Annotated in this window: 50 protein-coding genes (1 of these 50 running past the window's edge); 40 read left to right on the plus strand and 10 right to left on the minus strand. The window is 72.0% G+C overall.

Annotation, left to right across the window (positions count from 1 at the left end):
- The first annotated feature begins 55 nt into the window (after positions 1–55).
- From ACYVKZ_RS09810 to nusB, 7 genes are all read left to right on the plus strand, one after another.
- Positions 56–946 carry a shikimate dehydrogenase gene (locus tag ACYVKZ_RS09810; protein WP_460991997.1) on the plus strand — a complete coding sequence of 297 codons (891 nt, stop codon included), beginning with the start codon at positions 56–58 and terminating at the stop codon, positions 944–946.
- 26 nt (positions 947–972) lie between these two features.
- A complete protein-coding gene (gene aroC / locus ACYVKZ_RS09815; RefSeq protein WP_460991998.1) occupies positions 973–2,172 on the plus strand; it encodes a chorismate synthase in 1,200 nt (399 codons plus the stop codon).
- The gene (locus tag ACYVKZ_RS09820) at positions 2,169–2,732 is read left to right on the plus strand and encodes a shikimate kinase (RefSeq protein ID WP_460991999.1); all 564 of its coding nucleotides are present in this window, start codon (positions 2,169–2,171) and stop codon (positions 2,730–2,732) included. The genes aroC and ACYVKZ_RS09820 overlap by 4 nt, the downstream gene beginning before the upstream one ends.
- Complete coding sequence (gene aroB / locus ACYVKZ_RS09825) at positions 2,729–3,832, plus strand: 3-dehydroquinate synthase (RefSeq protein WP_460992000.1); 1,104 nt, start codon at positions 2,729–2,731, stop codon at positions 3,830–3,832. The genes ACYVKZ_RS09820 and aroB overlap by 4 nt, the downstream gene beginning before the upstream one ends.
- Positions 3,829–4,338, plus strand: a complete 510-nt coding sequence (locus ACYVKZ_RS09830) for a tetratricopeptide repeat protein (protein ID WP_460992002.1) — start codon at positions 3,829–3,831, stop codon at positions 4,336–4,338. The genes aroB and ACYVKZ_RS09830 overlap by 4 nt, the downstream gene beginning before the upstream one ends.
- A gap of 70 nt (positions 4,339–4,408) precedes the next feature.
- Entirely contained in the window at positions 4,409–4,972 is a 564-nt protein-coding gene (gene efp / locus ACYVKZ_RS09835) for an elongation factor P (protein WP_460992003.1), read from the plus strand.
- Positions 4,972–5,382 (plus strand): transcription antitermination factor NusB, encoded by a 411-nt coding sequence (gene nusB / locus ACYVKZ_RS09840; RefSeq protein ID WP_460992004.1) that lies wholly within the window; start codon positions 4,972–4,974, stop codon positions 5,380–5,382. Before efp ends, nusB begins: the two co-directional genes overlap by 1 nt.
- Before the next feature lie 55 nt (positions 5,383–5,437).
- Here nusB and ACYVKZ_RS09845 read toward each other — a convergent pair whose 3' ends face one another.
- Positions 5,438–6,742, minus strand: a complete 1,305-nt coding sequence (locus ACYVKZ_RS09845) for a PrsW family intramembrane metalloprotease (RefSeq protein WP_460992006.1) — start codon at positions 6,740–6,742, stop codon at positions 5,438–5,440.
- A 191-nt stretch (positions 6,743–6,933) separates the two neighbouring features.
- On the opposite strand from ACYVKZ_RS09845, the gene pyrR reads away from it, so the two are divergent.
- The 13 genes from pyrR (at position 6,934) to ACYVKZ_RS09910 (ending at position 21,921) form a co-directional block, all read left to right on the plus strand.
- Positions 6,934–7,509 carry a bifunctional pyr operon transcriptional regulator/uracil phosphoribosyltransferase PyrR gene (gene pyrR / locus ACYVKZ_RS09850; RefSeq protein ID WP_460992007.1) on the plus strand — a complete coding sequence of 192 codons (576 nt, stop codon included), beginning with the start codon at positions 6,934–6,936 and terminating at the stop codon, positions 7,507–7,509.
- The gene (locus ACYVKZ_RS09855) at positions 7,506–8,513 is read left to right on the plus strand and encodes an aspartate carbamoyltransferase catalytic subunit (RefSeq protein WP_460992009.1); all 1,008 of its coding nucleotides are present in this window, start codon (positions 7,506–7,508) and stop codon (positions 8,511–8,513) included. The genes pyrR and ACYVKZ_RS09855 overlap by 4 nt, the downstream gene beginning before the upstream one ends.
- Positions 8,510–9,847, plus strand: a complete 1,338-nt coding sequence (locus ACYVKZ_RS09860) for a dihydroorotase (protein WP_460992010.1) — start codon at positions 8,510–8,512, stop codon at positions 9,845–9,847. Before ACYVKZ_RS09855 ends, ACYVKZ_RS09860 begins: the two co-directional genes overlap by 4 nt.
- Complete coding sequence (locus tag ACYVKZ_RS09865; protein WP_460992012.1) at positions 9,847–10,374, plus strand: PH-like domain-containing protein; 528 nt, start codon at positions 9,847–9,849, stop codon at positions 10,372–10,374. Before ACYVKZ_RS09860 ends, ACYVKZ_RS09865 begins: the two co-directional genes overlap by 1 nt.
- Before the next feature lie 92 nt (positions 10,375–10,466).
- Positions 10,467–11,624, plus strand: coding sequence for a glutamine-hydrolyzing carbamoyl-phosphate synthase small subunit (carA, locus tag ACYVKZ_RS09870; RefSeq protein WP_460992446.1), 1,158 nt, complete (start codon positions 10,467–10,469; stop codon positions 11,622–11,624).
- The gene (gene carB / locus ACYVKZ_RS09875) at positions 11,624–14,944 is read left to right on the plus strand and encodes a carbamoyl-phosphate synthase large subunit (RefSeq protein ID WP_460992014.1); all 3,321 of its coding nucleotides are present in this window, start codon (positions 11,624–11,626) and stop codon (positions 14,942–14,944) included. Before carA ends, carB begins: the two co-directional genes overlap by 1 nt.
- Entirely contained in the window at positions 14,937–15,806 is an 870-nt protein-coding gene (gene pyrF, locus ACYVKZ_RS09880; protein ID WP_460992015.1) for an orotidine-5'-phosphate decarboxylase, read from the plus strand. Before carB ends, pyrF begins: the two co-directional genes overlap by 8 nt.
- An 86-nt stretch (positions 15,807–15,892) precedes the next feature.
- On the plus strand, positions 15,893–16,207 hold the full coding sequence (gene mihF / locus ACYVKZ_RS09885; protein WP_307008615.1) for an integration host factor, actinobacterial type: 315 nt from the start codon (positions 15,893–15,895) through the stop codon (positions 16,205–16,207).
- Between the two features lie 40 nt (positions 16,208–16,247).
- On the plus strand, positions 16,248–16,865 hold the full coding sequence (gmk, locus tag ACYVKZ_RS09890) for a guanylate kinase (RefSeq protein ID WP_460992017.1): 618 nt from the start codon (positions 16,248–16,250) through the stop codon (positions 16,863–16,865).
- A 41-nt stretch (positions 16,866–16,906) separates the two neighbouring features.
- Entirely contained in the window at positions 16,907–17,191 is a 285-nt protein-coding gene (gene rpoZ, locus ACYVKZ_RS09895) for a DNA-directed RNA polymerase subunit omega (RefSeq protein WP_307008611.1), read from the plus strand.
- Positions 17,192–17,219: 28 nt separating this feature from the next.
- On the plus strand, positions 17,220–18,506 hold the full coding sequence (locus tag ACYVKZ_RS09900; RefSeq protein ID WP_460992019.1) for a bifunctional phosphopantothenoylcysteine decarboxylase/phosphopantothenate synthase: 1,287 nt from the start codon (positions 17,220–17,222) through the stop codon (positions 18,504–18,506).
- 27 nt (positions 18,507–18,533) lie between these two features.
- On the plus strand, positions 18,534–19,751 hold the full coding sequence (metK, locus tag ACYVKZ_RS09905) for a methionine adenosyltransferase (protein ID WP_460992020.1): 1,218 nt from the start codon (positions 18,534–18,536) through the stop codon (positions 19,749–19,751).
- Positions 19,752–19,770: 19 nt separating this feature from the next.
- On the plus strand, positions 19,771–21,921 hold the full coding sequence (locus ACYVKZ_RS09910) for a primosomal protein N' family DNA-binding protein (RefSeq protein ID WP_460992022.1): 2,151 nt from the start codon (positions 19,771–19,773) through the stop codon (positions 21,919–21,921).
- A gap of 42 nt (positions 21,922–21,963) precedes the next feature.
- Here ACYVKZ_RS09910 and ACYVKZ_RS09915 read toward each other — a convergent pair whose 3' ends face one another.
- The 4 genes from ACYVKZ_RS09915 to ACYVKZ_RS09930 are packed head-to-tail and all read right to left on the minus strand — an operon-like array spanning position 21,964 to position 25,877.
- Complete coding sequence (locus ACYVKZ_RS09915; protein WP_460992024.1) at positions 21,964–23,055, minus strand: glycosyltransferase family 4 protein; 1,092 nt, start codon at positions 23,053–23,055, stop codon at positions 21,964–21,966.
- A complete protein-coding gene (locus ACYVKZ_RS09920; protein ID WP_460992025.1) occupies positions 23,052–23,984 on the minus strand; it encodes an alpha/beta fold hydrolase in 933 nt (310 codons plus the stop codon). Before ACYVKZ_RS09920 ends, ACYVKZ_RS09915 begins: the two co-directional genes overlap by 4 nt.
- Before the next feature lie 7 nt (positions 23,985–23,991).
- On the minus strand, positions 23,992–24,837 hold the full coding sequence (locus ACYVKZ_RS09925) for an aldo/keto reductase (RefSeq protein WP_460992027.1): 846 nt from the start codon (positions 24,835–24,837) through the stop codon (positions 23,992–23,994).
- 53 nt (positions 24,838–24,890) lie between these two features.
- Positions 24,891–25,877: a sugar-binding transcriptional regulator gene (locus ACYVKZ_RS09930; protein WP_460992029.1), complete on the minus strand. Its 987-nt coding sequence runs from the start codon at positions 25,875–25,877 to the stop codon at positions 24,891–24,893.
- Between the two features lie 138 nt (positions 25,878–26,015).
- Here ACYVKZ_RS09930 and ACYVKZ_RS09935 point away from each other — a divergent pair, with 138 nt between their 5' ends.
- The 8 genes from ACYVKZ_RS09935 to holA all read left to right on the plus strand — a co-directional run bounded on the left by ACYVKZ_RS09935 (position 26,016) and on the right by holA (position 37,933).
- Complete coding sequence (locus ACYVKZ_RS09935; RefSeq protein ID WP_460992030.1) at positions 26,016–27,767, plus strand: glycerol-3-phosphate dehydrogenase/oxidase; 1,752 nt, start codon at positions 26,016–26,018, stop codon at positions 27,765–27,767.
- Between the two features lie 67 nt (positions 27,768–27,834).
- Positions 27,835–28,587: an MIP/aquaporin family protein gene (locus tag ACYVKZ_RS09940; protein ID WP_307007780.1), complete on the plus strand. Its 753-nt coding sequence runs from the start codon at positions 27,835–27,837 to the stop codon at positions 28,585–28,587.
- A 46-nt stretch (positions 28,588–28,633) separates the two neighbouring features.
- Complete coding sequence (gene glpK, locus ACYVKZ_RS09945; RefSeq protein WP_460992033.1) at positions 28,634–30,169, plus strand: glycerol kinase GlpK; 1,536 nt, start codon at positions 28,634–28,636, stop codon at positions 30,167–30,169.
- Between the two features lie 219 nt (positions 30,170–30,388).
- Positions 30,389–32,902 carry a leucine--tRNA ligase gene (gene leuS / locus ACYVKZ_RS09950; RefSeq protein ID WP_460992035.1) on the plus strand — a complete coding sequence of 838 codons (2,514 nt, stop codon included), beginning with the start codon at positions 30,389–30,391 and terminating at the stop codon, positions 32,900–32,902.
- Positions 32,903–33,035: 133 nt separating this feature from the next.
- On the plus strand, positions 33,036–33,914 hold the full coding sequence (locus ACYVKZ_RS09955; RefSeq protein WP_460992037.1) for a DegV family protein: 879 nt from the start codon (positions 33,036–33,038) through the stop codon (positions 33,912–33,914).
- A gap of 116 nt (positions 33,915–34,030) precedes the next feature.
- On the plus strand, positions 34,031–34,999 hold the full coding sequence (locus ACYVKZ_RS09960) for a helix-hairpin-helix domain-containing protein (protein ID WP_460992039.1): 969 nt from the start codon (positions 34,031–34,033) through the stop codon (positions 34,997–34,999).
- On the plus strand, positions 34,996–36,861 hold the full coding sequence (locus tag ACYVKZ_RS09965; protein ID WP_460992041.1) for a ComEC/Rec2 family competence protein: 1,866 nt from the start codon (positions 34,996–34,998) through the stop codon (positions 36,859–36,861). The genes ACYVKZ_RS09960 and ACYVKZ_RS09965 overlap by 4 nt, the downstream gene beginning before the upstream one ends.
- Positions 36,862–36,892: 31 nt before the next feature.
- A complete protein-coding gene (holA, locus tag ACYVKZ_RS09970; RefSeq protein WP_460992043.1) occupies positions 36,893–37,933 on the plus strand; it encodes a DNA polymerase III subunit delta in 1,041 nt (346 codons plus the stop codon).
- A 106-nt stretch (positions 37,934–38,039) separates the two neighbouring features.
- Here holA and rpsT read toward each other — a convergent pair whose 3' ends face one another.
- The gene (gene rpsT, locus ACYVKZ_RS09975) at positions 38,040–38,303 is read right to left on the minus strand and encodes a 30S ribosomal protein S20 (RefSeq protein ID WP_460992045.1); all 264 of its coding nucleotides are present in this window, start codon (positions 38,301–38,303) and stop codon (positions 38,040–38,042) included.
- A gap of 268 nt (positions 38,304–38,571) precedes the next feature.
- Between rpsT and lepA the strand changes: the two genes are divergently transcribed.
- On the plus strand, positions 38,572–40,425 hold the full coding sequence (gene lepA / locus ACYVKZ_RS09980; RefSeq protein WP_460992047.1) for a translation elongation factor 4: 1,854 nt from the start codon (positions 38,572–38,574) through the stop codon (positions 40,423–40,425).
- Complete coding sequence (hemW, locus tag ACYVKZ_RS09985) at positions 40,425–41,675, plus strand: radical SAM family heme chaperone HemW (RefSeq protein WP_460992049.1); 1,251 nt, start codon at positions 40,425–40,427, stop codon at positions 41,673–41,675. The genes lepA and hemW overlap by 1 nt, the downstream gene beginning before the upstream one ends.
- A 27-nt stretch (positions 41,676–41,702) precedes the next feature.
- Here the strand turns inward: hemW and ACYVKZ_RS09990 are convergent, their stop codons facing one another.
- Both ACYVKZ_RS09990 and ACYVKZ_RS09995 read right to left on the minus strand, forming a co-directional pair.
- Positions 41,703–42,104, minus strand: coding sequence for a DUF4870 domain-containing protein (locus ACYVKZ_RS09990; RefSeq protein WP_307007760.1), 402 nt, complete (start codon positions 42,102–42,104; stop codon positions 41,703–41,705).
- Between the two features lie 93 nt (positions 42,105–42,197).
- Complete coding sequence (locus tag ACYVKZ_RS09995; RefSeq protein WP_460992052.1) at positions 42,198–43,049, minus strand: DUF3097 domain-containing protein; 852 nt, start codon at positions 43,047–43,049, stop codon at positions 42,198–42,200.
- Positions 43,050–43,217: 168 nt separating this feature from the next.
- Between ACYVKZ_RS09995 and hrcA the strand changes: the two genes are divergently transcribed.
- From hrcA to ACYVKZ_RS10010, 3 genes are read left to right on the plus strand one after another with little or no spacing between them, the layout of a single operon-like run.
- A complete protein-coding gene (hrcA, locus tag ACYVKZ_RS10000; protein WP_460992054.1) occupies positions 43,218–44,234 on the plus strand; it encodes a heat-inducible transcriptional repressor HrcA in 1,017 nt (338 codons plus the stop codon).
- Positions 44,235–44,248: 14 nt separating this feature from the next.
- Positions 44,249–45,376: a molecular chaperone DnaJ gene (gene dnaJ / locus ACYVKZ_RS10005; RefSeq protein WP_307007757.1), complete on the plus strand. Its 1,128-nt coding sequence runs from the start codon at positions 44,249–44,251 to the stop codon at positions 45,374–45,376.
- Positions 45,377–45,378: 2 nt separating this feature from the next.
- Positions 45,379–46,167, plus strand: a complete 789-nt coding sequence (locus tag ACYVKZ_RS10010; RefSeq protein ID WP_460992056.1) for a 16S rRNA (uracil(1498)-N(3))-methyltransferase — start codon at positions 45,379–45,381, stop codon at positions 46,165–46,167.
- On the opposite strand, the gene ACYVKZ_RS10015 is transcribed toward ACYVKZ_RS10010, so the two are convergent.
- Positions 46,164–47,114, minus strand: coding sequence for a GerMN domain-containing protein (locus ACYVKZ_RS10015; RefSeq protein WP_460992058.1), 951 nt, complete (start codon positions 47,112–47,114; stop codon positions 46,164–46,166). The two genes, ACYVKZ_RS10010 and ACYVKZ_RS10015, sit on opposite strands and share 4 nt — an antisense overlap.
- Before the next feature lie 186 nt (positions 47,115–47,300).
- Here ACYVKZ_RS10015 and ACYVKZ_RS10020 point away from each other — a divergent pair, with 186 nt between their 5' ends.
- The 5 genes from ACYVKZ_RS10020 (at position 47,301) to ACYVKZ_RS10040 (ending at position 52,788) form a co-directional block, all read left to right on the plus strand.
- Positions 47,301–48,452, plus strand: a complete 1,152-nt coding sequence (locus ACYVKZ_RS10020; protein WP_373458027.1) for a PhoH family protein — start codon at positions 47,301–47,303, stop codon at positions 48,450–48,452.
- The gene (ybeY, locus tag ACYVKZ_RS10025; RefSeq protein ID WP_460992060.1) at positions 48,449–48,922 is read left to right on the plus strand and encodes an rRNA maturation RNase YbeY; all 474 of its coding nucleotides are present in this window, start codon (positions 48,449–48,451) and stop codon (positions 48,920–48,922) included. Before ACYVKZ_RS10020 ends, ybeY begins: the two co-directional genes overlap by 4 nt.
- Positions 48,919–50,217 carry a hemolysin family protein gene (locus tag ACYVKZ_RS10030; RefSeq protein WP_460992062.1) on the plus strand — a complete coding sequence of 433 codons (1,299 nt, stop codon included), beginning with the start codon at positions 48,919–48,921 and terminating at the stop codon, positions 50,215–50,217. Before ybeY ends, ACYVKZ_RS10030 begins: the two co-directional genes overlap by 4 nt.
- A complete protein-coding gene (gene era / locus ACYVKZ_RS10035) occupies positions 50,210–51,160 on the plus strand; it encodes a GTPase Era (protein WP_307007749.1) in 951 nt (316 codons plus the stop codon). Before ACYVKZ_RS10030 ends, era begins: the two co-directional genes overlap by 8 nt.
- Positions 51,161–51,399: 239 nt before the next feature.
- Positions 51,400–52,788, plus strand: a complete 1,389-nt coding sequence (locus tag ACYVKZ_RS10040; protein ID WP_460992064.1) for an LCP family protein — start codon at positions 51,400–51,402, stop codon at positions 52,786–52,788.
- A gap of 89 nt (positions 52,789–52,877) precedes the next feature.
- Here ACYVKZ_RS10040 and ACYVKZ_RS10045 read toward each other — a convergent pair whose 3' ends face one another.
- Complete coding sequence (locus tag ACYVKZ_RS10045) at positions 52,878–54,842, minus strand: M13 family metallopeptidase (RefSeq protein WP_460992066.1); 1,965 nt, start codon at positions 54,840–54,842, stop codon at positions 52,878–52,880.
- Between the two features lie 243 nt (positions 54,843–55,085).
- Between ACYVKZ_RS10045 and leuA the strand changes: the two genes are divergently transcribed.
- Positions 55,086–56,831: a 2-isopropylmalate synthase gene (gene leuA / locus ACYVKZ_RS10050; protein ID WP_460992068.1), complete on the plus strand. Its 1,746-nt coding sequence runs from the start codon at positions 55,086–55,088 to the stop codon at positions 56,829–56,831.
- Between the two features lie 90 nt (positions 56,832–56,921).
- A protein-coding gene (recO, locus tag ACYVKZ_RS10055) for a DNA repair protein RecO (protein ID WP_460992070.1) crosses the window boundary here: on the plus strand, positions 56,922–57,671 show its 5' portion. Its footprint extends 15 nt past the window's final position; only the first 750 of its 765 coding nucleotides appear in the window; its start codon is at positions 56,922–56,924; its stop codon lies beyond the right edge, outside the window.

Raw genomic sequence — 57,671 nt, forward strand, 5'->3', positions numbered from 1 at the left:
AGCACCAGGGCTACGTGGCCCAGTACGAGCAGTGGTGCACCGCCAACCCGGGCAAGTGCCAGTGACCGCAGGGCCGGAGACAGCGGCCCGCGCCGCCGTCCTCGGCCACCCTATCGGCCACTCGAGGTCGCCGGCGCTCCACCGCGCGGCCTACCGCGCCCTGGGCATCGACATGGAGTACGGCTCCTTCGACCTCACCGAGGAGCAGCTCCCGGCCTTCGCGGCGCGCGTGCGCCGCGAACCGGGCTGGCGCGGCCTGTCGGTCACGATGCCGCTCAAGGCCGCCTTCGTGCCGCTCGTGGACCGGGTCGAGGGGCTCGCCGCCGAGCTCGGCGTGCTCAACACGGTGGTCGTCGAGGCCTCGGCCGCGGGCACGGTCCTCGTGGGCCACAACACGGACGTCCTCGGCATCACCGAGTCCTTCCGACACGCCGGCATGGAGGCCGTGCACCGTCCCGTGGTCGTCGGCGCCGGCAACACGGCACTGGCCTCCGTCGCCGCCGTCGCCCGGCTCGGCGCCCGCCGCGTCGAGTTCCTCGTGCGCGACGCCTCCCGCTCCGGCGAGGCCGCCGCGCTGGCCACGAGGCTCGGCCTCCAAGTGGCCGTCTCGCCGCTCGACGGGGGAGCCGCGCGCCTCGCTGCGGCAGACGCCGTCGTCAGCACCCTGCCGCCGCGCGCCGCGGACGGGCTCGCGGCAGAGCTGGCCACCATCCCCGCGGACGACGGCGGCGAGCACGTGCTGCTCGACGTCGCCTACGATCCGTGGCCCAGCAGGCTGGCCGCGGCGTGGGAGGGGCGCGGAGGGCGCGTCCTGCACGGACTCGAGATGCTCGTCTACCAGGCGGTCGAGCAGATCGTGCTGTTCACGGGCCGCCAGGACGCCCGGTCGCGGGCCGTCATAGATGTGATGTGCGCCTCAGTGGGCGTACCCCAGCGCACGGCATAGCGCCGCCGCGTGGCAGGATTGATGTCATGTTGCGTTGGTTGACGGCCGGTGAGTCTCATGGCCCGGCACTCGTAGGCATCCTCGAGGGACTCCCGGCCGGCGTCGCCCTCACGAGCGAGGACATCCGCCGGGCCCTCGCGCGCCGCCGCCTGGGCTACGGCCGCGGCGCGCGCATGAAGTTCGAGGCCGACGAGGTCACCATCCTCGGCGGGGTGCGGCACGGCAGGACCCAGGGCGGCCCCGTGGCGATCCAGGTCGGCAACACGGAATGGCCCAAGTGGGAGCAGATCATGGCCTCCGACCCGGTCGACCCCGCGGAGCTCGAGGGCCAGGCACGCAACGCCCCGCTGACCCGGCCGCGCCCGGGCCACGCAGACTTCACCGGCATGCAGAAGTACGGCTTCGACGAGGCCCGCCCGGTCCTGGAGAGGGCCTCGGCCCGCGAGACGGCGGCGCGCGTAGCCCTGGGCACCGCCGCGGCGGCGTTCCTCGCCGAGCTCGGGATCGACCTCGTGAGCCACACAACGCAGATCGCCGGGGTCGCCGTCCCCGAGGACGCCCCGCTCCCGCAGCCCGCCGACGTCGGCGCGCTCGACGCCGACCCGCTGCGCTGCTTCCACGCGGAGACCTCCGAGGCCATGGTCGCCGAGGTGGACGCCGCCCACAAGGAGGGCGAGACCCTCGGCGGCGTCGTCGAGGTCCTCGCGTACGGCCTTCCCCCGGGCCTCGGCAGCTACGTCCACTGGGACCGCCGGCTCGACGCGCGCCTCGCCGGTGCGCTCATGGGCATCCAGGCAATCAAGGGCGTGGAGGTCGGCGACGGATTCCGCACAGCTGGCCGGCGCGGCTCCGCGGCGCACGACGAGATCGTGCGCGAGCCGAACGGGAAGATCGTCCGGTCCACCAACCGTGCCGGTGGCATCGAGGGCGGGATGAGCATCGGCGACGTCCTGCGCGTGCGCGCCGCGATGAAGCCCATCGCCACCGTCCCGCGCGCCCTCCGTACCGTCGACGTGGCCACGGGCGAGGCCGCCAAGGCCCACCACCAGCGCTCGGACGTCTGCGCGGTCCCCGCCGCGGGCGTCGTCGCCGAGGCCATGGTCGCGCTCGTGCTCGCGCAGGCCGTCCTCGAGAAGTTCGGCGGCGACTCCGTCGCGGAGACGCGCCGCAACCTCGAGTCGTTCCTCGCCTCGATTCCGGCAGCGCTCGACTCGGTGGCGGGATGACCGCGGCCGGCGGCCGGCCGGACCGCCCCATCGTGCTGTTCGGCCCGATGGCCTCGGGCAAGAGTTCGGTGGGAGCGGCCCTTGCCGAGCTGCTCGGCGCGCGCTTCCTCGACACGGACGCCCTCGTCGTGGCACAGCACGGACCCATCCCGGAGATCTTCGCCGCGCACGGCGAGGAGGCCTTCCGGCAGGCGGAGGCGGACGTCATCGCGCAGGTCCTCGCGCAGCGGCATCCCGAGGGCCTCGTGCTGGCCCTCGGGGGAGGGTCGGTGCTGCGGGCCGAAACCCGGGCACTGCTCGCCGACGTGCACCGCGTGTACCTGCGGGCCTCCTGGGACGACGTCGCCCCGCGGCTGGTGGGCAGCGCGGACCGGCCGCTCCTGCACGGCGACGCCGAGAACAGCTGGAAGGCGCTCATGGACCGCCGACGTCCCGTCTTCGAGGACCTTGCGACGCTGAGCGTGGACACAGGCCAGAACACTGCGGCCGAGGTTGCCGCCCTGATTGCAGGCACGATCGCGGCCGGGAGCCGCCGCGCCACCGAGGGAGTCATCGCATGAGCAGCGACGCTGCGGTCATCAAGGTCACGGGCAGCACGCCCGCCGAGAACTACGACGTGGTCGTCGGGCACGGCCTGCTCGACCGGCTCGCCCCGGCCCTCGGCGAGCGCGTCCGCCGCGTGCTCGTGATCCACCCGCGGGCCCTGCGGGCCACGGGCGACGCCGTCCGCGCGTCGCTCGAGGCCGACGGGTTCACCGCCCTCACGGCCGAGATCCCCGACGCCGAGGAGGGGAAGCACATCCAGGTTGCCGCGTTCTGCTGGCAGGTCCTGGGGCAGAACGACTTCACCCGCTCGGACGCGATCGTCTCGGTGGGCGGGGGAGCGGTGACCGACGTGGCCGGCTTCGTCGCGGCGACCTGGCTGCGCGGCGTCCGCGTGGTGCACCTGCCCACGAGCCTGCTCGCGATGGTCGACGCCGCCGTGGGCGGCAAGACGGGGATCAACACCGCGGAGGGAAAGAACCTCGTCGGCGTCTTCCACCCGCCGGCGGCCGTGCTGGCAGACCTCGACGCCCTCGCGACGCTGCCCCGCAACGAACTGCTCACGGGCATGGCGGAGGCGGTCAAGTGCGGGTTCATCGCGGACCCCACGATCCTGGACCTGATCGAGAGGGACCCCGAGGCGGTCGCCGATCCCGCCTCGGACGTGGTGCGCGAGCTGATCGAGCGCTCCATCGCGGTCAAGGCCAAGGTCGTCTCGGCGGACTTCAAGGAGGCCGGCCTGCGCGAGGTGCTCAACTACGGCCACACCCTGGGCCACGCGATCGAGCTCGCCGAGCGCTACGCATGGCGGCACGGCGCCGCGGTGAGCGTGGGCATGATGTTCGCCGCCGAGCTGGCCCGCAGCGTGGGCCGGCTCGACGACGCGACCGCCGACCGCCACCGGAGCATCCTGACCTCCCTCGGGCTCCCGACCACGTACCGTGGGGACCGCTGGCAGGCGCTCCTGGACGGCATGCGGCGGGACAAGAAGGCCCGCGGCGACCTCCTGCGGTTCGTCGTGCTGGACGACGTCGCCAAGCCCGGGATCCTCGAGGTCCCCGACGCGTCGCTGCTGTTCGCCGCCTACCAGGAGATCGCGCAGGGAGCCGCAGAATGATCAGCGACCGCCGCGAGTGGCCGGACGCGGGCTTCCCGGGCGTTGCGGTCAACCCGGAGACCTTGGACACAGAGGTCGTCGACGAGGAACGCTGCACCGGGGCCCTGGCGGCCAGCACGGATCCCCGCGACCACGCGCTCGTCGAGCTCGCCCGGGGGCGCGTGAGCGCGGCGGCGGAGATCCTCGTGGAGGCCCGCTACGCCGATCCCGAGTCCTTCCGGCTCAAGGTGCTCGAACTCGACGTGCTGCGGGCCGGCAACCGCAACGACCGCGCCGTGGAGCGCGCCCAGCAGCTCCTGGCCGAGTCGAAGGGCACCCCCAACGAGGCGATGGTCCTGCAGTACCTGGGCAAGATCCAGTTCTCCCGCGGGAACTACGCCGCGGCGGAGAAGGCCTTCTCCCAGGCGCTCGACCTCAGGGTCGCCGCGTCGGCCGATGCGAGCCTCATCTACTCCTCGACGGTGGCCCTCGGCCGGGCCCGCGAGCTGCGCAGCCGCGAGCAGTGACGGCCGGGCGGCGCGCTCTGGTTAGAATGGTCTGCGGATTTGACGAGACGAACGCAACGAGAGGCGCCACGTGGCAACCACCAACGACATCAAGAACGGCACCGTGCTGAACCTGGACGGCCAGCTGTGGAACGTCATCGAGTTCCAGCACGTGAAGCCGGGCAAGGGCGGTGCGTTCGTGCGTACCAAGCTGCGCAACGTGCTCTCCGGCAAGGTCGTCGACAGGACCTTCAACGCCGGCACCAAGATCGACACCGCCACGGTGGACCGCCGTGACTTCCAGTACCTGTACAAGGACGGCGCCGACTTCGTCTTCATGGACACCGACACCTACGACCAGATCACGGTCGTGGGCGAGACGGTCGGCAACGCCGCGAACTTCATGCTCGAGAACCAGACGGTGCTCATCGCGCTGCACGAGGGCAACCCGCTCTACGTCGAGCTCCCGCCGAGCGTGACCCTCGAGATCACCTACACCGAGCCGGGCCTCCAGGGCGACCGCTCCTCCGCAGGCACCAAGCCCGCCACGGTGGAGACCGGCTACGAGATCCAGGTGCCGCTGTTCCTCGAGACCGGGACCAAGGTCAAGGTCGACACCCGCGACGGCGGCTACCTGGGACGTGTCAACGACTAGTGAGCGCCCGTGGAAAGGCCCGTGCGCGGGCCCTCGACATCCTCTTCGAGGCGGAGCAGCGCGGCGTCCCGGCTTCGGTGGCCATCCAGGGCCGCCGGGACCGCACCGAGCAGGTGATCAACCCCTACACCGTCGAGATCGTCGACGGCGTGACGGCCCGGCAGTCCCAGATCGATGAGATCCTGCGGACCTACGCGCAGGGCTGGACGCTCGAGCGCATGCCCGCGGTCGACCGCGTCATCCTCCGCATCGGCCTGTGGGAGCTGCTCTTCAACGACGACGTCCCCGACGCCGTCGCCGTGAGCGAGGCCGTGGCCCTGGCCCGCACCATGTCCACCGACGAGTCCCCGAGCTTCGTCAACGGACTCCTCGGCCGGCTCCAGGAGCTCAAGCCGACCCTGCTCGCCTGAGGCACCTCAGCGAGGCGGCCGTCCCCGGTCCACAGCCGCGGGCGGCCGTTCCCGTTTAAAGCTGCGGGTGGCCGCCCGACACTCCGAGGAGCGCGTCGCGTTCGCGTCCGATCCGGTCCAGGAGCTCCTGCTGGGACGCGGCGTAGCCGCGCACGTCCCGTCCGCTGAGCGCGCGCTGGCGCGCCGCCGCGAGGTCCGTCGCAGTGCGGATGAACGCCCGCAGCGCGGGACCCCGCCCCAGCCCCGTGGCCCACTTCAGGCCCGCGCTGCGGCCCCGCGGGGTCGCGAGCATCTCGACTTCGAGGGGCGAGAACCAGCCGGCCTGGGCGTACTCGAGCAGGCGTTCATGCGTGAGCCGCGCCTCGGCGCGCCGCAGGAAGTACACCCCCACCGTCGCGGCGCCGAACAGCGGGATCTGGACCAGGACGTACAGGAGGAAGAAGTCTTCCCCGCCGCTGTTCCAGATGTTGTGCAGGAGCATCGCCGGCGCGAGGCCCACGAGGAACGCTCCGACCACGAGCCCCGGGCTCCAGCGCCGGGCCGCGAGCCCCATGACCAGGCCGAGCGTTCCGGTGAACATGGCGTGGGCGAACGGGGACAGGACCCCGCGCATCGTGAAGATGACGGCCAGCGACGCGGCGGATCCGGAGGTCTCGCTGAAGAGCCGGCCGAAGTAGAGGATGTTCTCGGTGAACGCGAACCCAGCGGCGATCGTCATGCCGTAGACGATCCCGTCCACCGGCCCGTCAACGTACTTCCGGGCCGCGAGCATGAGGATGAGCAGCCCCAGCCCCTTGGCGCTCTCCTCCACCATCGGCGCCTCGACCGTGGCCAGGAAGCGCATGGTCTGGGCGGCGCCGGAACGTGGGCCGAACGCGTCGAGGAACACGGGCTGGACCAGCGTGGTCGCCGCGACCGCCATCACGGCGCCCCAGACCAGGGCCAGGACGATCAGGCGCCTCGGCTCCGGCTCCCACCGGTCCACGGCGAACACCGCCAGCAGCACGATGGCCAAGGGGAACAGCGAGAGCAGGAAGCCCACCAGCAGCCCGGAGCTCCCGGTGGCGCGCAGCAGGAAGGGCACCACCACGGCCAGCGCCGCAAGCAGCGCCGCGCCCCCGCCGACGAGCACCGCGAGCGCCCCGCCGCCCAGACGCAGCCCGCGCGCAGGCGGCACCGCAAGGGGCGGCCATGCCCCGCCCACCGCGCCCGCCGCGCCCGTCGGCCCGGACGCCCGGACCGCCTCCGGGGCGGGCGCCGGGGGACTCGCGGCAGGCTCAGCCGCCTGCCAGGGGCGGGGCGGCGGGACGTAGCTTCCGGGCTCGGGCTGCTGCCATCGCGGCGGCTCGTTGCTCGTCATGGCCCAAGGCTAGCGCCGCGCCGCGGCCTCCCGCCCGGCGGCGCGGGAGCTCGCGTGACGGCGGGCACACCGGCCGCCGGCAGCGGCGGGGCCTGTGATAACTTGGATCGACAGTTTTCCTCATTTAATTCCGTCCTGTGAGGCGGGGAAAGGGGTCTGCTGTGGCACCTGCCTCTGCAGAAGAGCGCAGCGTGAGTGCCGGACGGGTTGTCCTCTCAGGGGGCGACATCGACCGGGCACTGACGCGCATTGCGCACGAAATCCTCGAAGCCAACCGCGGCCCCGCGGGGCTGGTCCTCCTCGGCATCCCGCGCCGGGGCTACCCGCTCGCGGTCCGGCTCGCGGCGAAGCTCGCCGCCGCCGATCCCGGTGTGGACCCGGCCGCCGTCGTCGGCCAGCTCGACATCACGATGTTCCGCGACGACCTCTCGCGCCAGCCCACCCGTCCGCCGGCCCGCACGATCCTCCCGGCCGGAGGCATCGACGACAAGGTCGTCGTGCTCGTCGACGACGTGCTGTTCTCGGGCCGGACGATCCGCGCCGCCCTCGATGCCCTCGTGGACCTCGGCAGGCCCCGCTCCGTGCGCCTGGCGGTCCTCGTCGACCGCGGCCACCGCGAACTGCCGATCCGCGCCGACCACGTCGGCAAGAACCTGCCGACGTCCCGCGCGGAGAAGGTCCGCGTGCGCCTCGCAGAGGTCGATGCCGGGTCCGGCTTCCCCGAGGACCTCGTGGCGATCGAGGGCCCCGAGGAGGCGGCCCGGTGAAGCACCTGCTCTCGACGAAGGACCTCTCCGCCGAGGACGCGATCCGCATCCTCGACACCGCCGAGGAGATGAGCGCGGTCAACTCGCGCGAGGTCAAGAAGCTGCCCGCCCTGCGCGGACGCACCGTGGTGAACCTGTTCTTCGAGGACTCCACCCGCACGCGCATCTCGTTCGAGGCGGCCGCCAAGCGGCTCTCCGCGGACGTGATCAACTTCGCGGCGAAGGGCTCGTCCGTCTCGAAGGGCGAGTCCCTCAAGGACACGGCCCAGACTCTCGAGGCCATCGGTGCCGACGCCGTCGTCCTCCGCCACTCGGCCTCCGGCGCGGCCCACCGGCTCGCGGTGACCGACTGGATCAGCGCCGCCGTGGTCAACGCGGGGGACGGGACCCACGAGCACCCGACCCAGGCGCTGCTCGATGCGTTCACGCTGAGGCGGCACCTCTCGCGCCTCGCCGGCACCTCCTCCGCGGGGGCCGACCTCGCCGGCGCGCGCGTCCTCATCGTCGGCGACATCCTCCACTCGCGCGTCGCCCGCTCGGACGTGTGGCTGCTGGCCACCCTCGGGGCGCACGTGACCCTCGTCGCACCGCCGACGCTCCTGCCGATCGGCGTCGACGGCTGGCCGTGCGAGGTCACGTACGACCTCGACGAGGCCATCGCCTCGCGCCCGGACGCCATCATGATGCTGCGCGTCCAGGCCGAGCGCATGAACGCCTCCTACTTCCCCTCCACGGGCGAGTACTCCCGCCGCTGGGGCCTCGGCGACGAGCGTTTTGCCCGCCTGTCCGAGCTGGGGCTGAAGGACACCGTCATCCTGCACCCCGGACCGATGGTGCGCGGGCTCGAGATCTCCTCGGCCGCCGCGGACTCGGAACGGTCCCAGGTCCTCAAGCAGGTCGCCAACGGGGTCTCCGTGCGCATGGCCGTGCTCTACCTGCTGATGTCCGGCGGATCCGCGGAGTACCCCGTGGCCGCCCCCGAGCTGAAGGAGACAGCCTCATGACGACTTCGCCGCGCTACCTCGTCCGGGGGGCCGCACTGTACGGCGAGACCCCGGCGGACCTCCTCGTCGCCGACGGCGTGATCGCCGCCGTGGGCTCCGGCCTCGAGGCCACCGGCGCCACCGTGGTCGACGCCGACGGCCTGGTCGCGCTGCCCGGGCTCGTGGACGTCCACACCCACCTGCGGGAGCCGGGCCGCGAGGATGCGGAGACGGTCGAGACGGGCTCGAAGGCGGCGGCCCTCGGCGGCTACACCGCCGTGCACGCGATGGCCAACTCCAATCCCGTCGCCGACACCGCCGGGGTCGTCGAGCAGGTCGCCCACCTCGGACGCCGCGCCGGCTGGGCGGACGTGCGGCCCGTCGGGGCCGTGACCGTGGGCCTGAAGGGGGAGCGGCTTGCCGAGCTCGGCGCGATGGCCGAGTCCGCCGCGGCCGTGCGGATGTTCTCCGACGACGGCATGTGCGTCCACGACCCGGTCCTCATGCGCCGGGCCCTCGAGTACGTCAAGGCCTTCGACGGCGTCGTCGCCCAGCACGCCCAGGAGCCGCGGCTGACAGCCGGCGCCCAGATGAACGAGGGCGCCGTGTCCTCGGTCCTCGGCCTCCCGGGCTGGCCGGCCGTCGCCGAGGAGAGCATCATTGCCCGCGACGTCCTGCTCGCCCAGCACGTGGGATCGCGCCTGCACGTCTGCCACGTCTCCACTGCGGGGTCGGTGGACATCATCCGCTGGGCCAAGGCCCGCGGCATCGACGTGACCGCCGAGGTCACCCCGCACCACCTGATGCTCACCGACGAGCTCGTGCGCACCTACGACCCGGTCTACAAGGTCAACCCGCCGCTGCGGACGCACGACGACGTCGAGGCGCTGCGCGCGGCCCTCGCCGACGGCACCATCGACGTCGTCGGGACCGACCACGCCCCGCACCCGAGCGAGCACAAGGAATGCGAGTGGGTGCAGGCGGCGATGGGCATGACAGGGCTCGAGACGGCACTCTCGGTCGTCCAGCTCGCGATGGTCGAGACCGGCCTCATGGGCTGGCGCGACGTGGCCCGCTCGATGTCGGAGGCACCGGCGAGGATCGGCCGGGACAGCGACCACGGTCGCCCCCTCGCCGAGGGCGAACCGGCCCACCTGGTGCTCGTGGACCCGGCCGCCCGCTGGACCGTCGACCCCGCGGCCCAGGCGACGAAGGGCCGCAACTCGCCCTTCGCCGGCCGAGAACTGCCGGGCCGGGTCGTCGCGACCTTCTACGCCGGCCACCCGACGGTGCTCGACGGCGCGCTCACCACCCCGCACCCGGCCTTCGCCGGCGCCCACCCGGGGGAGCGCTGATGGACCGCCTCGGACCGGGCCTGGCGATGCTCGCCCTCGCTGTGGTCCTCGCCGCGCTCATGTGGGTCGGGTGGCGGGGCCGGCTCAGACGGCAGTCGGGCATCGCGGCGCCCCGCGCGGTCCCAGAGGACGCCGGCGCCGAGCGCCTCCGGTGCAGCGGCCAGTACGTCGCCACGACGACGGCGGGCGACTGGCTCGACCGGGTGGCGGCCCACGGCCTCGGCGTGCGCACCGGGGCGGACGCGGTGGTCCTGGACGACGGCCTGGTCTTCGACCGAGCAGGATCCAGCGACTTCTTCATCCCGCGCGAGGACCTGCAGGAGGTGGGCCTCGCCTCCGGCATGGCCGGGAAGTTCGTCGAGAAGGACGGCCTCGTCGTCGTCGGCTGGCTCCTCGGGGGGACCGCCGTCGAGACGGGGTTCCGTCCCCGCTACGCCGAAGAGAAGAACGCCCTCGTGGCAGCAATCGAGAATGTGATGGGTTCCGCGGCCGGAAGCGCCGCGGGTCAGGGAAAGAGTGAGCAGTGACTGAGAACGCCACCAGCGGGCCAGAAGCAGGGACAGCGGCAGCCGCAGGCGCCCCGGCGCAGGGCACCAGGACGCGGCAGCCCGCCGTCCTCGTGCTCGAGGACGGCACGATGTTCCGCGGCCACAGCTACGGGACCGTGGGCACGACCCTCGGGGAGGCCGTCTTCGCGACGGGCATGACGGGATACCAGGAGACGATCACCGATCCCTCCTACGCCCGGCAGATCGTCGTCCAGACCGCACCCCACATCGGCAACACCGGAGTGAACAGCGAGGACGCCGAGTCCCGCCGCATCTGGGTGGCCGGCTACGTGGTCCGCGACCCCGCGCGCCGCCCCTCGAACTGGCGCAGCGAGCGCAGCCTGGACGAGGAGCTCGAGGCCCAGGGGATCGTGGGCATCCAGGGAGTCGACACCCGCGCGATCACCCGCCACCTGCGCGAGCACAAGACCATGCGCGCCGCGATCTTCTCAGGCGACGCCGCGCGCCGCCCCGAGCAGGAGCTCCTCGAGGCCGTGCGCGCGAGCGCACCCATGGAGGGCGCCCGCCTGGCCGAGGAGGTCAGCGTCGACGCCGCGTACACGGTCGAGCCGTCCGCGCACGGCTGGGAGGGCGAGCCCCGCTTCACGATCGCGGCGATCGACCTCGGCATCAAGGCCATGACGCCGCACCGCTTCGCCGAGCGCGGGGTCCGGGTGCACGTGCTGCCCGCCACCGCGACCATCGAGGACGTGCGGGCGGTCGACCCCGACGGCTTCTTCATGTCCAATGGCCCCGGCGACCCCGCCACCGCGGACGCCCAGGTGCGCCTGCTGCGCTCGGTCCTCGACGAGAAGCTGCCCTACTTCGGCATCTGCTTCGGCAACCAGATCCTCGGCCGGGCCCTCGGCTTCGGGACCTACAAGCTGCGCTACGGCCACCGCGGCATCAACCAGCCGGTCATCGACCGCCGCACGGGCAAGGTGGAGATCACGAGCCAGAACCACGGCTTCGCCGTGGACGCCCCGCTCGAGGGCGCCACCACCGCGCCGGAGGAACGCTACGGCCGCGTCGAGGTCTCCCACCTCAGCCTCAACGACCAGGTCGTCGAGGGCCTCGCCTGCCTCGACATCCCGGCGTTCTCCGTCCAGTACCACCCCGAGGCCGCGGCCGGCCCGCACGACGCCGCGTACCTGTTCGACCGCTTCATCGCGCTGATGGAGTCGTCGTCCGCGAGCACCAAGACCCCCGAGACCGAGGAAGCGAAGTAATGCCCAAGCGCACAGACCTGAAGAGCGTCCTGGTCATCGGCTCCGGGCCGATCGTCATCGGCCAGGCGGCAGAGTTCGACTACTCCGGCACGCAGGCCATCCGGGTGCTCAAGGAGGAGGGCCTGCGGGTCATCCTCGTCAACTCGAACCCGGCCACGATCATGACCGACCCGGAGCTCGCCGACGCGACCTACGTCGAGCCGATCACCCCGGACGTCGTCGAGAAGATCATCGCCAAGGAGCGCCCGGACGCGGTCCTTCCGACCCTGGGCGGACAGACCGCGCTCAACACCGCGATCGCGCTGGACAAGAACGGCGTCCTCGAGAAGTACGGCGTCGAGCTCATCGGCGCGAACATCGCCGCGATCGAGCTCGGCGAGGACCGCGAGAAGTTCAAGGGCGTGGTCGAGCGCTGCGGCGCGGAGAGCGCCCGCAGCCACATCGTCCACACCATGGACGAGGCGCTCACGGCGGTCGAGGACCTCGGCTATCCCGTCGTGGTCCGCCCCTCCTTCACGATGGGCGGCCTCGGCTCCGGGATGGCCTACAACGCGGAGGACCTGCACCGTATCGCCGGCGCGGGCCTGCAGTACAGCCCGACCACCGAGGTGCTCCTGGAGGAGAGCATCCTCGGCTGGAAGGAGTACGAGCTCGAGATGATGCGCGACAAGAACGACAACGTCGTCGTCGTGTGCTCGATCGAGAACTTCGATCCGGTCGGCGTCCACACCGGGGACTCGATCACCGTCGCCCCGGCGCTGACGCTCACGGACCGCGAGTACCAGAAGCTGCGGGACGTCGCGATCGCCGTCATCCGCGAGGTCGGCGTGGACACGGGCGGCTGCAACATCCAGTTCGCCGTCGATCCCGCCACCGGACGCGTCGTCGTGATCGAGATGAACCCGCGCGTCTCGCGCTCCTCGGCGCTGGCCTCCAAGGCCACCGGATTCGCGATCGCGAAGATCGCCACGAAGCTCTCGCTCGGGTACACGCTCGACGAGATCCCGAACGACATCACGCAGAAGACCCCGGCGAGCTTCGAGCCGACGCTCGACTATGTGGTCGTGAAGGTTCCCCGCTTCGCGTTCGAGAAGTTCCCCGCTGCGGACCCCACCCTCACGACCACGATGAAGAGCGTGGGCGAGGCGATGGCCCTCGGCCGCAACTTCACCGAGGCCCTGCAGAAGGCGCTCCGCTCGCTCGAGCAGAAGGGCGCCCAGCTCGACTTCTCCCCGGTCCCGGAGTACGAGGTCGCCGACCTCGTCGAGCAGGCCAAGCGGCCCACGACCCAGCGCCTGGCCCAGGTCCAGCGTGCCCTCCTCGGCGGCGCGAGCGTCGAGGAGCTGTTCGAGGCGACGAAGATCGACCCCTGGTTCCTCGACCAGCTCACCCTCCTGAACGAGGTCGCCGCCGAGATCAAGGCCGCACCCGCCCTCACCGAGGACGTGCTCCGCCTGGCCAAGCGCCACGGCTTCTCGGACGAGCAGATCGGCGCCCTGACCCACTCGTCGGAGGCCGTGGTCCGCGGCGTCCGGCAGGCGCTCGGCGTCCGCCCGGTCTACAAGACCGTGGACACGTGCGCGGCCGAGTTCGCCGCCTACACGCCGTACCACTACTCGTCCTACGACGAGGAGGACGAGGTCGAGCTCCACAAGAAGCCCTCGGTGGTCATCCTCGGTTCGGGCCCCAACCGCATCGGCCAGGGCATCGAATTCGACTACTCGTGCGTGCACGCCACGATGGCGCTGCGCAAGGCCGGCTACGAGACGGTCATGGTCAACTGCAACCCGGAGACCGTCTCCACCGACTACGACATCTCCACGCGCCTGTACTTCGAGCCGCTCACGCTCGAGGACGTGCTCGAGGTCATCGCGGCGGAGGAGCGCACGGGCGGCGTCATCGGCGTGTTCGTCCAGCTCGGGGGCCAGACCCCCCTGAAGCTGGCCCAGCAGCTCGCCGACGCGGGGGTGCCGATCCTGGGCACCTCGCCCGAGGCGATCGACCTCGCCGAGCACCGCGGCGCGTTCGCGAAGGTGCTCGACGACGCCGGGCTCGTCGCGCCCAAGAACGGCACCGCCGTCTCCTTCGAGGAGGCCCGGCGGATCGCCAGCGAGATCGGCTACCCCGTCCTCGTGCGGCCCTCGTACGTCCTCGGCGGCCGCGGCATGGAGATCGTCTACGACGAGCCGAACCTGCGTCGGTACATCGACAACGCGACCGAGATCACCCCGGACCACCCGGTCCTGATCGACCGCTTCCTCGAGGACGCGATCGAGATCGACGTCGACGCCCTCTACGACGGCACCGACCTGTACCTGGGCGGCATCATGGAGCACATCGAGGAGGCCGGCATCCACTCCGGCGACTCCGCGTGCGTGCTGCCCCCGGTCACCCTCGGCACCGACGTGGCCGAGCGCGTCCGGGCCGCCACCGAGGCGATCGCGGCGGGCGTGGGCGTCCGCGGGCTGATCAACATCCAGTTCGCCCTCGCCGCGGACGTGCTCTACGTGCTCGAGGCCAACCCCCGCGCCTCCCGCACCGTGCCGTTCGTCTCGAAGGCCACCGGGGTCCAGCTCGCCAAAGCCGCAGCCCTCATCGGCACGGGCGTGACGATCAAACAGCTGCGCAGCGCCTACCGCATGCTGCCCGAGACCGGCGACGGCGCGGTGCTGCCCGACAGCGCACCGGTGGCCGTGAAGGAGGCCGTGCTCCCGTTCAGCCGCTTCCGCACGCCGGCGGGCACCGTGGTGGACAGCCTGCTCGGGCCGGAGATGCGTTCGACCGGCGAGGTCATGGGCATCGACAAGCACTTCGACACGGCCTTCGCCAAGAGCCAGGCGGCGGCGAACAGCTCGCTGCCGACCTCGGGCCGGGTCTTCGTCTCGGTGGCCAACCGGGACAAGCGCTCGATCATCATGGCGGTGAAGAAGCTCTCCGACCTCGGCTTCGAGATCCTCTCCACCGGCGGCACCGCCGCCGTGCTCAACCGCAACGGCATCACCGCCACCGTGGTCCGCAAGGTCAGCGACGGCGGCGAGGGCACGATCGTGGACCTGATCAACGAGGGCAAGGTCGACATGGTCTTCAACACGCCCTCGGGCGGCGCCGCGCGCGGCGACGGCTACGAGATCCGTGCCGCGGCCACCTCGGTCGGCAAGCCCTGCATCACGACGGTGGCGGAGTTCAACTTCGCCGTCCTCGCGATCGAGGCCATGCGCAGCTTCGAGTGGGACGTCACGAGCCTGCAGGAGCACGCCGCCTCGGTCCGCGGCGGCTCGGCCGCCCCGGCCGAGGAGGCCGTGGAGCCGGCCCGTGCCTGAGCCCACGGGCCGCCCGGCGGGCCGCGCGCCCTTCGGGGAGCGGCTCGCTGCGGCCATGGCCGCCAGGGGGCCGCTGTGCGTCGGCGTCGACCCCCACCCGTCGCTGCTGGCGGCGTGGGGGCTGACGGACGACGCCGAGGGCCTCCGCCGCTTCTCGGCCGCGGTCCTCGAGGGGGTCGTCGACGTCGCCGCGGCGCTCAAGCCGCAGGTGGCGCTCTACGAGCGCCACGGCTCGGCCGGCATCGCCGCGCTCGAGGAGCTCCTCGCGGCCTCGGCGGACGCCGGACTGCTCACGATCGCCGACGCCAAGCGCGGCGACATCGGGTCCACCATGGCGGCGTACGCCCAGGCATGGCTGGGGGAGGGGTCCCCGCTCGCGGCGGACGCCGTCACCCTCAGCCCGTACCTCGGGTTCGAGTCGCTGCGGCCCGCCCTCGAGACCGCGGCGGAGACCGGCCGCGGCGTGTTCGTGCTCGCGCTGACCTCCAACCCCGAGGGCGCCTCGGTCCAGCACGTGGGCGGGGACTCCTCGGTGGCCCGGCGCGTCGTGGACGCCGCGGCCGCCGAGAACGGGCGGTACGCGGGCGCCCAGCGCGGCCACGGCTCGGTGGGCCTCGTCGTCGGGGCCACAGTCGGGGACGCGATCGGCCGCCTCGGCCTCGACCTCGCCGCGATGGGCGGCCCGATCCTCGCCCCGGGCCTCGGCGCCCAGGGGGCCACCCCCGCGGTCCTGAGGGAGACGTTCGGTCCGGCCTACCCCCGGGTTCTGGGGACGTCCAGCAGGGACATCCTCGCCGGCGGCCCCGAGCCGCGCGGCGTGCGGGCGCGCGCCGAGCGGACCCTCGAGGGCTTGCGGGCCTGACTCCCGCCGTCTACTTTCTAGGGGAGTCCGCGCGCCGCTGTGGCCGCGGGCTCCCGAGCGATCCGGGCGAGCACGGAGGCGGCGCAGTGGCCTTGGAACCCCTGACACCCGAGGAGAGGCGCGCGGCACTCGGGAAGGCCGTCGAGGCGCGCGGGATCCGCTCACGGGCCAAGGCCGCACTCCACTCGGGGGAGCTGACCGTCGAGGAGTTGCTCGCCCGGGCAGACCACGACGAGGCGCTGGCACGGCTGAAGGTCACCGAGATGCTCGAATGCCTGCGCGGCATCGGACCCGTGCGTGCCCAGGCGATCCTCGCCACACTCGGCATCGCACCGAGCCGCCGCCTCAGGGGCCTCGGCGTCCACCAGCGGCGCGCGCTGGTAGATTTTCTGGCAGGCTGAAGCATGCCCGGGGCGTCCCGGGCTCTGACGAAGGGACAGCGTGGAGCACGCACAGGACCAGACGGCCGCATCCGAGGCCGGGCATGGCGGGCTGACCGTCCTCGCAGGGCCCACCGCCGTGGGCAAGGGCACGGTCTCGACCTACATCCGGGACACCTACCCGGAGGTGTGGCTCTCCGTCTCTGCCACGACCCGGGCCCCGCGCGAGGGCGAGGTCGACGGCGTCCACTACTACTTCGTGGGCCCCACCGAGTTCGAGCGGCTCGTCGCCGAGGACGCATTCCTCGAGTGGGCCGTGGTCCACGGGCAGAACCGCTACGGGACACTGCGCCGCACGGTCGAGGAGGCGATCGCGGCCGGCAAGCACGTCCTCCTCGAGATCGACCTCCAGGGCGCCCGGCAGGTCAAGGCCGCGATGCCGGACGCGCAGTTCGTGTTCCTGGCCCCTCCGAGCTGGGACGAAATGGTGCGCCGCCTGCGCGGCCGGGGCACCGAAACCGCCGAGGAACAGCAGCGCCGCCTCGAAACGGCTAAAATAGAGCTCGCTGCCGAGCCCGAGTTCGACGTCACCGTCGTCAACGACGACGTGAAGCGCGCGGCAGATGAGCTTGTGTCACTCATGGGACTGACGCCGCACGCCCGGCCCGCGTCGCGCTAGCGCGCCGGCCATCCGCTACGAAAGAGCATTGGAGACCCACTGTGTCCTCGACCCCCGAAGGCATCATCAACCCGCCGATCGACGACCTCCTGACGAAGTCCGACTCGAAATACGGCCTCGTGATCTTCGGCGCGAAGCGTGCCCGGCAGATCAACGCCTACTACGCCCAGCTGCACGAGGGCCTCTTCGAGTACGTCGGCCCGCTCGTGGACACCCGGCTGAACGAGAAGCCGCTCTCCATCGCCCTGCGCGAGATCAACGACGGGCTGCTCGTCGCGACCCCCGCCGTCGAGGAAGAGCCTGCCGCCGAGTCCGAGGACCAGTAGCAGCAGGGACCAGGAGGAGGTCGGCCGCGTGCGCGTGGTCCTAGGCGTGGGCGGCGGCATCGCCGCCTACAAGGCGGCCCTGCTGCTGCGGCTGTTCACCGAGGCCGGGCACAGCGTCACCGCGGTGCCCACCGAGGCAGCGCTCAGCTTCGTCGGCAAGGCCACCTGGGAGGCCCTCTCGGGCAAGCCGGTGCGCACTGACGTCTTCGAGGCCGTCGAGACGGTCAACCACGTCCGGCTCGGCCACGAGGCCGAGCTCGTGGTCGTGGCGCCCGCCACCGCCGACCTGCTCGCGCGCGCCGCGGGCGGCCATGCCGACGACCTCCTGACGAACACCCTCCTCATGGCACACTGCCCGGTGCTGCTCGCGCCGGCCATGCACACCGAGATGTGGCGGCATCCCGCGACCCGGGCCAACGTGGCGCTTCTGCGGGAACGGGGGGTGCACGTCCTGGAGCCCGCCGTCGGGCGGCTCACCGGCGCCGACTCGGGCCCCGGCCGGCTCCCGGAGCCGGAGGAGATCTTCCGCGCTGCCCTCGCCCTCGTGGACGGGCCTTCCGCGCCCGACGCCGGCCCTCGCCCGGGCGCGCCCGGCACCGACCGCCCCGCCGGCCCCCTGGCCGGCCGGCGCGTCGTCGTCTCCGCGGGGGGCACCCGCGAACCCCTCGACCCCGTCCGCTTCCTCGGGAACCGGTCCTCGGGCAAGCAGGGCGCCGCCCTCGCCCGCTCGGCCCTCGCCGCGGGCGCCGACGTCACGCTCGTCGCAGCCCACATGGACGTCCCGCCCCCCGAGGGCGCGCGGGTCCTCAGCGTCGGCTCGGCCCTCGAGCTGCGAGAGGCCATGCTCGCCGAGGCCCCGGGCGCCGACGTGCTCATCATGGCCGCCGCGGTGGCCGACTTCCGGCCCTCCGAGCTGCAGGCCAGCAAGATCAAGAAGCGCGACGACGCCGCCGACCCCGTCATCACGCTCGTCCGTAACCCCGACGTCCTCGTGGAGCTCGTGCAGCGGCGCAACGACGCCGAGCCCGGCCAGCTGATCGTGGGCTTCGCCGCGGAGACCGGCGACGCCGCCTCGAGCGCCCTCGAGTACGGGATGGCCAAGCTCGCCCGCAAGGGCTGCGAACTGCTCGTGCTCAACGAGGTCGGCACCGACGCGGCGGGCTCGGAGCGCGTCTTCGGCCAGGACACCAACGCGGTCCTCATCCTCGCCCGCGACGGCGGCGCGCCCGAGCAGGCAGCGGGCAGCAAGGACGAGGTCGCGGCCGCCGTCGTGCGCCGGATCACGCGCGAGCTGGCGGCCCGCGCGCCCCAGTAGCGCGACGCAACCCAGTAGAGTGGACCAGTGACCCACGCTCCCGATCCCGGCACCACAGCCCTGCGCCTCTTCACGTCCGAATCCGTGACCGAGGGGCACCCCGACAAGATCTGCGACCAGATCAGCGACTCCATCCTCGACGCGCTCCTCGCGGCCGATCCGGAGTCGAAGGTCGCCGTCGAGACGATGGCCACCACCGGGCTGGTCCACGTCGCGGGCGAGGTCACCACCGACGCGTACGTCGAGATCCCGCAGATCGTGCGCAACACCATCCTCGGCATCGGCTACGACTCCTCGGCCAACGGCTTCGACGGGGCCCGCTGCGGGGTGTCGGTCTCGATCGGCCAGCAGTCCTCGGACATCTTCGACGGCGTGTTCAACTCGCTCGAGGCCCGCGAGGGCACCATGGAGGACGAGTACGACCTCCAGGGCGCCGGCGACCAGGGCATCATGTTCGGCTACGCCTCCGACGAGACGGCCACCTACATGCCCACCCCGATCTGGCTCGCCCACCGCCTCTCCGAGCGCCTCACGGAGGTCCGCAAGAGCGGCGAGCTCGCGTACCTGCGCCCCGACGGCAAGACGCAGGCGACCGTGGGGTACGACGGCGACCGGCCCGTGAGCGTCGAGACCATCGTCATCTCGAGCCAGCACGCCGAGGGCACCGACCTCGCCACCCTGCGCGCCGACCTCGCCGACCACGTCGTCAAGCCGGTGCTGGCCATGGCCGAGCTCGAGTCGGACCACGTGCGCAGCATCCTCAATCCTGCCGGGGCCTTCATCATCGGGGGCCCGGTCGGTGATGCCGGCCTGACCGGCCGCAAGATCATTGTGGACACCTACGGCGGGTTCGCCCGCCACGGCGGCGGCGCCTTCTCCGGCAAGGACCCGTCCAAGGTGGACCGCTCCGCCGCCTATGCGATGCGCTGGGTCGCGAAGAATGTCGTGGCCGCCGGCCTCGCACGGCGCGCCGAAATCCAGGTCGCCTACGCGATCGGCCAGGCGCGTCCCGTGGGGATCTACGTCGAGACCTTCGGTACCGAGAGCGTCGACCCTCTGCGCATCAGCGCCGCGGTGAGCGAGGTCTTCGACCTCCGGCCCCGGGCGATCATCGAGGCCCTGGACCTCAAGCGCCCGATCTACGCCAAGACGGCCGCGCACGGCCACTTCGGGCGCGAAGAGCCCGACTTCACCTGGGAGCGGCTCGACCGCGTCCAGGACCTGAAGGACTTCTTCGGGGCGTGAGCCGCGTCAGGCGCGGGCGATGAGCGCGAGCGAGCGGCCCACCGAGCCCGTCCAGCCGTCGCTGCTGACCGGCTTCCCGCTGCCCGAGCAGCCCCCGCCGGGGCCGCGGCCGGCGCCCGAGCGCCCCGTGGCGCGCGTGTGCGTCGAGTCCCCGCTGCCGCAGCTGGACCGCCTGTTCGACTACCTGGTCACCGAGGAGCTGGACACGGCGGCCGTCCCGGGCGTGCGTGTGAAGGTCCGCATCGCCGGCCGCGAGCACGTCGGGTTCCTGCTCGAGCGCCGGGACTCCTCCGACGCCGGCGTGCGGCTGGCACCCCTGGGCGCCGTGCTCTCGCCGCTGCCTGTCCTCGCTCCCGAGGTCGCCGAGCTGGCGGGTGCCGTCGCGGAGCGCTGGGCCGGTGCCCTGGGCGATGTCCTCCGCTTCGCCGTGCCGCCGCGGGCCGTGAAGGTCGAGGCCGAGTTCGCCGCCCGCGCTGGCGGGGGGCCCGGTCCCGCCCCTCGCCGAGTGGACGGGCCGGATACTGCGACGGGACCGGATCCGGCACATGGATTCGATCCCGCACCTGGATTCGATCCGGCACCGGGGTTCGATCCGGCACCGGGCGGCAGTGCCGGTGGCTGGGCCGAGCTCACCCCAGGCGGCGCGTTCCTCCGGCACCTTGCCGCGGGCGGGAGCCCGCGGGCCTCCCTGCAGACCGCCCACGGCTACGGCCCAGATGCGTGGCCCCACACGATCGCCGCGGCCGTGGCCGCCGCCCGCTCCTCGGGACGCGGGGCGCTCGTCGTGGTCCCTGACCGCCGGGACCTCGAGCGGGTGCAGGCGGCCCTCGAGGCCGCGGTCCCCGGCGAGCGGACGGTCCGCCTCTCCGCCGAGGACGGCCCGAGCGCACGCTCCCGGGCCTTCCTCGAACTCCTCACGGGCGGCGCCCGGATCGCGGTGGGCACCCGCGGCGCCGTGTTCGCGCCCGTGCAGGACCTCGGCCTCGTGGTCTGCTGGGACGACGGCGACGAGATGCACCTCGAGCCGCGGGCCCCCTACTTCCATGCCCGCGAGGTCCTGCTCCTGCGCGCCGAACAGGCGGGCTGCGCGGTGCTGCTCGCCGGCCATGCGGTCTCGGTGGAGGCCCAGCGTCTCGTCGAGTCGGGGTGGCTGCAGCGCATCGCTCCCGGCAGGGCGGCGCTGCGCGGCGCCACCCCCCGGATCACCAGCACGGCGGACAGCGTGGAATCCGCGCGCGACCCGCTCGCCCGCGTCGCGCGGCTGCCGCACGCGGCGTGGCACGCGGCCCGCGAGGCCCTGGCCGAGGGCCCGGTGCTCGTCCAGGTCGCCCGCGCGGGCTATGCCCCTTCGCTCGCCTGCGAGCGGTGCCGCGAGCCGGCGAGGTGCCGCCACTGTTGTGGGCCGCTCGCGGAGCAGCCCTCGGGCCGCGAGCGCCTCGTGGTCTGCCGATGGTGCGGGACTCCCAAGCTCGCCTTCGCCTGCCGCGTCTGCGGCTCCCACGCCCTGCGGCGCACCGCGATCGGGGCGCTCCGGACAGCGGAGGAGCTGGGGAGGGCCTTCCCCGGGGCAGTAGTCGTCACCTCGGCCGGCGACTCGGTCAAGTCTGAGGTCGCCGACTCGCCGGCCCTGGTCGTCGCCACGGTCGGGGCCGAGCCACTGGCCCCCGGGGGCTATGCGGCCGCACTGCTGCTCGACGGGGAGGCGCTCCTGCGCCGCGAGAGCCTGCGGGCGCCCGAGGAGGCCCTCCGACGGTGGCTCAATGCGGCCGCACTCGTCCGGCCCGCCTCGGCCGGCGGCCGGGTCGTCATCACCGCGGGGGAGAGCGAGGCGCTGGCGGCGCTCGTGCGCTGGGACCCCGCGGGCTTCGCCTCGCGGGAGCTCGCCCAACGCCGCGAGCTGGCACTGCCGCCCGCGGTGCGGACCGCCGCGGTCACCGGCGACATGGCCAACGTCGAGGCCTTCCTCGAGGTAGCACGCGGGGCCGTCTCGCAGCCGGGGGTGCGCGTCGTGGGGCCGGTGCCGGGAGACCCCGCGCAGGCCCTGGTCTTCTTCCCGATCGCCGCCGGACCGGCCGTGGCCCATGGCCTGCACGCGGCGCGGATCTCGCTCGCCGTGCGCCGCACCGCCGGCCCTGTGACCGTCAGGGTCGATGCCCCCGATCTGCTCTGAGCGGACCTGCTCTGAGCGGACCTCCTCCGGCCGGGCCTGCGCTCAGGGCGTTCCGCGGCGCCGCGCGTGGGCCTCGATGGCCTCCTGGGCGGCCGCGAGCAGCGCCTCGGCGGACGCGTCCCAGCTGAACGTCGCCGCCTGGGTGCGTGCGCCGGCGGAGGCTGCCTCCCAGGCGCCGGGGGCCTCGAGCGCGCGGACGGCGGCGGCGAACGCGGCGGGGGAGTCCGGGTCCACGTAGGACGCGCCCGCGCCCCCCACCTCGCGGAAGATCGGGATGTCGCTCGCGACCACGGGGGTCCCCAGGCTCATGGCCTCGACGAGGGGCAGCCCGTAGCCCTCGGACCGGGACAGGCTCACGAGCGCCGTCGTGCGCCGCAGGAGGGCCTCGTACTCCTCCTCGGACACCCCGCCATGGAAGACGACCCGGGCCCCGGCCGGCACCAGGGGCTCCAGCTCGGCGCGCCGGCCTGCGGAGATGCGGGAGAGGAGGTGCAGCTCGTAGTCCGGCAGGTGCTCCATGCCGGAGATGACCGTCTCGACGTTCTTGTACGGCATGAACGAGCCCATGTAGAGCAGGGTCCTCTCGGCTCCGGCCTCGGCCGGCCTCGGCTCGCGGCCGCCCTGCGGAGCGTTGCCGACGATCCGGACGGGCCGGCGCGTCAGGCGCTTCTCCGACATGAGCCACCGTGTCGTGTGGCTGACGGTGGCGACCACATCGGCCCGGTTGAGCAGGACCCGCTGGGGCCAGTACGCCCGGTGGTAGAGGCGCCACAGCAGGCGCACGGGCGCGGGGAGGAACCCCGGTGGCTCGGGGTGCTCGTAGTAGATGAGATCGTGCAGCGTCAGGATGAGCGGGTACCGCCGTCCCCACGAGCCCATCGTCTGCATGGGGCAGAACACGACGTCCGGCCGGAGCCGGTTGACTTGGCCGGCGATGAAGAGCTCGCGCGGAGACAGGGGGCTCGTGACCTTCACGTGGGGCACCGACGGCAGGAGTGCGAGCTGCCGGTCGTCGCTGATGAGCATCGCGACGTCGGCGCGGCGCGAGACCGCCTCGATCAGGCTCGCCCCGAACCGGCTGATGCCGTCGTGCTGGTCCGTGCGGGTGAAGCGGGCATCGATGAGGATCCTCATGCCGTCCTCTCGGAGATGAACTCGGCAATCGCCGCCGCGGCGGGACCGGGCGTCTCGTAGTGGATGAGGTGCCCCACGCCCGGCACCACGGTCAGACGCGAGTCGCCGAGCCGGGCGTGGAACCGCCGCACATCGGGCAGCGCCGCGATCTCGTCCCGCTCGCCCGCCACCAGCAGCACGGGAAGGTGCAGCTGGTCCGCGACTTCCGCGGCGTCGTGGGAGATCGACGCGCGGAACGACTCCAGCAGCGAGGACCGCGTGGCGAACTCGCTGAAGTGCTCGCGGTGCTGTGCGTGCACGAACGCCCGCAGGCCGCCGTCGCGCGTCTTGGCCATGGCCTCGCTCATGAGGCGCACGACGGCGCGGCTGCGCAGGAGTGCCGTGCCGGGACCGGCAGGCAGGGCGGCGCCGCCCCAGTAGTAGAGCTCAGCCAGCCGGCTGAGGACGGCCTGCGGTCCCTCGAGGGCGGGCGCCGAGATCGGGTTGACGAGGACGAGCCGCTCGAAGCGGCCCGGGTGCCTGGCCATGAAGTGCGCCGCGACGATCGAGCCGAAGGAGTGTCCGAGCAGCACGGTGTCCGGCCCGAGGGCGAGCCCGTCGGCGAGGAAGGCGAGCCAGCGGACGTAGCCGTCGATCGAGTGCTCGCCCGCCATGACGCCGGAGGCTCCGAAGCCGGGCAGGTCCGGCATGACGAACCGCACGTCCGGCAGGGCATCGACGATCCGCAGCAGCCCGTGGTGGGTGCCGCGGAAGCCGTGGACGGCCAGGACCGTCGGGGCGTCGGCGGCCGGCGGCGTGCCCGGCCGCCCCACCGGCTCGTACGTGAAGACGGCCGTGGGCGCGCCCGCGACGTCGACGGTGTCGAGCCGTTCGCGCGCGGCCAGCTGGTCGGACAGGAACGGCTCTGCGGCCAGGGTCATGGGGCTCATCTCCGTCTCAGTTGACGTCGTCCGGGTGGGATCCGCTGCGGAAGCCCCGGTCGAGGCCGCCGATCCGGGCCATCTCCTCGTCGGTGAGCGCGAAGCCGAACACGTCCGCGTTCTCACGGATCCGCTGCGGGCTGCTCGCCTTGGGAATGACGATGGTGCCCTCCTGCAGGTGCCAGCGGATCGTCGTCTGGGCCACGCTCACGCCGTGTGCCGCGGCGATCTCGCGCAGCACCGGGTCCTCGAGGATGCGCCCGCGTGCGAGCGGGGACCAGGCCTCGGTGGCGATGCCGAGCTCGCGGTGGAGCGCCCGCAGCTCGTGCTGCTGGAGCCACGGGTGCAGCTCGACTTGGTTCACGGCGGGGACCTCCCCGACGGCGTCGACCAGGCGGCGCAGGTGCGCCGGCTGGAAGTTGCTGACGCCGATGGCACGGACCCTCCCGTCCTCGCGCAGCCGGATGAGTGCCCGGTAGGTGTCCACGTACAGGTCCCTGCGCGGGCACGGCCAGTGGATGAGGCACAGGTCCACGACGTCGAGCCCGAGTTCGGCCTGGCTGCGGTCGAAGGCCCGCAGGGCGGCGTCGTACCCCTGGTCCGTGTTCCAGATCTTCGTGGTGACGAACAGCTCGCTGCGCTCGAGGCGCCCGGCTGGGGCGTCGGACATGGCCCGCCGGACGGCTCGGCCCACGCCGGCCTCGTTGCCGTACATCGCGGCAGTGTCGAGGCTCCGGTAGCCGGCCGCGAGGGCGTCGCCCGCCAGCCGCTCCGCATCCTCGGGGGGCACCTTGTACAGGCCGAACCCGAGCTGGGGGATGGCCACGCCGCGGGCAAGGGGGACCGTGGGGGACGCGATCATGGTCTCCACCCTACCGGCGCGTCCCGCCGGAGCGGCCGCGCCGGACAGCCGGACTAGGCATGCTCGGTCAGCAGGGCCCTGCCCGTCGCCTCGTCCACGATCAGGTCGGAGACGAGGCGCGCCTTGAGGGCGCCGCGCAGCGCCGCCGCCTTGGACGGGCCCGAGACGATGCACAGGCGGCGCGGGACCCTGCGCAGCGCCGCGAAGTCCGGGCCGGTGGCGCGGGCGTTGAGGCCGATCCCGTCCGAGGACCCGTCCTCCCGGAAGAAGACGGTGGCGACGTCCCCCACCACCCCCTGCGCGGCCAGGGACTCGAGGTCGTCGCGGTCGAGGTAGCCGCCGGAGTAGACGTGGCTTGGCACCTCGGCATCGACCGAGCCCACGCCGAAGACTGCAAGGGACATGCGCTCCTGCACCGCGAGGACGCGGCGCACGCTGCGCTCGCGCCACATCCACTCCTTGGTCTCGGGCCGGTCGAAGAACGCGGGGACCGGGAACTCCTCGACATCCGCGTCGAATGCCCTCCCGAAGCGCCGCATGATCTCGCTCGCGTAGCCCAGCCCCATCGTCTGGGTGTTGGCCGCGCCGTTGAGCTGGACCACGGTCGTGCCGTGGGTCGGCTTGCGGTTGAGGTAGCGGCTCATCACGCTGAGCGTCGAGCCCCATGCGATCCCGATGACCGTCCTCGAGGACACCAGGGGAGTCAGGGTGCGGGCGGCATACATGGCCACTCGGTCCAGGGTCTCCGCCTCGTTGAGGTTGTCGACCTGCGGAACCACATGCACCGAGGAGGGGGCCATGCCGAACTGGGCCGCCACGGCCGTCTCGAGCTCGACCGCTGAATCGATCGGGCTGTGGATCTGGATCTGGACGAGCCCCGACTCGCGGGCGAGGGTGAGCAGGCGCGACACGGTCGAGCGCGAGGTGCGCAGCTGGCGCGCGATGCCGTCCATGGTGAGGTCCTGCAGGTAGTAGAGGCGGGCCGCGAGCAGGGCGTCCTGGTGCCGGCGCGAAATGGTCCCGGGTGAGCTTCGTCTCACATCCGGGCGGTACGGATCGGTCTCGGAGGGTCCCACGGCGGTCCTTTCTGCACGTTTGTGCAGACGGCTTGAACTTCTTTTGCAGCCCTTCAAAGAATAGCGGGAGCGCCACGCACAACCTAGGCCAAGGAGGTCCACGTGCCCCAGAACCCCAACCCCGCCCAGCCCGCCCCCCGCACGGGGGTCGCGTCGCTCAAGGCAAGGCCCCACGCGAAGGTCCTGATCATCGGCGGCGGCATCAACGGCGTCGGCACCTTCCGCGATCTCGCCCTCCAGGGCGTCGACGTGGCCCTGGTCGAGCGCGGCGACTACTGCGACGGGGCCTCCGGCGCCTCGTCGCACATGATCCACGGCGGGATCCGCTACCTGGAGAACGGCGAGTTCCGGCTCGTCAACGAGTCCGTGGTGGAGCGCAACCGGCTCCTGCGGATCGCCCCGCACTACGTCAAGCCGCTGCAGACCACGATCCCGATCTTCTCGACCTTCTCCGGCATCCTCAACGCCCCGCTGCGCTTCCTCACCCACCGCTCCGGGAAGCCGCAGGAGCGCGGCGCCGTCCTGATCAAGCTCGGGCTGAGCCTCTACGACGCCTTCTCCCGCAACGGCGGCACGGTCCCGCGCCACCGCTTCCTCGGACGCCGCAAGGCCCTCGCCGAGCTCCCGCTGCTGCGTCCCGACCTGAGGTACACCGCCACCTACTTCGACGCCTCCGTCCACAACCCCGAGCGGCTGACCCTCGACGTGCTGCGTGACGGGCTCGCAGCCGGTCCCCAGGCGCGCGCCACCAACTACGTCTCCGCCGTGGGCGTCGCCGGGGGCAAGGCAGCGCACGACGGCGCGGCGGTGCGGCTCCGCGACGAGCTCACCGGGGAGGAGTTCGACTTCAGCGCCGACGTCGTGGTCAACACCACCGGCGCCTGGGTCGACGAGACCAACGGCTCCTTCGGCGCACCCACCCGGTTCATGGGCGGAACGAAGGGCTCACACATCGTCCTCGACCACCCCGAGCTGCTCAGGGCCTGCGCGGGCCGCGAGATCTTCTTCGAGCACAGTGACGGGCGCATCGTCCTCATCTACCCGATGGGCGACCGGGTCCTCGTGGGCACCACCGACATCGATGCGGGCGACGACCTCACGCCCACGTGCACGGACGAGGAGATCGCCTACTTCTTCGACCTCATCCACCACGTCTTCCCCACGATCGAGGCGGGGAAGGAGAGCATCGTCTACACGTTCTCCGGAGTCCGCCCGCTCCCGCGGCACGACGACACCGCGCCGGGGTTCGTCTCGCGCGACTACCGGATCGAGCGGGCCCCCCTGCCGGGCGGCTCGGGCCAGACCATGCTCAGCCTCGTGGGCGGCAAGTGGACCACCTTCCGGGCGCTCTCCGAGCACCTCGCTGACGAGGTCCTCGGCCTCCTCGGCAGCACCCGCAAGGTCAGCACCGGCGAGCTGCCGATCGGCGGCGGACAGGGCTTCCCGTCCACGCCGGAGGCGACCGAGCGCTGGCTCAAGGCCCACACCGGCGGGGAGATCGACGCGGCGCGCGCCGAGGTCCTCCTCGCCCGTTATGGAACGCGTGCTTCGGAAGTCATTGAATTCCTCCGCGCGGGGGAGGACAGTCTGCTTCAGAGCACCAAGGAGTTGAGCGTCCGCGAGCTGGAGTGGATGGCGCTGCACGAGCAGGTGGGGCACGCCATCGACATCCTCATCCGCCGCACCTCCCTGGCCTTCCGGGGACTGGTGACGGCCGAGCTCATCGACGAGGTGGCCGGCCACTGCGCCGTCTTCCTCGGCTGGGATGCGCAGCACACCCGGCGGGAGGTCGAGCGGGCTGTTGGCACGCTGGCCGACCGCCACCGCGTGGACGTCGACCACCTGGTCGCCTGAGGCGCATCGCACCATGCCCCGGGCCGCCCGGCCCGGGGCAACACCTGAATACCGCAAGGAGTCAAAGATGTCTCTAGGGATCGTCTTCTTGTCCGAAGTGCTCGGCACCGGGATGCTCACCCTCCTCGGCTGCGGCGTCGTGGCCAACGTCGCGCTGAAGGGCACGAAGGGGAACGCCGCCGGCTTCCTGATGGTGACGTGGGGATGGGGAATCGCCGTGTTCTCCGGCGTCTATATCGCCGCGAAGTCCGGGGCACACCTGAACCCCGCCGTCACCCTCGGCCTGCTGCTCAACGGCAAGGCCGAGTACGCCCCCGGGGTCAAGGTCGACGTCGCCTCGACCCTGACCTACTTCGGCGGCGAGCTGCTCGGGGCGTTCCTCGGCGCCGTGGTGTGCTGGCTCGCCTACAAGCAGCACTTCGACCATGAGGCAGACCCGGCCAACAAGCTCGGCACCTTCTCCACCGGCCCGGCCATCCGCAGCAAGGGCTGGAACCTCATCACCGAGATCATCGGCACGTTCGTGCTCGTCGAGGTCATCCTCTCCTTCGGGGGGACCCCGTCCGGGCTCGGCCCGCTGGCCGTCGCCCTCCTCGTGGTCGGCATCGGCGTCTCGCTCGGCGGCCCGACCGGCTACGCCATCAACCCCGCCCGCGACCTGGGGCCCCGCATCGCCCACGCCCTCCTGCCGATCAAGGGGAAGGGCTCGAGCGACTGGGCCTACGCCTGGGTCCCCGTGGCCGGACCGCTCCTCGGCGGCGCCCTCGCCGGCCTGTTCGCCCGCATCATCCCCGACATCTTCGCGGCCGTCGCGAAGTAGCAGCCCACAGCACCCGTCACTGCAGACTCATCCAAAGGAGCCATGAATGTCTGATCAGGCGCAGAGCGCACAGCAGTACGTCATCGCGATCGACCAGGGGACCACGAGCACCCGGGCCATCGTCTTCGACCATTCGGGGTCGATCGTCTCCACCGGCCAGCTCGAGCACGAGCAGATCTTCCCCCAGGCCGGGTGGGTCGAGCACAACCCGAAGGAGATCTGGGGCAACACCCGCGAGGTGATCGGCCAGGCGCTCTCGAAGGCGAACCTCACCCGCCACGACATCGCGGCCGTCGGCATCACCAACCAGCGCGAGACCGCGGTCGTCTGGGACAAGAACACGGGCGAGCCCGTGTACAACGCCATCGTGTGGCAGGACACCCGCACGCAGAGCATCGTCGACGAGCTCGCCAAGGACGGCGGCGTCGAGCGGTTCAAGCAGAAGGTCGGCCTGCCCCTGGCCACGTACTTCTCGGGCACCAAGATCAAGTGGATCCTCGACAACGTCGAGGGCGCCCGCGCCAAGGCCGAGGCCGGAGACCTCCTCTTCGGCAACACCGACGCGTGGGTCCTGTGGAACCTCACGGGCGGCACCGACGGCGGCGTGCACGCCACGGACGTCACCAACGCGTCCCGCACCATGTTCATGGACCTCGAGACCCTCAGCTGGGACCAGGGGATCCTGGACGCGTTCGGGGTGCCCGCCTCGATGATGCCCGCCATCAAGTCCTCGTCCGAGACCTACGGCACCGTGCACGGCTCGCAGCTGCTGAGGGAGACCCCGGTTGCGGGCATCCTCGGCGACCAGCAGGCCGCCACGTTCGGCCAGGCCGCGTTCGACACCGGCGAGGCCAAGAGCACGTACGGCACCGGCAGCTTCCTGATCTTCAACACGGGCGAGGAGATCGTCCACTCGAAGAACGGCCTGCTCACCACGGTCGGCTACAAGCTCGGCGACGCGGCTCCGCACTACGCGCTCGAGGGCTCGATCGCCGTCACCGGCTCGCTCATCCAGTGGCTGCGCGACAACCTCGGGATGATCGGCAGCGCCCCCGAGGTGGAGACCCTGGCCAAGTCGGTCGAGGACAACGGCGGCGTCTACATCGTGCCCGCGTTCTCGGGGCTCTTCGCCCCGTACTGGCGCCCGGACGCCCGCGGGGCCATCGTGGGCCTCACCCGGTACGTCAACAAGGGCCACATCGCCCGCGCCGCCCTCGAGGCGACCGCGTTCCAGACCCGCGAGGTGCTCGACGCCGTCAACGCCGACTCCGGGGTCCCCCTGGCCGAGCTCAAGGTCGACGGCGGCATGGTCGCCAACGATGCGCTCATGCAGTTCCAGGCGGACATCCTCGGCGTGGACGTGGTGCGCCCCAAGGTGATCGAGACCACCGCGCTCGGCGCGGCGTACGCCGCAGGCCTCGCGGTCGGGTACTGGAAGGACCTCGGGGAATGCTCCGCGAACTGGGGCGAGGACAAGCGCTGGAGCCCGCAGATGGACTCTGCCGAGCGCGACCGCCAGATGCGGCTGTGGAAGAAGGCCGTCTCCAAGTCGATGGACTGGGTGGACGCCGACGTGAAGTAGCCCGGCGGCACCGCAGCAGCGGCGCGCGGCGGCCCCCGCCGTCGTGCGCCGCGCCTGCGGTAGCATGGCTAGCATGCGCGGCGTCCTCCTGCTTCGATAGCCGCTTGCAGCGCGGATCCCGTGGGGGATCCGCATGCAGCAAGCGGCCGCCCCTCCCTGTGCGAGGGGCTTTTGTGTGTCAGGGGAAGGATGCAGGCGGACGCCTGGACGAAGAGAGACGTGGAGAGAAATACGGTGAGCGAAGAGCAGGTCGCTGAACAGTCGGCAGGGGCGGCATACAGCTTCGCCGCGATCGAGGCCAGGTGGCCCGCGGTGTGGGACGAGCTGGGGGTGTTCACCCCCAAGGACGACGGCAGCCGCGAGCGCCGCTACGTGCTCGACATGTTCCCGTACCCGTCCGGCGACCTCCACATGGGCCACGCCGAGGCCTTCGCGATGGGCGACGTCGTGGCGCGCTACTGGCGCCTCAGGGGCTACGACGTGCTGCACCCGATCGGGTGGGACTCCTTCGGCCTGCCCGCCGAGAACGCTGCGATCAAGCGCAACACCCACCCGGCCGAGTGGACGTACAAGAACATCGAGACCCAGGCCGCCTCGTTCAAGCGGTATGCGCTCAGCCTCGACTGGTCGCGCCGCCTGCACACCTCCGATCCCGAGTACTACCGGTGGACCCAGTGGCTGTTCCTGCGCTTCTACGAGCGCGGACTGGCCTACCGCAAGAACCATCCGGTGAACTGGTGCCCCAAGGACCAGACCGTCCTGGCGAACGAGCAGGTCGTCAACGGCGCGTGCGAGCGCTGCGGCACCCCGGTGACGAAGAAGTCCCTCAACCAGTGGTACTTCAAGATCACCGACTACGCCGACCGGCTGCTCGAGGACATGGCCGAGCTCGAGGGCCACTGGCCCGAGCGCGTCCTCGCCATGCAGCGCAACTGGATCGGCCGGTCCGAGGGCGCGCACGTGCGGTTCGCCATCGAGGCCGCCGCCGGCCGGCCGGAGCGCGAGGTCACCGTCTTCACGACCCGGCCCGACACGCTCTACGGGGCCACGTTCTTCGTCGTCGCGGCGGACGCCGACCTCGCCGGCGAACTCGTCGCTGCGGAGCAGGCGCAGGCGCTCGCCGACTACCAGGACCGGGTCAAGGCGCTGAGCGAGATCGAGCGGCAGAACACCGACCGAGAGAAGACCGGGGTCTTCCTCGGCCGCTACGCCGTCAACCCCCTCAGCGGCGAGAAGCTGCCGGTGTGGGCCGCCGACTACGTCCTGGCCGACTACGGCACGGGCGCGATCATGGCCGTACCGGCCCACGACCAGCGCGACCTCGACTTCGCCAAGGCCTTCGGGCTGCCAGTCCGGGCCGTGCTCGACACCGGCGAGGACGACCCCGCCGTCACCGGCGTCGCGACGAGCGGCGAGGGCACGATCATCAATTCCGGCCCGCTGGACGGCCTGTCGAAGGCCGAGGGCATCGCCAAGGCCATCGAGGTGGTCGAGGCCGCCGGCACGGGCGAGGGCACGGTCAACTACCGGCTGCGCGACTGGCTGCTGTCCCGCCAGCGGTTCTGGGGTGCACCGATCCCGATCATCCACTGCCCGGCGTGTGGCGAGGTCCCGGTCCCGGACGACCAGCTGCCCGTACGGCTTCCGGACAACCTCCGCGGCGAGCAGCTCGCGCCCAAGGGCACCTCCCCGCTCGCGTCCGCCGAGGACTGGGTCAACGTCACGTGCCCCTCCTGCGGCGGCGCCGCCCTCCGCGACACCGACACCATGGACACGTTCGTCGACTCGTCCTGGTACTATCTGCGCTACCTCTCGCCCGACTACACCGAGGGCCCGTTCGACCCCGAGGCCGCGCGGCGCTGGATGCCCGTGGCCCAGTACGTGGGCGGGGTCGAGCATGCGATCCTGCACCTTCTGTACAGCCGCTTCTTCACCAAGGTCATGAAGGACATGGGCCTCCTCGACGCGGACGAGCCGTTCGCGGCCCTCATGAACCAGGGCCAGGTGCTTAACGGCGGCAAGGCGATGAGCAAGTCCCTCGGCAACGGCGTGGACCTCGGCGAGCAGCTGAACACGTTCGGCGTCGACGCCGTCCGCCTCACCATGGTGTTCGCATCCCCGCCCGAGGACGACGTCGACTGGGCCGACGTCTCCCCATCCGGCTCTGCGAAGTTCCTGGCCCGTGCGTGGCGCCTGGGCCAGGACGTGACCAGCGCCCCGGGGGCGGATCCCGCGACGGGTGACCGGTCGCTGCGCGCCGTCACGCACCGGACGATCGCCGACGCCACCGAGCTCCTGGACGCGCACAAGTTCAATGTGGTGGTCGCCAAGGCCATGGAGCTCGTCAACGCCACGCGCAAGGCAATCGACTCCGGCCCCGGAGGCGCCGATCCCGCCGTGCGCGAAGCGGTCGAGGCCGTGGCGATCATGCTCAGCCTCTTCGCGCCGTACACCGCCGAGGACCTCTGGGCGGCCCTGGGCCACGAGCCCTCGGTCTCGAACGCGTCCTGGCCCCAGCACGACCCGTCGCTCCTGGTCGAGGACACCGTGACCGCCGTGGTCCAGGTCCAGGGCAAGGTGCGGGACCGCCTCGAGGTCTCCGTGGACATCTCGGAGGAGGACCTGCGCGAGCTCGCCCTCGCCTCGCCCAACGTCCAGCGGGTCCTCGACGGCCGCGGCATCCGGACCGTGGTCGTGCGGGCGCCCAAGCTGGTCAACGTCGTCCCCGCCTGACCGGTGACGCCGCGTGGCTGAGGGACAGGCACAGGAACTCCCTGCGATCGCCTGGCTTCGGCGGCGGTGGGGCAGGCTCCGCCAGGGGCCTGCCCCGGCCGCCCCGCCGGCGCCTCGGCCGCGCGTCGCCGTCGTGACCGATTCCTCGGCCGCGCTGCCCCCCGCGTGGACGGAGGAGTTCGAGCGGGCGGGGTGCTTCGCCTGCATCGTCCTGCCGGTCATGGCCGGCGAGGAGATCTTCACCGAAGGCGAGGACGTCGACACGGCCCTCGGCCTGGCCCTCGCCGCTGGCCGGCAGGTGCGCACGTCGCGGCCCGCGCCGGGCCAGTTCGAGCGGGCCTACCGGGCCTTCGAGCAGGCGGGCTTCGACGCCGTCCTCTCGCTGCACCTCTCCGGGAAGCTCTCCGGGACGGCCGACGCCGCGCGGATCGCCTCGGCGCGCGTCGGCATCCCCGTGGCGGTGGTCGATTCGCGCACCGCGGGCATGGCCCTCGGCTTCTCCGTCCGGGCGGCGGTGCTCTCGGCGGCCACCGGTGCCGGTCCCGACGCTGTGCTGCAGGCCGCCGAGGACATGCTCGCCGGGGCGGAGGTCCTCTTCTACGTGCCGAGCCTCGAGCAGCTGCGCCGCGGGGGCCGCATCGGGGCAGCGGCCTCTCTGGTGGGGACGGTGCTCTCCATCAAGCCCATCCTCACCCTGCGCGACGGGCTGATCGTTCCCCTCGAGCGCATCCGCTCGGCGCCCCGGGCTGTGTCCAGGCTGCGGGAGCTCGCGGTCGCCCGCGCGGCCGCCCACGTTCCCCCGGTCCTCGCCGTCCACTACTTCGGCAACAGGCCCGAGGCGGACGGCTTCGCTGCGGCGCTGGCCGCAGACCTCGGCGTGGCCCCGGACTCCGTGGTGGTCTCCGCGATGCCGGCGGTCCTCGCCGCGCACACCGGGCTCGGGGTGCTGGCCGTGGTCATTGCTGGCCCCGAGGGGCCCGACGCCGCTCCTGCCGGCCCGGCACCTCGCTAGCCCGCCGCGGCGGGCTGGGCGGGCACTCGTCCTCCACACAGGGGCTGCCGCGCGAGTCGTCCACATAGGAGGGCCCTGCCCCATGGTCTCCGAGGCCTGATGGCAGCGTGGAGACCGTGGGCAGACGGGGGAGGGGAACCGGTGGGCGGCGGGCGGCCGCCCACCGCTGGGACGCGCTCTTCCCTCCCGACGATTCCCCGCCCGGCCTCCTCGACGTCGACCTGTCCGAGCACGGCGCTGGCCTGGCCGAGCGCGTCGGGGACGCGGCCGAGACCGGCCCCGCGTGCGACCCCGCCGATGGGGAGGACACCAGCGATGGGGAGGACACCGGGCTGGCGGATGGGCCGGGCCGCAGGCCTCGGAGAGACGGCCCGAGGCTCGCCGTCTCGGCGCGGCTCGGCGCGGTCCTCGCGGCGCTCCTCGCCGCGGTGTGCGCCGGCTGGTGGGGTATCGCGCACGGGGCCGCGCCCACCGCCGCCCCGGTCGACGCGCCACCCGTGCGTGCCGGGGGCGCGGGCTCCCAGGCTCCAGGCCACCCGACGTCATCGGGATCTCCGGCGCCGCCGCTGGTCGACAGCCCCACGGTCGACGGCCCCGCCGTGGGCCCCACGGTGCACGTCGCGGGGGCAGTCGCTGCTCCGGGCGTCTACCGCCTGGCCCCGGGGGCGCGGGTGCACGACGCCATTGCCGCGGCCGGGGGCGCGAAGCCTGGCGCGGACCTCGACCGGCTGAACCTCGCAGCGCCGGTCGAGGACGGAACGCGCCTGAAGGTACCGCTCCCCGGCGAACCCGGGGAAGACCAGGACGCCGGCGGCACCGCCGCCGGAGCACCGGGCGGCAGCGCGCCCCAGCGGGACGACGGCACTCCCGCGCCGGCAGGGGGCGGTCCCCGCAAGGTGAACATCAACACCGCGACGGCGGAGGACCTCGGAGTGCTTCCCCGGGTCGGACCCGTCCTTGCCCAGCGCATCGTCGACTACCGCGCGGCCCACGGGCGCTTCTCGGCCCCCGAGGACCTCGACGCCGTCAGCGGGATCGGGCCGAAGATGCTCGAGTCACTGCTGCCGCTGGTGACCGTCGGATGAGCGGCCGTCGCGGGGCCTGGGACCGCTACCGCATCGCCGCGGTCGAGGGCGCGGCGGGGGAGCGCGCGGCAGTCACGGCCGCCGCGCCGGACCGGCTCCGCACGCTCGCCTCGGGCTGGTGGAGCGTGGAGGCGGTACAGCCCGTGGCGGCGGCCGGCCGGTGGAGAGACCTCCGGCTCGTTCCCCTGGGGGCGGCGGGGTGGCTCGGCGCCGCGGTGGGACCGTTCGCACAGGCGGCCGGCATCCTCGTGGCGCTCCTTGCTGCGAGCCTCGTCTGCGCCGCGGCGGCGGCGACCGTGGCGTTCGGCTGCTGGAGGGCGCACTTCCGGAGGGACCGGCCCCGGCGCGGCGGCCCCCTGCGGCGCAGCCCTCAGCGGCGATCGCCGCAGGGCGGCCGGGACACGCCCGGCCGCCCCGGGCCCACCCCGGCTCGAGCGGCAGGTCTCGTGGTCCTCGCCGCGTGCTCAGCCCTGGCAGGCGCGGCAGGCCTTGCCGCGGCCGGAGGACACGGGGCAGCCGAGCGCGCCGGACCGGTGGGCGAGCTGCTGGCGCGCGGCGGCAGCACCGTGGCCACGGTCGAAGTCCGCGCGGAGCCCACGCCCCTGCGCGGTCCCAGCAGGTTCGGCACGGGACCGCGCTTCGGTGCCGAGGGACGGATCCTCCGGGCGACCGACGCCGGGCGCACCTTCGGGGCGTCGTCCGCGGTCCGACTCATCGGCGGGAGTGAGGTCGGGGGGCTCCGGCCGGGCACCACCGTCGAGGTGGCCGGACGCGTGGTCCCCGCGACCCAGCCGGGACGCCCGCCCCTGCTGAGCACCTCGTCCCGGCCGCGCGTCGTCGGCGGAGAGCCCGTGGGCCTGCTCGTGGGCGACGTCCGGGGAGCGCTCCGCGCCTCGAGCGCTTGGCTGTGGGAGGACGCGGCAGGGCTCCTGCCCGGCATGACCGTCGGGGACACGGCAGCGCTGCCGCAGGAGCTCGAGGACGCGATGCGGCAGGTCGGGCTGGGCCACCTCACTGCCGTGAGCGGGGCGAATTTCACGCTTCTGTCCGCCAGCGTGCTCCTGGCCCTGCGCGCCGCCCGCGCCCCGCGGCCGGTGGCCGCCGCCGCCAGCTGCGCGGTGCTCGCGGCGTTCGCCCTCGTGGTCGGGCCCGAGCCGAGCGTCCTCAGGGCGGCGGCCATGGGCGCCGTCGGGCTGATCGCGCTCATGAGCGGCCGCGCCGGGCGGAGCTGCTCCTCTCTGTCCGGCGCCGTGCTGGTCCTCGTCCTGCTCGAGCCGGACCTCGCCCTGAGCATGGGCTTCCTGCTCTCGGTGGCGGCCACGCTCGGGATCGCACTGCTCGGGGCGCCGCTCACCGGCATGCTCGCGGCGCGCCTGCCCACGTGGTTCGCCGTGGGCGTCGCCGTGCCCCTCTCGGCCCAGCTGATGTGCGGCCCCCTCATGGTGCTCATCCAGCCCTCCTTCCTGAGCCTGTCCCTCGTCGCCAACGTCGTGGTGGCCCCCATCGTCCCGCTCGTGACCGTGGCCGGGACGCTGGCCCTCGCCACATGCCCCTGGTGTCCGCCGATAGCGCTCGTCTGCACGGCGGTCGGCGGCGCCGCCGCCGAGTCCGTCGCCGCCGTCGCGCGCCTGCTCGCATCGCTCCCGGGCGCGGCCCTGCCCTGGCCGGAGGGCCCGATCGGAACGGCGGGGATGGCCGCTGTGTCCGCGGCGAACGCCGTGGTGCTGTGGGCTGCGCTCTCCCCGGGGCGACGGCGCGCGGGCCTCCTGCGCACGCGAGGGCTCGCAGCCGGCGCCCGTACGGCCGCAGCTGCCGCGTCCGGATTGGGCCGGGCGGCCCGACGTGGGAGAGTGGACGGGTGAAGTGCAGCAAGACCACCGCAGGGGGCCGCGCGTGACGCCCCCAGCCCGGACCGGCAGGTCCCAGGCGCCCAGGGGCTCCGCCGGCGCCAGGAGCGCGGGGACCGTCGACTGGCGCGACGCCGCGCCCGCCCCCGTGGTCCTGGTCACGGGCCCGGAGGACTACCTCGCAGCCCGGGCCATGGATTCGGTGCGGACCAAGGCCAGGGAGGCCGCCGGCGAGCTCGAAGTCACCCGGCTCGAGGCCGGCGCCTACACCGGCAATGAGCTGCTGATGGCGGCCTCTCCCTCCCTGTTCGGCGAGAGCAAGCTCATCGAGGTGCACGGCCTCGAATCCATGAGCGAGGAGTTCCTCCGCGACGGGCTCGCGTACACGTCGGCCCCGGAGCCGGACGTCGTCCTCGTGCTCCGGCACGGCGGCGGAACCCGGGGCAAGAAACTCCTCGACGCGGTCAAGGCCTCGGGTGCGCCCGTCGTCGACTGCCAGCCGCTGAAGAAGGACGCCGACAAGGCAGCATTCGTGCAGGCCGAGTTCCGCGGGTCGGGACGGCGGATCGAACGCGAGGCCGTGGACGCCCTCGTCGCCGCGGTGGGCAGCAGCCTCGCGGAGCTGGCGGCCGCATGCAGCCAGCTGATCCTCGACGCATCCTCTGCGGTCGACGCCGCGACGGTCGAGAAGTACTACGGCGGACGCGTCGAGGCCACGGCCTTCAAAGTCGCCGACGCCGCCCTCGCCGGCCAGAAGGCGAAGGCGCTCTCGGCCTTCCGGCACGCCCTCGAGACCGGCGTCGACCCGGTGCCGATGGTCGCGGCCATCGCCTCCAAGCTCAGGACGCTCGCCAAGGTCGCAGGGGCGCGCGGATCAGCCCAGGCCATCGCCCGGGAGCTCGGCATGCAGCCGTGGCTCGTCGAGCAGGCCCAGCGTGACATCCGAGGCTGGACGCCGCAGAGCCTCGCCACGGCGATCCGGGCGGTCGCAGAGGCCGACGCCGAGGTCAAGGGGCTCGCGCGCGATCCCGCCTATGCGGTCGAGCGCGCCCTCTCGACAGTGAGCTCGGCCGCCCGCGCCCGCTGAGCGGAACGGCCCGGCCCGGCCCGGCGCCCCGGGACCGGAGACCACGGACGACAGAAGGGGCCGGCATCCGTCACGGATGCCGGCCCCTTCCAGGAAGACCTGCAGGTCAGCCGATGCTGCCGAGCTTCTTCGCGATGCCCGACTTGCGGTTCGCGGCCTGGTTCTTGTGGATGACGCCCTTGCTCACGGCCTTGTCGAGCTTCTTGCTCGCGTAGGCCAGAGCGGAGACAGCGGCATCCTTGTCAGCGGAGGCGATCGCGCTGGTGACGGCGCGGATGGCCGTCTTCAGCTCCGACTTGACCGCCATGTTGCGCTGGCGGGCCTTCTCGTTGGTGAGAATGCGCTTCTTCTGGGACTTGATGTTTGCCACGTATGGAACTCTCTTGTTGATGCCAACAGGGTCTAGAGGGCGTTCGGACCGACCATCGACTGAGCGGCGTGGGGATGCCTATGGCAGCCGGTCGTCAGTGCCCGCCGACCTGCACGGACACACAGCAGACAATGCTAGCAGATTGGCCGCGTGCGCGGGGGATGCGCGCGCGCGAGCGGCGTGAGCACAGCCTATGGGAGACTAGGAAGTCAGCAAACCACCGTGGGCAACCACGCCTCGACCGTATTGACAGTGAGGACCGTTCACCGTGTCTCCCATGGCCCGCACAGCGCCCGTGCCCGCCGCGACCGATCCGTCGATCATCCGCAACTTCTGCATCATTGCGCACATCGACCACGGAAAGTCGACCCTCGCCGACCGGATGCTCCAGTTCACGGGAGTCGTGCAGCCGCGGGACATGAAGGCGCAGTACCTCGACCGGATGGACATCGAGCGCGAGCGCGGCATCACCATCAAGTCCCAGGCGGTCCGCATGCCGTGGGAGGTCGACGGCACGGCCTTCGCCCTGAACATGATCGACACGCCCGGGCACGTCGACTTCACCTACGAGGTCTCGCGCTCGCTCGCGGCCTGCGAGGGCGCGGTGCTCCTCGTCGACGCGGCCCAGGGGATCGAGGCTCAGACCCTCGCGAACCTGTACCTCGCGATGGAGAACGACCTCACCATCATCCCGGTGCTGAACAAGATCGACCTGCCCGCGGCCCAGCCCGAGAAGTACGCGGAGGAGCTCGCCAACCTCATCGGCGGCAACCCCGAGGACGTCCTGAAGGTCTCCGGCAAGACGGGCGTGGGAGTCGAGGGCCTCCTCGACCGGATCGTGCGGGACATCCCGGCGCCCGTGGGCGACGCGAAGGCCCCCGCCCGGGCGATGATCTTCGACTCCGTGTACGACACGTACCGCGGCGTCGTGACCTACGTGCGCGTCGTCGACGGCTCGCTGAGCCCGCGCGAGCGGATCCAGATGATGTCGACCAAGGCCAGCCACGAGCTGCTCGAGATCGGCGTCATCTCCCCGGAGCCGATCCCTTCCAAGGGCCTCGGCGTCGGCGAGGTGGGCTACCTCATCACCGGCGTCAAGGACGTGCGCCAGTCCAAGGTCGGCGACACGATCACGAACCTTTCCAAGCCGGCCGCGGAGTCCTTGGGGGGCTACGAGGACCCCAAGCCCATGGTCTTCTCCGGCCTCTATCCGCTGGACGGGTCCGACTACCCGGACCTGCGGGACGCGCTGGACAAGCTCAAGCTCAATGACGCCGCCCTCGTCTACGAGCCCGAGACGTCGGCCGCGCTGGGCTTCGGCTTCCGCGTCGGCTTCCTCGGCCTGCTGCACCTCGAGATCGTGCGCGAGCGCCTCGAGCGGGAGTTCAACCTCGACCTCATCTCCACGGCCCCCAACGTCATCTACGACGTGACCCTCGAGGACAAGTCGGTCGTGACCGTCACGAACCCGAGCGAGTTCCCCACGGGCAAGGTCCTCGAGGTCCGCGAGCCCATGGTCTCGGCGACCATCCTGGCCCCGAACGAGTTCGTGGGCGCCATCATGGAGCTGTGCCAGGGCCGGCGCGGCCAGATGAAGGGGATGGACTACCTCTCCGAGGACCGGGTGGAGCTGCGCTACTGGATCCCGCTGGCGGAGATCGTGTTCGACTTCTTCGACCAGCTCAAGTCCAAGACGCGCGGCTACGCCTCGCTCGACTGGAAGGCCGACGGCGACCAGGTCGCCGACCTCGTCAAGGTCGACATCCTCCTGCAGGGGGAGCAGGTCGACGCGTTCAGCGCCATCACGCACCGCGACAAGGCCTACGCGTACGGGACCATGATGACTGCGAAGCTGCGTGAGCTCATCCCGCGCCAGCAGTTCGAGGTGCCCATCCAGGCGGCCATCGGCTCGCGGATCATCGCCCGCGAGAACATCCGGGCCATCCGCAAGGACGTCCTCGCCAAGTGCTACGGCGGCGACATCACCCGCAAGCGCAAGCTCCTGGAGAAGCAGAAAGAGGGCAAGAAGCGCATGAAGATGGTCGGCCGCGTCGAGGTGCCCCAGGAGGCCTTCATCGCGGCGCTGACCACCGACGAGTCGAAGGACAAGGCGAAGAAGTAGTGCCCAGCACCCTTCCTCTGGGGGACCCGGCTCCGGCCGACGGCGTTCTGCCGCCCCAGGCGGCCGTCGCGGCGGGGGAGCGGGGCTTCTCGCTGTACGCCCACATCCCGTTCTGCGCCGTCCGGTGCGGATACTGCGACTTCAACACCTACACGGCCACGGAGCTCGGCGGCGGCGCCTCGCAGGCGAACTATGCCGCGACCGCCGTCTCGGAGGTGCGCTTCGCGGCAGCCGCGCTGGACGCCTCGGGCGTACCGCGCCGTCGTCTCTCCACGGTGTTCTTCGGCGGGGGCACCCCCACCCTCCTGCCCGCCGAGGACCTTGCCGCGGTCCTCGCGGCGGCCGTCGCTGAATGGGGGATCGAACCGGGGGCCGAGGTGACCACGGAGGCGAACCCGGACTCGGTCACGCCGGCCTCACTCCAGACCCTCGCCGAGGCCGGCTTCACCCGGGTCTCCTTCGGCATGCAGTCGGCCGTGCCCCACGTCCTCAAGGTCCTCGACCGCACCCACACCCCTTCCCGGGTGCCCGAGGCGGTCCGATGGGCCCGGGACGCGGGACTCGACGTGAGCCTGGACCTCATCTACGGCACCCCGGGCGAGTCGCGCGACGACTGGCGCGCGTCGCTGGACGCGGCGCTGGAGTGCGAGCCGGACCATGTGAGCGCCTATGCCCTGATCGTCGAGGAGGGGACGAAGCTCGCGGCCCAGATCCGCCGCGGCGGGGTCCCCGCGGTGGACGACGACGACCATGCCGAGAAGTACGAGCTGGCCGACGCGGTGCTCGGCAGCGCGGGCTTCCACTGGTACGAGGTCAGCAACTGGGCCCGCGGCGCGGCAGGCGGCGGCCAGCAGGGCGGCCGCTTCGAGTGCCGGCACAACCTCGCCTACTGGAACGGCGGCGACTGGTGGGGCATCGGCCCCGGGGCGCACTCCCACGTCGGCGGCGTCCGCTGGTGGAACGTCAAGCACCCCACCGCGTACGCGGGGCGGCTCGCACAGGGCCTCTCGCCGGCCGCGGGCCGGGAGACACTCGACGACGGCACCCGCCACGTGGAGCGCGTCCTCCTGATGGTCCGGCTCGCCTCGGGCCTGCCGACGTCCGATCTCGATGCCGAGGGCCGCGCGGCCGTGGCCGGCCTGATCGCCGACGGGCTCGTCGAGGGTCCAGCGGCGCTGCGGGGCCGGCTGGTCCTCACGCTGCGGGGCAGGCTCCTCGCCGACGCGGTCGTGCGCGCGCTGCTGCCCTGAGGAGGGCAGCAGCGTTCCCCTGATCGGTCACTTGATGAGGTGCAGGTTGTAGCGGTACTGGTACGGCTGCCCGCGGTTGACCTGGATGCCGGCCGTGACCGAGAACACGGTCAGCGCGATCCACAGCAGGGTCGCCAGGACCGAGAACACGCTCCCCACGAACGGGATGTACCCGAGCAGGTTGAGCAGGATCGCCGCGATCGTGGGCGGCAGGGTGAAGTTGAGGGCTTCCTTCGACTCCTGCGCGGTGAAGGGCCCGCGGTCCTTGAAGACGAGGTAGATCAGGAGCGACGGGACGAAGCCGAGGATGCCGCCGAAATGCGCGAGGGTCGCCCATTGCCGGTCCTCGGACGCCGTCAGCGGCGCGGGGACCGTGGCACCGTTGTCCTGTCCGGCGGTGCTGCGGGGGTCCTTCGGGTACTCGGCCACTGATGAATCCTTGCCTGTGGGTCCTTGCGGTCTTGACGCCCGCGGGGCCTTGCGGCCGCCGTGAGCAGTCCAAGGATATCCAAGGTTGCGCGCTCAGGCCGTCAGGAAGTCGATGACCTCTTCGACGCGGCCGAGCAGGGAAGGCTCGAGGTCGGCGTAGGTGCGCACGGCCCCGAGGAGCTTCTGCCAGCCGAGGCCCACGTCTTCCGCGGTGCCGTGCGGCCATCCGAACGCCTTGAGGATCCCGGTCTTCCAGTCCGTGCCGCGCGGCACGGTGGGCCACGCGGGGATGCCGAGCACCGAGGGCTTGATGGCCTGCCAGACGTCCACATAGGGGTGTCCCACGACGAGCACGTTCCCGGCAGCCCCCGGGACAGCCATGGCCTCGGCCACGATCCGCGACTCCTTCGAGCCCTCCACCAGGTGGTCGACGATGATCCCGAGCTTCCGGCCCGGCCCGGGCCCGAACGCTGCGACCGCCCCCGCGAGGTCGTCGACCCCGTGCAGGGGCTCGACGACGATCCCCTCGACGCGGAGGTCGTCTCCCCAGACCTTCTCCACGAGCTCGGCGTCGTGCTTGCCCTCCACCCAGACCCGGCTGGCCTTGGCCACCTGCGCCCGCAGGCCCTCGACGCGCACCGAGCCGGACGCGGTCCGTGCGGGGGCGGCGGGCTGGGTCCGGGGGGCCGGCGGCCCGACGCGGACGGGGCGGCCGTCGAGGAGGAAGCCGAACCCGAGCTGGAACGAGCGGGTGCGCCCGCGCCGGTCCTCGAGGCTCATGAGGTGCATGCCCCCGGACTTCTCCACGCGGACCACGGCACCGACCCATCCGCTCTCGGCGTCCTCGAGGACAAGCCCGAGCTCGGCGGGGACGAGGGGGAGTTCGGCACGGGACGGGCGGGCGAGGTCGGCCGGCCCCCAGGAGTCATAGCTGAGTCGGTCCACCCGCCGAATCCTACGGCGGACCGCGCCGCGCCACCCGGGGACGCGCCGTGGCCGAGCGCACAGCCCGGGGGGTTCCCGACGGGGGCGGTGGGCGTACTAGACTTAGCACTTGATCCCAGAGAGTGCTAAGCCGCGGGCACGCCGCCCGCCGTCGGAGCAGGAGGTGTGATGAACGAGCCCCGGAAGCTGGAGGTCCTGCGGGCGATTGTGGAGGACTACGTCCACTACCGCGAGCCCGTCGGGTCGAAAGCGCTCGTGGAACGCCACCGGCTCGGCGTCTCGAGCGCCACAATCCGCAACGACATGGCAGCCCTCGAGGACGACGGCCTCATCACGGCCCCCCACACGAGCGCGGGCCGCGTCCCGACCGACAAGGGCTACCGCGTCTTCGTGGACCACCTCTCCGCGGTGCGGCCGCTGTCCGCGGCGGAGAAGCAGGCGATCCAGACGCTCCTGGACGGGGCGGACGATCTGGACGATGTCCTCGAGCGCACGGTCAGGCTCCTGTCCCAGCTCACCAACCAGGTCGCCGTCGTGCAGTACCCGCAGCTGGGCCGGGCCAAGGTGCGCCACGTCGAAGCGGTGTCGATGGCCCCGCGCCAGGTGCTGCTCGTCCTCATCGCGGACACCGGCACGGTCGAGCAGCGCGTGCTCACCGTGGGCGAGGACGTCGACCGGGACAGGCTCGCCTACCTGAGGCAGCGATTCCTCGAGGGTCTGGCCGGCACCGCGGTCGCGAGGCTGGCCGCCGGCGCGGCGGAGGTCGTCGCCTCGCTCGCGCCCCAGGACCAGCGGCTGGGTGCCGAGCTGGCCTACGGCCTCGGCACCCTGGCCGAGGCCAGCCGTGAGGACCGGATGGTGATGGCCGGCACGGCCTACCTCGCCAGGTCCAACAGCGACTTCCTCCAGAGCATCTCGCCGGTGCTCGAGGCACTCGAGGAACAGGTCGTCCTGCTGCGGCTCCTCTCCGAGATGGCGAGCGATCCGCGCGGCGTCACGGTCACCATCGGGAGGGAGAACCCGTACATCGGCCTCGCCGAGACCTCCGTGGTGGCCACCGGGTACGGGCAGGACGACGGCCCGAAGCTCGGCATCCTCGGCCCCACACGCATGGACTATCCGGCCACGATGGCCGCAGTGCGGGCGGTCGCCCGCTACCTGTCGAAGATCATCGCCGGAAGCTGAGAAGAAAGAGAACTGTGAGCAGCCACTACGAAACCCTCGGCGTCCAGACCGATGCGACGCCCGAGGAGATCAAGAAGGCCTACAAGAAGCTGGCCCGCAAGCTCCACCCGGACATGAACCCAGGCGAAGACGCCGCGGACCGGTTCAAGGCGGTCACCCACGCCTACGAAGTCCTCTCGGACCCGCAGAAGCGCCGCGTCTATGACACGACGGGGAACGAGAACGGCACCGACAACGGCTTCTCCGGCGGCTACAACGGGGCGGGCTTCGCGTTCCAGGACATCTTCGAGACCTTCTTCGGCGGCGGCGCGGCCCAGTCCGGCCCCGCTTCGCGCGTGCGGCGCGGACAGGATGCGCTCATCGCCGTCCGGATCGAGCTCAAGGACGCGGTGTTCGGCGTCAACAAGAAGCTCGAGGTCGACACCGCGGTGGTCTGCACCCGCTGCGACGGCTCGTGCTGCGAGCCCGGGACCGAGCCGGTCCGCTGCGGCGTCTGCGGCGGCTCCGGCCACATCCAGCGGCCGGTCCGCTCGATCCTCGGCCAGGTCATGACGATGGCCACGTGCCCCACCTGCCAGGGGTTCGGCACCGAGATCCCCAGCCCGTGCAACGAGTGCGGCGGCGAGGGCCGCATCCGGAGCCGGCGCTCGCTCACCGTCAAGATCCCGGCGGGCGTGTCCACCGGCACGCGCATCCAGCTCGCCGGCCAGGGCGAGGCGGGAACGGCCGGCGGCCCGTCGGGCGACCTCTACGTGGAGATCCGGGTGGCCTCCCACCCGACGTTCACGCGCGAGGGCGATGACCTGCACGCCACGCTCAGCGTCCCGATGACCGCCGCCGCCCTCGGGTCCGAGATGACCTTGGAGACGTTCGACGGCGAGCAGGGGATCACGCTGCGGCCCGGAAGCCAGTCCGGCGATGTGGTGACCCTGCACGACCTCGGCGTGGCCCGGCTGCGCGGCGCAGGCCGCGGAGACCTCCTCGTGCACGTCAGGGTCGAGACGCCCACGAAGCTCGACGCGGAGCAGGAGGAGCTCCTGCGCCAGTTCGCCAAGCTGCGCGGCGAGCAGGTCGGCGAGGGCAAGCTCGTCGGCAGCGGCGGCATGTTCGCCAAGCTCCGCGACAAGTTCGGCAACCTCTGACGATGTCCCGGCCGCTCTTCTACGTCGCCCCCGGCGCGCTCGACGGCAAAGCCCCCGGAGGCACCATGACGGTCGACGGGGCGGAGGGACGGCACGCCGTCGCCGTCCGGCGGCTGGGCGTCGGGGAGGGCGTCGACGTCTCCGACGGCGCCGGGACGCGCGCCGTCGGCACGGTCAGCAGGGCCGAGGGCTCAGTGCTCGAGGCCGTCATCGACTCTGTCGTGCACGAGGCGCGCCCCCCGTTCCGGCTCGTCCTCGTCCAGGCGCTGGCGAAGGGCGATCGGGACGAGCTCGCCGCGGAGACGGCGACCGAGCTCGGCGTGGACGAGGTCGTCCCGTGGCAGGCCGAGCGCTCGATCGTGCGCTGGAAGGGCGAACGGGCCGAGAAGGCGCTCGCGAAGTGGCGCTCTGTGGTCCTCGCCGCAGCCAAGCAGGCCCGCCGAGCCTGGGTGCCGGCGGTGGAGCCCGCGGTCGACGACGCCCGCCTCGCCGAGCGCATCGCCCAGGCGCGGCTCGCCGTCGTGCTCCATGAGGAGGCGAGCGAATCGCTCGCCGGCATCCTGCGCGGTGTGGCGCCCGTGGACGGCGTGGCCTCAGGGGAGGGCGAGATCCTGTTCATCGTCGGCCCCGAGGGTGGAATCAGCCCGGCCGAACTCGAGCGCTTCGTACAGGCGGGGGCGCGCCTGGCGCTGCTGGGCCCCCACGTGCTGCGGTCCTCGACCGCCGGGCCGGCCGCACTCGCCCTCGCCGGCGAACGTCTGGGCCGGTGGGGGACCCGGGACGGCCGCTAGCCCGTGATGGTGAAGGACTTGGAGTCCCAGGCGGCGGTGCTCGAGGCGGCCGACGGCGAGGCGTCGTCCGCTGGCAGGATCCGCACCTCGTAGTCGCCGGGCGGCAGGTTGACCGAGAAGGTGAACTCGCCGACGTGCCCGGGCTCGTGGCCCGAGGTGATGTTCCCGCTGACGTACACCGACCGGTTCCCCTGGGCGTCGTGCCGCAGGACCTGCCACGCGAAGGGCTTGTCCGGCTGGGTCGCCCTGCCGAAGACCTTGAGCGCGCCCTTGAGCTGGGCGCCCTCCTGCGGGTCGATGATCCACACCGGCGCGATCATCGAGGGGTCACGCTGCATGAGCTGCCCCAGCTGGACACGCGAGAAGGCGAGCTGCGAGGTCCGGCCGTCGACCAGGAGCATGACCGAGATCGGCTGGCCGGCGTCCACCAGTCCCGAGCTCGCCGCCGCAGCCGTCGCGGTGTAGACCAGCTGCTGGACCGCGAGCTGGGCCGTCGGCTCGTCCACGCCCGTGTTGAAGGCGTCGTCCGAGACATCGACCGTGATGTAGTTCCGCCCCGAGACGGATGCGGCGAGCTTCTTGGGCGACTGCCAGGGCGTGAAGTAGTGGGGGTCGAGCGGCTTCTGCGACATCATGATCCGCAGGGCCGTCGCGATGGGGTTGTCCCGGGAGTCTGCGTCGCGGAACTCCCGGTACAGGTAGACGCCGTCCCGCGCCCGGCCCAGCCAGTACACCGGGGCCTTGGCCGAGGTCTGGGACGTCTCGAGAGGGGCCGAGGCCTGCGTCATCCCGCTGCTGGGCCCGGCGGTCGACCCCGCGGCGATGCTCGGCTGGGGTGTGCCCGCGGCCGTGCATCCGGCGAGGGGGAGGCCCGCGGCGAGGAGGGCGGCAGCGAGGGTCCGCGCGCCGCGTCGGCGCCGGCTCCCCAGCCCAGCTCGAAGTGCCATCGCTTCCTTCGCAGATCGGTCCGTGCCCCTCCGGCGGGGCCACCGTCCAGCTTGGCACAGCATTGTGGCGTGGTCCCGGCCGAGAGGGGAATAGTGTCCCAAGTGATGCACGATTGATATTTCCAACGGATTTGGCCCGGCACGGCCCCCGCATTACACGGCCCCTGCGGCAGGCGCGGCAGTAGGATGGACTGGACGGGGGGCCAGAGGGCCGGCCACGAGCGGCCGACGGCCGCACCGAGGAGGAGAGACACGCCTGTGACCGCGGAGTTCCCGCACACCACGCCCGCGGCCCGCACCGAAGTGCTGCGCTTCGGTTCGAGCGACGAGATGGTCCGCATCCTCGGCCCGCACGACGAAGCCCTGCGGTACGTCGAGGAGCAGTTCCCGGCAGTGTCGATCCATGCGCGCGGCAACGAGCTCACCATCGTCGGTCCGACCGCCGAGGTACCGCACATCCGGCGGCTCTTCGAGGAGATCTCGGCCATCGCCGCGAGCGGGGCCACCGTGACCACGGCATCGCTCGAGCAGCTCGTCGCGATGCTGCGCACCCAGACGGTCGCGAGCCCGTCCGATGTGCTCACGCACAACATCCTCTCGAGCCGGGGCAGGACGATCCGCCCCAAGACGGCCAACCAGAAGGAGTACGTCGACGCGATCGACGCCAACACCGTGATCTTCGGGATCGGTCCTGCCGGCACGGGCAAGACCTATCTCGCGATGGCCAAGGCGGTCCAGGCGCTCCAGCACAAGGACGTCAGCCGGATCATCCTCACGCGGCCCGCGGTCGAGGCGGGGGAGCGGCTCGGCTTCCTCCCTGGCACACTCAGCGACAAGATTGACCCGTACCTGCGCCCCCTGTACGACGCGCTGCACGACATGATGGACCCCGAGTCCATTCCGCGCCTCATGGCGGCCGGCACCATCGAGGTGGCCCCGCTCGCGTACATGCGCGGGCGCACCCTCAACGACGCCTTCATCATCCTCGACGAGGCGCAGAACACGACGCCCGAGCAGATGAAGATGTTCCTCACGCGCCTGGGGTTCGGCTCGAAGATGGTCGTGACCGGGGATGTGACGCAGGTCGACCTCCCGACAGGAGCGGCGTCGGGCCTGCGAATCGTCCAGCAGATCCTCCAAGGGGTGGAGGACGTGAACTTCTCGGTGCTCGATGCCAGCGATGTGGTGCGGCACCGGCTTGTCGGAGACATCGTGGACGCCTACGGACGGTGGGATGCCAAGGAGCGCGCCCGGGTCCAGCGCCGGCGGGACCAGGCCCGCGCCCAGGGCTCCTCCACGCCGGTCGCGGGCGCGCCTGAGTCTAAGCTGGACTCGTGAGCATCGAAGTCAACAACGAGTCAGGCCTCGAGGTCGATGCCGAGGCCCTCGTGCGCCTTGCCCAGTTCGTGTTCGACCGCCTGTGGCTCCACCCGCAGACCGAACTGTCGATCCTGCTCGTCGACGAGGAGGCGATGGAGCGCCTGCACCTCGAGCTCATGGACGAGCCAGGGCCCACCGATGTGCTCTCGGTCCCCATGGATGAGCTCACGCCCGGCGCCCCGGGGCGCCCCACCCCCCAGGGCATGCTCGGTGACATCGCGATCTGCCCCCAGGTCGCGGTCCAGCAGGCCGAGCGCGGCGGGCATACGGCGGACGACGAGATGCTCCTGCTCGCGACCCACGGGATCCTGCACCTGCTCGGCTTCGACCACGCGGAGCCGGAGGAACGGGACGAGATGTTCGCGCTCCAGCGCGAGCTGCTCACCGAATTCCTCGGGAGGCCGGCACCGAGCGAGACGGTGGCGTGACCACCGCATTCCTGCTCATCCTCGCCCTCGTCTTCGTCGTCCTCGCAGGATTCCTCGCCGCCGCTGAGGCGGCGTTCGCCTTCCTCCCGCGCCACGACGCGGAGGAGCACATCGAGACCGGCCGTGCTGCGGCCCTCGCCCGCGTCCTGGCCGACCCGGTGCCGCACCTGCACGCGCTGCGGTTCTGGCGCATCTGGTTCGAGACCGCCGCGGCGGTGGCCGTGGCCGTCCTGGTGCACAGCTGGCTGGACAACGTCTGGCTCGCCGGGCTTGCCGCGACCGTGGTCATGGCCCTCATCGGCTTCCTGCTCGTCGGGGTCTCGCCCCGCCAGCTAGGGCGCCAGCACGCGCTGCCGATCGCCGCGGTCTCCGCGCCGCTCCTCAGCGGCCTCCGGGCCGCCCTCGGACCGGTCCCCGGCTGGCTCGTGCGGATCGGCAGCGCGGCCACCGGCACCGACCCGCGCCACGAGGAGGCCACGTACACCTCGACCGAGCTGCGCGAATTCGTCGAGCGCTCGAGCGACACCGAGGACCTCGAGGATGAGCAGGCCGAACTGCTCCAGTCCGTGTTCGAACTCGGCGAGACGCTCGTGCGCGCCGTCATGGTGCCACGGACCGACATCGTCGCGATCGAGTCCGGCTCGACGCTGCGCCAGTCCATGTCGCTGTTCCTGAGGTCGGGCTGCTCGCGCGTCCCGGTGTTCAGGGAGAGCCTCGACGACGTCAGCGGCGTCCTCTACCTCAAGGACGTCGCGGCGCGGCTCCACGAGGCCGCCGGCGCCGAACGCGAGGCAGTCGACTCGCTGGCGCGCGAGCCGCGGTTCGTGCCCGAGTCCAAGCCGGTCGACGAGCTGCTGAAGGAGCTGCAGCGCGAGTCGACGCATCTGGCCATCGTCGTCGACGAGTACGGCGGCACCGCCGGGCTGGTCACGCTCGAGGACCTCATCGAGGAACTCGTCGGCGAGATCGTCGACGAGTATGACGACGACGAGGCCGAGGCCCTCGACCTCGGCGACGGCCGGTTCCGTGTGAGCGCCCGCATGGGGCTGGACGACCTCGGCGAGCTGTTCGACGTCGACCTCGAGGACGACGAGGTGGAGACCGTCGGCGGGCTCCTCGCCAAGGGCCTCGGGCGCGTGCCGATCGTGGGCAGCACGGCCGAGGTCCACGGAATCCGCCTCACCGCAGAGCGGCGGGTGGGGCGCCGGAACCGGATCAGCCACATCCTCGCCGAGCGCGCCGAGCCGACCACGACTATTGAGAACAACGACGAGGCAGGGAACACCCATGGCTGAGAAGACCGAGGGGCACGGCGCCCCGGACTACCGCGCGGGATTCGCCGTGCTCGTGGGGCGGCCCAACGCGGGCAAGTCGACGCTGACCAACGCGCTCGTGGGCCAGAAGGTGGCCATCACCTCGGCGAAGCCCCAGACCACGCGGCACACGATCCGCGGCATTGTCCACCGCGAGGACGGGCAGCTGATCCTCGTCGACACCCCCGGGCTGCACCGCCCGCGGACCCTGCTCGGGCAGCGGCTGAACGACCTCGTGGCGGAGACCCTCTCCGAGGTCGACGCGATCGGGTTCTGCATTCCCGCGAACGAGCGGATCGGACCGGGAGACAAGTACATCGCCAACCAGCTGGCGGGCGTCCCGCGCAAGCCGATCGTCGCCCTCGTCACCAAGGCCGACCTCGTCGACCGCGCCCAGCTCACCGAGCAGCTCCTCGCCGTCGACGCCCTCGGGCGCGAAGTGCTCGGCGGCGAGGGCTGGGCCGACGTGGTGCCCGTCTCCGGGCAGGACGGATACCAGGTCTCCACGGTTGCGGACGTGCTGATCGGCCACATGCCGCCCTCGCCGCCGCTGTACCCGGACGGTGAGCTGACGGACGAGCCCGAGGCGGTCATGGTCGCCGAGCTCATCCGCGAAGCGGCCCTCGAGGGCGTGCGCGACGAACTGCCGCACTCGCTCGCGGTCGTGGTCGACGAGATCGTGCCGCGGGAAGGACGCAGCGAGGACAACCCGCTGCTCGACGTGAGGGTGAACCTGTTCGTCGAGCGGCCCTCGCAGAAGGCCATCATCATCGGCAAGGGCGGCGCACGGCTGCGGGAGGTCGGCACGGTGGCCCGGCGCGGCATCGAGGCGCTGCTCGGGACCCGGATCTACCTCGACCTGCACGTCAAGGTCGCCAAGGACTGGCAGCGCGACCCCAAGCAGCTGGGCCGGCTCGGGTTCTAGCCCGGCGCGAGCCGCTCCGCTGTGGCTACAGGGCCCACACAGGGTGGCCGGTTACTATATACCGACCCAGCCCCTCGCAGGAAGGCCTCTCCTTGGCTCGACGCGCCGATGCCGCGCCGGCTGCTCCCAGCAGCGCCCGACGCAGCGGCGTGCACCATGCACGCCCGAACGGATCCGCCCCGCTGCGACATGCGCGACCCCTCGGGAGGCGGCATCTCGCACTCAAGATCATCGGCGGTGTGGTGGCGCTGGTCCTCGTGGGAGTCATCGCCTTCGCCGGGTACTGGTTCATCCGGCTCGGATCCAACCTCCACCAGGCGCCGCTGAGCGCCGGCAATGCGACGGCGGACGCGACGAACGACGCGACCGACCCCCTCCAGATCCTCATCATCGGCACCGACACCCGGTCGGGCGCCGACGCGGCCTATGGCTCTCAGGCCGACAGCTCCGGGTACGGCAACTCCGACGTGATGATCCTCATGGACATCTCGGGGGACAACAAGGTCGTGTCGATGACGAGCTTCCCCCGCGACCTCATGGTACCGATCCCGAAGTGCCACGACCCGAAGACGAACCGGGACTTCCCGGCGCAGGCCGTGGGGCAGATCAACTCGGCCATGGCAGAGGCGGGCCCCGGCTGCGCGGTAGACACGGTCAACGCGCTCACCGGGCTGAAGATCGACCACTTCATGGTCGCCGACTTCAACGCCGTCAAGGACCTCTCCAACACGATCGGCGGGGTGCAGGTGTGCGTCAACGCCCCGATCGACGACCCTGCCTCGGGGCTCAAGCTCAACGCCGGGAACAACATGGTCCAGGGCGAGCAGGCCCTGGCCTTCCTGCGCAGCCGCCACGGTGTAGGCGACGGCAGCGACCTGTCCCGCATCAAGTCCCAGCAGGAGTTCCTCGCCTCGCTCGCGCGGAAGGTGAAGTCGGACGGCACACTCTCGGACGTGTCGAAGCTCCTCTCCATCGCTGACACGATCACCAAGAACCTCACCGTCGACCAAGGGCTCGGCAGCCCCCAGACGATGCTGACCATCGCCGGACGCCTCAAGGCCGTGGACCTGGCCAAGGTCTCGTTCGTGACCGTGCCGTGGGAGCCCTACACCGGGGATCCCAACCGCGTCCAGATCAAGCAGCCGGCGGCCGGCGCGCTCTTCCAGGCACTGCGGGAGAACCGCGACCTCACCGCGCCGGCGCCCGCGCCGAACCAGACCGCGAGCGCCGCCCCGACGAAGTCCTCCTCCTCTCCCGCTCCGCCCGCGTACGACAAGACGATCCAGCCTGTGACCGTGGCCGACGGCTCGGCCGTCACCGGCAGGTCCGCAGCACTGGTGCAGTTCCTCGCGGGCGAGGGCTTCGCGAAGACGACCCAGTTCACGGCGCCCCCGGTCGGCACGACGAACGTCTACTACGGCGGCGACTTCGCCGACGTCGCGGCCGACGTCGCCGCCAGCCTCGGGATCCCGTCGTCCCAGGTGCAGCAGGCGCCCAACGTCTACGGGGTGCAGGTCTACGTGGGGCAGGACTTCACGACCGGTACGCACTACACGCCGAAGATGCCGGACAACCTCGTGGCCCAGACCGCGGCCCAGAGCACCTGCCAGGCAGCCTTCGGGCAGTGACGGTGCCCCACTAGCGGTCAGAGAACGGCGGCCCCGGAATCCCTGCGGGGATTCCGGGGCCGCCGTGTCAGGACGGTGGGCGCAGGGCCCTACCAGATGGCCACGCGCTCCTCGGGCGCGAGCCACATCGCATCGCCCTCGGCCACGCCGAACGCCTCGTGGAAGGCATCGAGGTTCCTCGCGATGGCATTCGTGCGGAACTCGTTGGGGGAGTGCGGGTCGATCGAGAGGCGGCGCAGCGTCTCCTCCGGCCGGCACACCTGCCGCCACACCGTGGCCCACGAGATGAAGAACCGCTGCGCCCCGCTGAGGCCGTCGATGACCGGCGCCTCCTGTCCATGCAGGCTCAGCCGGTAGGCCTTGTAGGCGATGCCCAGGCCCCCGAGGTCGCCGATGTTCTCGCCGAGCGTCAGCCGCCCGTTCACGGTGTGGCCGGGTGTCTCCGCCGGTGCCAGCGCATCGAACTGGTCCACGAGCCGGGCCGTGAGCGCCTCGAAGGAGGCACGGTCCGCGTCCGTCCACCAGTTCCGCAGGGCGCCGGCCCCGTCGAACTGCGAGCCTTGGTCGTCGAACCCGTGCCCGATCTCGTGCCCGATCACGGCCGCGATCCCGCCGTAGTTCACGGCCGGGTCCGCGTCGGGGTGGAAGAACGGCTCCTGCAGGATGGCCGCCGGGAACACGATCTCGTTCATGAGCGGGTGGTAGTACGCGTTGACCGTCTGCGGGGTCATGAGCCACTTGACCCGGTCCACCGGCTTGCCGATCTCGTCCAGCAGGCGGTCGAGCTCTGCTGCGTGGGCGCGCCAGACGTTGCCGAGGAGGTCCGCCTCGTCGACCACGACATCGGAGAAGTCGATCCACTCGTCGGGGTAGCCGATCTTGGGCCGGAAGGCCGCGAGCTTCTCCAGCGCACGCTCCCGCGTCTGGCCGCCCATCCACGGGAGGACGGAGATGCTCTCGCGGTACGCCTCGACGATGTTGGCCACGAGCTCCTGCATGGCCGCCTTGTGGCCCTCGGGGAAGTGCCGCGCGACGTAGAGGCGGCCCACCGCCATCCCGAGGCCGGATTCGACCGCGCCGACGCCGCGCTTCCACCGCTCCTTGTTCTGGGGCGTGCCCGAGAGGACCGTGCCGTAGAACGAGAAATGGCGGTCGACGAACACCGAGGAGAGGAACGGCGCGGCGGAGCCCACCAGCTGGGCGGTCAGCCAGAGCTTCCAGGTCTGCAGGGGGACCTCCTCCAGGAGCCCGGAGATGCCCGCGAGGAAGTCCGGGTTGCCCACCACGAGCTCGGCCCGCGCTTCGGGTCCGACGCCGGTGGCCTCGGCCCAGGCCGCGAAATGCCCGAACGCCTCGGTCGCCTCGGCCTCGGTGCGAAGGTTGTACGTCCGCTGCGGGTCGCGGAGCGCCACCCGGTCCCAGTGGAGGGCCGCGATCCGCCGCTCGAGGCCGAGCACCCCGGCTGCGTCCTCCGCCGCCGTCGCCGAGCCCAGCAGGGCGAAGACGTCGCGGAGGTAGTCCTCGTAGGCGGTGACCGTCTCGGCGAACTTCTCATCCCGGTAGTAGGACTCGTCGGGGAGGCCGAGGCCGCCCTGGCTCGCATACAGGACCACGCGCTCGGGGTTGCCGGCGTCCGGTGCCGCGTAGAAGCTGAACAGTCCCTCGGTGCCCCCGCGCCCGAGGCGCGCCGACGTCGTGACGAGGGAGCCGACATCGTCCACCGCGGCGATCTCGGCGAGCAGCGGCTGCAGGGGAGCGGCCCCCAGCTCCTCGACGCGCCCCACGTCCATGAACGAGCGGAAGAACGCGCCGATCTTCGCCTCGTCCGAGCCCTCCGGGTGGTCGCCGCCGGCGAGGTCCTCGATGAGGGCCCGGACGTTCTCCTCGGAGAGGTCCCGCAGCTGGACGAACGTGCCGACGAGGGCCCGGTCCGCGGGGATCTCGGTCGAGCTCAGCCACCCTCCGTTGACGTGGCGGTAGAGGTCGTCCTGCGCCCTGACCCGGTCATCGAAGTACTGGCGGTCGACGCCGGACGGCGCGGCTGGCATGGTCATGGTGCCTCCTGTCTGCGGACGCTTCATCTTAGGCGCCGCGGCGTCACCCGGGCGGGCACGCCATGAGCGGATGCTATCGTGGGCGTGTGCCAACCGCGCTGCTTCTTCTTAGCTGCCGTGGCGGGGCCTTCTAGCCGCTGATCCAGCGCAGTGCTGATCCGTTGCAGGCCACCCCCGCCGCGGAGTTCCTACGTGCCCGGCCGCCGCGGATCACAGCAGCTACGAAAGGCCTACAGTAAAATCATGCGCAACGCTCAGAAGCCCTCGGGCATGCCCGTCCACCGCTACCTGCCCTTCCACGAGCAGATCACCGTCGAACTGCCCGACCGCACGTGGCCGGACCGGCGGATCGAGAAGGCGCCGCGCTGGTGCGCGGTGGACCTGAGGGACGGCAACCAGGCGCTCATCGACCCCATGAGCCCGGCCCGCAAGCTGAAGATGTTCAAGCTCCTCGTCGACATGGGCTACAAGGAGATCGAGGTCGGCTTCCCCTCGGCGTCGCAGACAGACTTCGACTTCGTCCGCCAGCTCATCGACGGCAACCACATCCCGGACGACGTCACGATCCAGGTCCTGACCCAGGCGCGCGAGCACCTCATCGAGCGGACCTACGAGGCCCTCGCCGGTGCGAAGCAGGCGATCGTGCACCTCTACAACTCGACCTCCGTGCTGCAGCGGCGCGTCGTGTTCAACCAGGACGAGGACGGCATCCTCGACATCGCAGTGCAGGGCGCGCTGCTGTGCAAGAAGTACCAGGAGATGATCCCGGACACGCACATCACGTACGAGTACTCTCCGGAGTCGTTCACGGGGACGGAGCTCGAGTACGCGGCGCGCGTCTGCAACGCCGTCGCGGAGGTCTTCGAGGCCAGCGCGGACAACCAGGTGATCGTGAACCTGCCGGCCACAGTCGAGATGGCGACCCCGAACGTCTACGCCGACTCGATCGAATGGATGAGCCGCAACCTGCATCCACGCGAGGGGATCATCCTGTCCCTCCACCCGCACAACGACCGCGGGACCGGGGTCGCGGCCGCCGAGCTCGGCTACATGGCGGGCGCGGACCGCATCGAGGGCTGCCTGTTCGGCAACGGCGAGCGCACCGGCAACGTCGACCTCGTCACGCTCGGCCTGAACATGTTCGTCCAGGGCGTCGACCCGATGATCGACTTCTCGAACATCGACGAGATCCGCCGCACGGTCGAGTACTGCAACCAGCTGCCGGTCGGCGAGCGCGTGCCCTACGGCGGCGACCTCGTGTTCACCGCGTTCTCCGGCTCACACCAGGACGCCATCAAGAAGGGCTTCGAGGCACTCGAGCGCGACGCCGCGTCCGCCGGGAAGACCGTCGAGGACTTCACCTGGCAGGTCCCCTACCTGCCGATCGACCCCAAGGACCTCGGCCGCAGCTACGAGGCCGTGATCCGGGTGAACTCGCAGTCCGGCAAGGGGGGCGTGGCCTACCTGCTCAAGAACGAGCACAGCCTGGACCTCCCGCGCCGGGCCCAGATCGAGTTCTCCGGCGTCATCCAGCGGCACACGGACACGGCGGGCGGCGAGGTCAGCGCGGCCCAGCTGTGGGCGATCTTCAGCGACGAGTACCTGCCCGCCGCGGAGGACGGCAGGGCGTGGGGCAAGTACGCGCTGAGCCACGTCACCGCGGAGTCCGACGAGGACGGCACGATGACGCTCAACGCCACGCTGCGGATCGACGGCCAGCGCGTGGAGCGCACCGGCACCGGCAACGGGCCCATCGCCGCGCTGCTGGACATCTTCGCCCAGGAGGGCCTCGACGTCCGGGTCCTGGACTACAGCGAGCACGCCCTGAGCGAGGGCGGCAACGCCCGGGCGGCCGCGTACGTCGAGTGCGCCGTCGGGGAGCGCGTCCTCTGGGGCGTCGGCATCGACCCGAACACCTCCATGTCCTCGCTCAAGGCCGTCATCTCCGCCGTGAACCGGGCCCTGCGCGACGCGGAGGTCGCCGCCTGAGGCACCCCGACGCAGTGCGCACGACGGCGCCGGGCCGCTCCGGCGCCGTCGTGCCGCCCGGGCGGCACTTCCGGTGGGAGAATGGACGTCATGGCTGAGACGACCTTCGCATCCCGGAGCTACCGGGACGACGGCGTCGTGCTGCGGACCCACAAGCTCGGAGAAGCGGACCGGATCGTGGTCCTGCTGACCCGCTCCCACGGACAGGTCCGCGCGGTTGCCCGCGGGGTGCGGCGCACCCGCAGCCGCTTCGGGGCGAGCCTCGAGCCGTTCATGGTCTCCGAGCTCCAGCTCGTGCACGGACGGTCCCTCGAGATTGTGAGCCAGGCGGCCGCGCGGGCCAGCTACGGCGCCCCGATCGCCGCCGACTACTCCCGCTACACCGTGGCGGCCGCGATGGCCGAGACCGCGGAGCGGCTCACGGCCTCCGAGGCCGACGCCGCGACCGCACAGTACCTGCTCCTCGTCGGCGCCCTCGCCGCGCTGAGCAGGGGAGCGCATCCGCCCGGCCTCATCCTCGACTCCTACCTCCTGCGGGCACTCTCGACCGCGGGCTGGGCGCCGAGCTTCACCGACTGCGCCCGCTGCGGCGAGCCGGGACCGCACGGGGCCTTCAGCGCGGCCCTCGGCGGGATCGTCTGCGCGGCCTGCCGCCCGCCGGGGTCCCCGGCCCCGGCCAGGGAGACCGTCCGGCTGCTCGCCGCGCTCCTGGCCGGCGACTGGGCCGCGGCCGATGCATCCGAGCCTGCCCACCGGCGGGAGGCCGCCGGGCTCGTTGCCGCCTATGCGCAATGGCACCTCGAACGCGCGGTGGGCTCCCTCAAGCTCGTCGAGCGCGAG

This window comes from Sinomonas soli (assembly GCF_054782415.1).

Bases quoted from the DNA above. Each gene is read 5' to 3' on its own strand.
- glpK (WP_460992033.1), top strand. From the start codon at position 28,634: ATGTCTGATCAGGCGCAGAGCGCACAGCAGTACGTCATCGCGATCGAC.
- ACYVKZ_RS09865 (WP_460992012.1), top strand. From the start codon at position 9,847: ATGGACCGCCTCGGACCGGGCCTGGCGATGCTCGCCCTCGCTGTGGTC.
- leuA (WP_460992068.1), top strand. From the start codon at position 55,086: ATGCGCAACGCTCAGAAGCCCTCGGGCATGCCCGTCCACCGCTACCTG.
- ACYVKZ_RS09910 (WP_460992022.1), top strand. From the start codon at position 19,771: ATGAGCGCGAGCGAGCGGCCCACCGAGCCCGTCCAGCCGTCGCTGCTG.
- ACYVKZ_RS09830 (WP_460992002.1), top strand. From the start codon at position 3,829: ATGATCAGCGACCGCCGCGAGTGGCCGGACGCGGGCTTCCCGGGCGTT.
- ACYVKZ_RS09920 (WP_460992025.1), bottom strand. From the start codon at position 23,984: ATGAGCCCCATGACCCTGGCCGCAGAGCCGTTCCTGTCCGACCAGCTG.
- ACYVKZ_RS09925 (WP_460992027.1), bottom strand. From the start codon at position 24,837: ATGATCGCGTCCCCCACGGTCCCCCTTGCCCGCGGCGTGGCCATCCCC.
- ACYVKZ_RS10010 (WP_460992056.1), top strand. From the start codon at position 45,379: ATGTCCCGGCCGCTCTTCTACGTCGCCCCCGGCGCGCTCGACGGCAAA.
- carB (WP_460992014.1), top strand. From the start codon at position 11,624: ATGCCCAAGCGCACAGACCTGAAGAGCGTCCTGGTCATCGGCTCCGGG.
- ACYVKZ_RS10015 (WP_460992058.1), bottom strand. From the start codon at position 47,114: ATGGCACTTCGAGCTGGGCTGGGGAGCCGGCGCCGACGCGGCGCGCGG.
- ACYVKZ_RS09940 (WP_307007780.1), top strand. From the start codon at position 27,835: ATGTCTCTAGGGATCGTCTTCTTGTCCGAAGTGCTCGGCACCGGGATG.
- aroB (WP_460992000.1), top strand. From the start codon at position 2,729: ATGAGCAGCGACGCTGCGGTCATCAAGGTCACGGGCAGCACGCCCGCC.
- ACYVKZ_RS09845 (WP_460992006.1), bottom strand. From the start codon at position 6,742: ATGACGAGCAACGAGCCGCCGCGATGGCAGCAGCCCGAGCCCGGAAGC.
- aroC (WP_460991998.1), top strand. From the start codon at position 973: ATGTTGCGTTGGTTGACGGCCGGTGAGTCTCATGGCCCGGCACTCGTA.
- ACYVKZ_RS09915 (WP_460992024.1), bottom strand. From the start codon at position 23,055: ATGAGGATCCTCATCGATGCCCGCTTCACCCGCACGGACCAGCACGAC.
- ACYVKZ_RS09860 (WP_460992010.1), top strand. From the start codon at position 8,510: ATGACGACTTCGCCGCGCTACCTCGTCCGGGGGGCCGCACTGTACGGC.
- ACYVKZ_RS09820 (WP_460991999.1), top strand. From the start codon at position 2,169: ATGACCGCGGCCGGCGGCCGGCCGGACCGCCCCATCGTGCTGTTCGGC.
- ACYVKZ_RS09965 (WP_460992041.1), top strand. From the start codon at position 34,996: ATGAGCGGCCGTCGCGGGGCCTGGGACCGCTACCGCATCGCCGCGGTC.
- hrcA (WP_460992054.1), top strand. From the start codon at position 43,218: ATGAACGAGCCCCGGAAGCTGGAGGTCCTGCGGGCGATTGTGGAGGAC.
- ACYVKZ_RS10020 (WP_373458027.1), top strand. From the start codon at position 47,301: ATGGACTGGACGGGGGGCCAGAGGGCCGGCCACGAGCGGCCGACGGCC.
- era (WP_307007749.1), top strand. From the start codon at position 50,210: ATGGCTGAGAAGACCGAGGGGCACGGCGCCCCGGACTACCGCGCGGGA.
- ACYVKZ_RS10045 (WP_460992066.1), bottom strand. From the start codon at position 54,842: ATGACCATGCCAGCCGCGCCGTCCGGCGTCGACCGCCAGTACTTCGAT.